The organism is Agathobaculum butyriciproducens, from assembly GCA_003096535.1.
Taxonomy (GTDB): domain Bacteria; phylum Bacillota; class Clostridia; order Oscillospirales; family Butyricicoccaceae; genus Agathobaculum; species Agathobaculum butyriciproducens.
The window spans coordinates 1-57,440 of the sequence record QEKJ01000011.1 but is presented as its reverse complement, the minus strand read 5'-3'; the positions used below and the strand labels follow the sequence as shown (position 1 = coordinate 57,440).

The window sequence follows — 57,440 nt, the reverse complement described above, 5'->3', positions numbered from 1 at the left end:
TCTCTGAAATGGCGTACATCACCGAGCTGAACGCGGCAACGCCGACGTTGTAGCGGATGTTGAGCACCACTGCCGCTGCAATCAGATTCAGACCGAGAATATACCAGGCCGTACGCTTTTTGAGATCAGAGGAAGGTTTCATGCGGTTTCACCTCACTTTTCCATGTTGTCGAGCGCCTGCGAGATCATCGCAAGCAGTTTTTCGCGGTCGTCTGCCGGGATGTGCTCGAGCAGACGGTCACCGAAGTTCGTGCAGTTGTGCTGCATGGTTTCGTAAAGCTCCTCGCCCTCGGCGGTGAGCGCAATCAGCTTGTACCGCGCATCGCGCGGCGAAGGCGTCACGCAGAGCAGACCCTTGTCCGCCATGCGCTGCACGAGTGCGCGCGCAGCTTGGTGGGTCACGCCGAGGCTGCACCGTAGGTCGGAGGCGGAGCTGCCGCTGTGCGCATGAAAGAACAGGAGCGTGTCCGCCTGCTCGGCGGTAAGTCCCATGCTTTTCAGATCCTCGTTGCGGCGCAGTACGATGCGATGCGATAATTGCTGTATTTTTCGTGTGAGAATATACGAAATATCCATGTAATTTCACCTTGTTAAATATAATATACAATACATTGTATATTAGCGCGGATTGGTTCGTATGTCAAGAGCACCAACGCGGAAAACGAAAAAATTCGTGGAAATAGCGCAAACTGTGCTCGCAAATCGCTCTTACCCAGGTATGCGGTATTGCCTTGAGTGTTCAACTTCAGTTTACAATCAACCGAAATTTTTCTTTTCTCAAGTCCTGTTTGGAACTTGACTTTTGCTAATATAAGTTTACGGACAAGGCGCGGCAGCCAGCCGTGCCTTGCTCTATCTCATGCCTAAGCTACAATAAGAGGAGTAATTGGCCTGGCAAGCTTGACTCTGGACTATCCACGTCCGTAAATAAAACTGTCAGCCATCCTCTTATTGCAGCGTTCGGTTTAAGCAGGTTGGGCTTTGCGCTCGGTTTACCAAGCAAATAGAATCGGCAATGAGAAAACGATGGTCGCCACATTAGAGATATTTCTTTTGCTTGGAGGAATGCTAATGAATGCTGTAGGAATCGATGTTTCCAAAGGGAAAAGTATGGTTGCTGTTATGCGGCCACTTGGAGAACTCGTGGTAAAACCGTTTGAAGTTCACCACACGGCCAATGAGCTTAAAGATCTGTCAGATCTTCTGCGTGGTCTGGACGGCGAAGTTCGGATTATCATGGAGTTCACAGGCCGTTATTATCAGCCCATAGCCCGGTATCTCGTCGAGGCCGGCTTCTTTGTGGGTGTTGTCCACGCGAAACTCATACATGATTTTGGAAACAACTCAATTCGTAAAGTCAAAACTGATAGAGCCGATGCAATCAAAATTGCCAATTATGGTCTTTCCAACTGGATCTCCCTTAAGCGGTACACACCAGAGGACGAAACCCGATTGCTATTGAAAACCTGTAATCGCCAGTATAATCAGTACATGAAACTAAAAGTGTCTTTGAAAAACAACCTGATTGCAATCCTTGATCAGACTTTCTCGGGTTTGAACGAGATGTTTACCAGTCCTGTGAGAGCAGATGGGCACGAAAAATGGGTTGACTTCGCAGAAAAATTCTGGCACTGTGAGATCGTTTCTTCTATGAGCAGAGCAAAATTTACCACCCAGTACAGCAAATGGTGCCAAAAGCATGGATATAATCGCAGTGATAGCAAGGCGTCTGCACTCTATGAGCTTGCCTTGAATCAGGTTGCTACGCTGCCGCCTACGACACAAACGAAGGCTTTAATCGTTCAGGCCATCTCCCAACTGAACTTTGTCTCTGTCTCACTGGCCGAGCTGCGCAGACAGATGCAGCAGTTGGCTGCATCTTTGCCGGAGTACCCTGTTGTTCTTGCCATGAGTGGTGTTGGAGAGACTTTGGGGCCTCAGCTCATAGCGGAAATTGGAGATGTACGCCGCTTTTCCCACAAGGGTGCCCTCGTGGCTTTCGCTGGAGTAGATGCACCCCTGTTTCAATCCGGTGTCTTTGAGTCCGCCAGTCGAAGCATATCTAAGCGTGGTTCACCGGCTTTGCGAAAAGCACTCTTTCAAGTCATGAAAAGCATTCTAAAAAATTCTCCGTCTGATGATGCTGTCTACCAGTTTCTTGACCGAAAACGTGCTGAAGGGAAACATTATTACGTTTACATGGTTGCTGGCTGCAATAAGTTCTTGCGCATCTATTACGCTCGTGTGAAAGAATATCTGATCACCCTTGAAAACATATCTTAATCTGAAGGCATCTTTGCTTTATTTGGTCAGCGCAAAAATCTCGGGTGCGGTGGCTTAATTTCTCATACCATTTTTTCATTCTTAAAAAACTATTTCTTTCCCCCTTGACTTTCCTTTGCAGGTTTTATTTGCAGGCTTTGCTCAAAAAAATCGAAACCGCTTTCGTAGAAACGGGAAAGCGGTGACTGTGCATTTAGCATAGCACAGGATACAGAAAAAGACAACCGCGAAACGTATTGACGGGGCGCGGCAGAAGATGGTATGATAGAGCCACAACGGAAAGGGGAGAGCAGAGATGGCGGAAATCATTGCATTCGGCGCGTCGCCCGACCTCGACGTGATGGACCGGCAGGCGCTCACGGCGTATCTTGCGGAGATACGCCGCCGCATCGCCGCGCTCGACGAGCGCGAGCCGGAGAACATGAGCTCCGAAGCCTACGACGAGTGGAGCGAGGAGCACGAGCAGCTTGAGGACCTCGCGGACGATATTCTCGACCGGATAGAAGAATAAAGCGAAAACGGAGAGCAGGGAAAAATCCCCCGGCTCTCCGGTTTTTCTGTGCAAGCTTATTTCGCGCCCCGCGCGACGATGCGCGTTCTGTGTTCACGGACAGATTTCGCCTCGTGGGTATGCACCAGACGGCCCTCCGACCAGACGGCTGTGATATTTGCGGCGTTCATGGTGTAGAGGGCGCGCTCAAGCCGCTCGGGCAGGCTGAGCGCCCACGGGGTCTCGGTGAAGCTGCGGTCATCCACCACGACAGCGTGCAGGCGGTCGCCGGGGGTGAAGCCGCTGCCTGCGCCGAAATAGCGGTGGCCGGAGGTCGTGCCGAGGTAGTACGCCTCGGGCACGGTCAGAAACGCCGGGTGCGCCGGGTCGGTGAAGCTGCGAACCTTGGACGCCTGAATGCTCATCGTGACCATGCGGCTGCCGGCGAGGGACGAGCCTGCGGCAATATCCGTGCCGAGGGTGACGTGAATGCCTTCGTTCAGCATTTCGCGCACAGGCGCGATGCCGCTGCACAGGTTGATGTTGGAGTCCGGGCAGTGTGCCACAACGACGCCTGCCTCGCGGATGGCGGTTCGCTCGCGCTCGTCCGAGTGGATGCAGTGCGCCATGACCGTGTGGCTTTTCCACAGGCCGAACTTGTCGTAGCTCTCCCAATACTGCGCGCAGTCAGGGTGGAGCGAGCGCACCCATGCGATTTCGTCGAGGTTTTCCGACAGGTGCGACTGGACGCAGAGGTTCTGCTCGGCGGCAATTTTGCCGAGCGCGGTCATCAACTCGTCTGTGCAGGCTGGGGTAAAGCGCGGCGTGATGATCGGGCGGACAAAGCGGAAGCGGCGGCAGCCCTCAAGCCAGCGGCGCGTTTCGCGGATGGACTCCTCGGTGGTCTCCTCAAGGTTTTCACCGCCGTTGCGGTCCATGTTGACCTTGCCGACAAAGCCGGTCACACCGGCGTTTTCGAGCTCCTCCATCAGAACGAGCGTCGCGTCCGTGTGGAGCGAGGAAAACATGCACACGCGCGTTGTGCCGTTTGCGATGAGGTCGTGCGCCAGACGGCGGTAGATGCGGCGGGCGTAGTCGAGGTCTGCGAACTTCGCCTCGACCGGGAACGTGTAGGTTTTGAGCCAGTCGAGCAGCGGCAGGTCCATGCCCATGCCGACGTTCGGAAACTGGGGCGCGTGCAGGTGCATATCGGCAAACGACTGCATGATGAGCTGACCTGAGCAGTCGTAGACGCGGCCGTCAAAGTCCTGCGGCGCCGCGTGCAGCACCTCGCGGATTGTGCCGTCGTCCTCCAGCAGAAGTGCGCCGTTTTCGATCGTTTCGAGCTTTTCAAGCGTGGGCGCGTGAATAATGTTGCCTTTGAGCAGTTTCATTGTGATCGACCTTTCTGTACGATGTTCTGTAAAAATGGACATGAAAAAAGTGCCCGAAAGATGGACCTGTTCCATCATCGGACACTCATAGTAAGATCTTTCGGCGATCTCGTAGAAACTCCCGCGCCATATCAAGCGAGATTATATGAGCTCTTTTTCCGAGCGGTATTATAGCAGAGGAAAGCCGCCGCTGTCAAGAGAAGAATTCTGTAAGACATGGTCAAATGCTATCCTTGGGGTTGAGCCGATGAGAAAAGTGAATGAAAAAGGCTGCGGAAATGTATTGCATCAGGGCAAATACACTATATATTAAGGCAATACAGGTTGTCGGAAAAACGAAGTTTTTCGACGGTCTCGGCTGGATGTTTGTCAATACAATGTGGGAAATTGTTCGGAGATACCAGTTGAGAAAGACAGCGAAAATATAAAAACCGCGCGTTTGAACAGCACCCCATTTGCTAGACAGTATGATATACTATCTAACAAATGGGGTGCTGTTCAGACGGCTGTGTCTTTTCTTTACTCTAATCGAGTGTTACAGACAATGAAAAAAGAAACGTCATTCTTCATTTTCCATCCTCAATTCTCAATTCAGAATCTTTTCCATCTCCGAGATCATTTCATCAAACAGCTTTGTTGCGTCCTCGATCGGCTTCGGGCTTGCCATATCCACGCCCGCGCCGCGCAGCAGCGTGATTGGGTCGGCGGAGCAGCCACCGGACAGGAAGCCGAGGTAATCCTTCACCGCCGGTTCACCCTCCCGCAGAATGCGGCGCGACAGTGCGATGGCAGCGGCGTAGCCGGTCGCGTACTGGTAAACGTAGTAATCGTAGTAGAAGTGCGGGATGCGCGCCCATTCGAGCGAAATCTCCTCGTCTACGTTCATTTCCGGTCCGAAATACTGCTCGTTCAGCTTTTTGTACATCGCGCAGAGCGCTTCGGCGGTCGTGCCCTCGCCACGCTGGGTCATCTCGTTGGCGGCCAGTTCGAACTCAGCGAACATGGTCTGACGGTACAGCGTGCCGCGGAATTGCTCGAGGAAGTGGTTGATGAGGTACGCGCGCTCCTTTTTATCGGTCGTGACGGACAGCAGGTACTCCATCAGCAGAGCCTCGTTGCAGGTGGATGCAACCTCGGCAACAAAGATAACGTAATCCTGATACGCGGTCGGCTGGGTCTTGTTGGACAGGTACGAGTGGATGGAGTGGCCCATCTCATGCACGAGCGTGAACACGTCGTCGAGCGTGCCCTTGAAGTTGAGCAGTACATACGGGTGCACGCGCGCGCCTGCCGAGTACGCGCCCGAGCGCTTGCCCTCGTTCTCGTACACGTCGATCCAGCCGTTGGCAAAGCCTTCGCGGAGCAGGTTCAGGTAGTCCTCACCGAGCGGCGCGAGCGCCTTGAGCGCGATCTCCTTGGCCTCCTCGAACGTGAATTTCATTTCCACGCCGTCCACGACCGGCACATACAGGTCGTACATGTGCAGCTCGTCCACGCCGAGCAGCTTCTTTCTCAGCGCAACATAGCGGTACATGGGCGCAAACGAGCGGTGCACCGCGTCAATCAGGTTGCGGTAAATCTCGGTCGGCACTTCATTGCCGTCAAGGGCGGCATCCAGCGTCGAGGGGTACTTGCGGACATTCGCGAAGAACAGCAGCTGCTTGAGCTGCGCGGACAGCGTTGCCGCCGAGGTGTTGCGGAACTGGCCGTAAACCGAGTACAGCGAATCGAACGCGGACTTGCGGAGCACGCGGTCGTAGGACTGCATGAGCGGGATGAACGTGCCGTGCGTGACGGGGTGTTTATTGCCGTCCTTGTCCACCGCGTCCGGGAATTTGAGGTCGGCGTCGTTGAGCATGGAGTAAATGTCATCCGGGCTGGCGGCCATTTCGCCTGCAGCGGCGAGGATTGCCTCCTCCTTGTCGGACAGCACATGCTCTCGGCGGCGGCGAATGCGGTCGATATTCAGGCGGTACAGCTCCAGCTCGGGTGCTTCGGCGTACAGACGGTTCATGTCCTCATCGCTGATGGCGAGCAGCTCAGGGGTCTCAAACGCGGCGGCAGACTGAATTTCGACCGCGAAGCGCGTCACCTGGCTGACCATCTCCTGATACGCGGCGACGCGGGTGTCCTCATCGCTGCGACGCTGCGCGTAGTGTACGAGCGCGTCAAATGCAAGGCTGATTTCATCATCCAGACGGAAAAAAGACAGCAGAGCAGCGCCGCTTTCGGCCAGTCTGCCGCGGAATGCGGTGATGCGCGGAATGAACTCCTTGGCCTTCGCTAACGCGGCACGCCAGTCATCGTCGGTCGCAAACAGATCCTGAATTGCCCATTTGTCCTTTTCGGGCACATCTGCGCGGGCGGGAATTTTATTGGTTTCCATGGAAATACTTCCTTTCCGGTAGAGTTTTCTCCTCTTATTATGATACTCCAACCGCGGGATTCATGCAAGCGATTTACCGCGATAAAATCAAACATCCCGCTTTCCTTGCAAAAAGCGGGATGTTTGTTATTCTTCCTCCGGCAGCGAACTGCCATAGGTTTCGAGTGCGCGCTTGATATCATTCCACGCAAAACCGCGACGCTGGAGTGCCGCAACGGCTTTTTCGACCTCTTTTCGGTCGGAAACGTCACCGCGCAGGCGTTTTGCGAGCAGAGCCAGCATTTGCGCCTCATCCGGGGAAAAGGTCTGCATAGCCGCTTCTGCGGTGTCGCGGTCTATGCCGCGGCGGGTCAGCTCCTGCCGGATGCGTGCCGCGCCGTAGCCCTTGCGCGTGTAGCTGCGCACAACGCTTTCCGCGAACAGCATATCGTTCAGCAGACTGCGTTCGGTCAGCCACGCAAGCGCGTAATCGGCGGCTTCCTCATCGTGCCCCTTGGCAAGCAGCTTGTCGCGCAGCATTTTCGCACTCAGCGCCCGGTAAGACAGCTGTTTTGCCGCCATATCGAGGGCTGCACGGTATTTATCCTCGCTCATTATTCTTCGTCGAGGTCGTCAAAATCGTCCGCGTCGATGGAGACCGCCTTGGAGGACGACGGACGCGGTGCCTTATCCGCAGGCTTTTCGGCCTTCTCGGTCGGCACAGCAGCGGAAGGACGTGCCGCATGGCTCTGCGCCAGCTTGCTGCGCTCCTCGGCAACCTTTTCCATGATCTGCTTCTGTACGTCATCCGCGATGTCCGGATGATCCTTGAAATACTGCTTGGCAGCGTCGCGGCCCTGACCCAGACGGGTATCGCCCATGGAGAACCATGCGCCGGATTTGTTGAGGATGCCGAATTCCACGCCGAGATCGACCAGCTCGCTCGTGCGGGAAATGCCTTCGCCGTACATAATATCGAACTCAGCCTGCTTGAACGGGGGAGCGACCTTGTTTTTTACAACCTTTACGCGGGTGTGGCTGCCGATCAGCTCGGTGCCGTTTTTCAGATGCTCCACGCGGCGAACCTCCATGCGGACAGACGCATAGAACTTGAGCGCACGGCCGCCGGTGGTGACCTCCGGATTGCCGTAAATGACGCCGACCTTCTCACGCAGCTGGTTGATAAAGATGGCTACGCACTGGCTCTTGGCGATCGAGCCGGCCAGCTTGCGCATCGCCTGACTCATCATGCGGGCATGCAGACCGACAAAGGAATCGCCCATTTCGCCTTCGATTTCGGCGCGCGGTGTCAGCGCGGCAACCGAGTCGATAACCACGATGTCGATCGCGCCCGAGCGCACGAGCGCCTCCGCAATGTCCAGACCCTGCTCACCGGTGTCCGGCTGGGAGACCAGCAGGCTGTCAATGTCAACGCCGAGTGCCTTGGCGTAAACCGGGTCGAGCGCGTGCTCGGCGTCGATAAACGCAGCCGTGCCGCCCAGCTTCTGCGCCTCTGCAACGCTGTGCAGCGCAACCGTGGTCTTACCGGAGGATTCCGGTCCGTAGATCTCAATGATTCGGCCGCGCGGCAGACCGCCGATGCCGAGTGCGAGATCCAGACCGATCGAGCCGGTCGGGATGTGTTCGATATTCATGCCGGTGTTTTCGCCCAGACGCATAACCGAGCCTTTGCCGAACTGCTTTTCGATCTGACCGAGCGCAGCGGCAAGTGCTTTCTTCTTATCAGCCGCAGGAGCGACCGGTTCCAACTGCTTTTTGGTAGCCATGATAGCATTTCCTCCTGAAAAAGTTACAAATATGCAAGCCGCAGAGCGGCGGTGTATTCGGATTCGATACACCCATTATAACAGGGTGCCGATTTGAATGCAATGATTTTATCGAAAATTTGTTCGATAAAATTTGATATAAAAAATCCTGCCTTTTCAGGCAGGATTTTCAACGGGTCTTATTTACCCTGTGCGTCGATATACGCCTTCGCATGCTGCTTGAGCTTGTCGAAGGTTTCCTCGCTCAGCACATGCTCGATACGGCACGCATCCTCAGCGGCGGTCTCAGCGTCCACGCCGAGAGCGGTGAGGAACGCGGTGAGCACGGTGTGGCGCTCGTAAATGCTGGTGGCGATCTGCATGCCGGATTCGGTCAGTCCCAGCAGACCGTTCTGGTCGATGGAAACGTAACCGTTATCGCGCAGCAGGCCAACGGCACGGCTGATGCTCGGCTTGGAAAAGCCGGTGTAGTGCGCAACGTCGATCGAGCGCACCTGTCCATTTTTCTGCGTCAGAACCAGGATGGCTTCCAGGTAGTTTTCCGCGCTTTCCTGAATTTTCAATGCACGGACCTCCTTTTTCTAAGATACTCTTTTCTGTAGGGCAGCACATGGGTTGGTCCTGCCGCGAAATTCTGTAATAGTATATCTATTTTATCATGACTTGCGTGTTTTTGCAATCTGCGTTGAACAAATTTCAAGCGGAAACAGCGGCTTGTGTTACGGCTGATCGGGCGGGAGCGGATTTTTCGGTGTATTCTGCGGCTCGGGCTGCGGTGCGGGAGCCGGCTGCTCGAACGGCTGCGGCTCGGGCATTTTGCGGTCAATGCTGCGCAGGGTGCGGTGCATGCTGAACAGCATTATAATAAATTCATAGCCGAGCCGTGCAGCAATATTTCCGACGATAAACAGCAGAATCGCCCAGAAAAAGTGGAAAAACAGCAGAATAACGCTGTAAACAGCCAGCGCAGCGACCGTCATGCAGTACAGGATTTTCAGCAGACCCTCGGTGTATGCGTGCCGGAAATTGAGAAAATCATGCAGCTTAGCTGCCGCGCCGTGGTAGTGATTCGGCTTGCGGACAAACAGCGTGTACAGCGCGATGCCGCCCGCAAGAATCAGTAAAAGTGCCAGAATCGGCAAAATCATTGAGAAAAGCGGTGTGTATGTATAGGTGTAAGCGTAATTCATGGTATGCACCTCTCCTTTGTGAATGGGTTGATACATTTTTAGTGTACCATATTCTGCGGGGTTGATAAAGGGAAAGTTGAATAATTGAGAATGGGAAATGCAGGCGAGGGGAAAATAGGTGTATTTATCAGGTAAGAATGGCGTTCTCTCAAACATCGGCAATCGTGTAATCGCAGGGACCGGTCAGTGACCGCCCGCATACCGTTAAATATTACGTTCATTTTCCATTCGCTATCCTCTCCCAGCGGATACATAGGTTGCTCAACAGGGGGCAAATCCGCCTCTCCGTCCTCCGCAAAGAGGTAAACATAGGCATTTTTGCCGTCCCAGACCACCTTTTTGACGATGGTGCGCAGCAGGCGGCGTTTTTCCTCCAGCGTAGCAGAATCCACCGCGCTGGCAAAGGATTCGATCATTTCCTGATGGAAGGCGAACTCCTGATGCAGCATCCGGCTCTGCTCGGTGAGGGCTTCCAAATCGGAAAGTCTTGCCTGCTGAGTCTCGCTCTCCCGATGCAGTTCGTCGATCTGCTCCATGACGTACTTTGCAGAGGTGTCGCTGGCAACGGACAGGGACTCCACCAGCCGTTTGAGGCGTTCTTCCGTCTCGGCGTGTTTCTCCCGGAGCAGCGCAAGCTCTGCATCGTAGCCCTCCTTGCTGCCGCTGATAACCTTCTTGGTCTGCGCCAGCAGCCGGGTAAGGGTCTCCTTGTCGGCGGACAGCTTGCGGATCTCCTCGATGATCTTGGCGTCCAGCGTGTTGCCGTTGCAGTTTTTCATAGAGCAGACCGTGCCGTGGCTACGCTCCTTGGTGGAGCACATGTAGGTGTAGATCAGCTCGTCGTCCGCATTCTTGCGGTTGGTCAGCTTCGGGCGCATATAGTCGCCGCATTCGCCGCAGCGCAGAAGCCCGGACAGCAGCGCCACGTTGCTGCGCGTTCGGCAAACAGGTCAACATTGTTTTCTTTCAGATACTGATACGCCGTCTCATCGGCGATCATGTAGACCGGATTGGTCAGAATACCCCGGATAGCAAAGCGGGTGAACTGCTTGCCGCGCTTCGTGACACAGCGATGCTCCAACAGATACTGGTCGGTCTTGCTGAGAGAGCCGGTTTCCATGAACACCTCGAAGATCGTCTTGACCAGCTGGATTTCCTCCGGAATGGGTTTGAGCTTGCAGGCCTTCTTCACCTTGCCGTCCACCGTCACGCTGGACAGGCTCTCCGAGGCGTAGCCCGTGGGCGTTGTGCCGCCCAGCCAGCGTCCTGTCTTGGACAGCTCGTGCATGTTGTCCCGGATGCGCTCGGCGATGGTCTCCCGCTCCAGCTGAGAGAACACCGACGCAATATACATCATCGCCCGGCCCATGGGGGAGGACGTGTCGAACTGCTCGCGGATGGAGATGAAGTCAATGTGCCGGTCGCCCAGGTCCTCGATGAGCTTTGCGAAGTCACCGATGTTGCGGCTGATCCGGTCGAAGCGGTAAACAACAATGGCCGCAAACGCGATCTTCTGCGAGTCCTTCATCATTTTCTTGAACTGCGGGCGCTCCAGATTGCCGCCGGAAAAGCCCTCATCCTCGTAGACCAGCACGTTTTCCGACGCATCCTCGCCAAAGTGCATGGCGATGTACTGGCGGCACAGCTCGATCTGGTTCTCGATGCTCTCGCCCTTGCCGGTGAATTTGGACTTGCGGGAGTAGATGACATATTGCTTCGGCGTATCTTTCGGTTTCATGGCGGCACCTCGCGTTATTCGTTAGGTTGGTAGATATATATATATATCGAATTGGAATCCATTTGAAAAGCTACCCAAGGGAAGAATCTGAAAATTTCTGCGGATAGACAGAGGTTTTCGCGCGCTGATTGTGCCAGTTTGGAGGGCATCACTCATGTGAATCGAGAAAATGATTGATGTAATGAGCAATGCGTGCTATTTAGAACATTATTGTTTTCGTCATCGACTGCATTCGTACAGTCGCGCCGCACGATTTTTGCGCTTCATTACTTGTCATACGTCAAGTTTGTTTTGCGTCACAGCTTGTCATATGACAAGCTGCATCATAAAAACCGCCGCCCCGAACGAAAAATCGGGACGGCGGTTTTGTTATGCAAGGCTTCGCAGATATTCTTCCACGTTCTGATACTGAATATCGTCTATCTCTTGGCTTTCCCCGCGATAGAGGACAAACTTCCCGGTGATCGGGCCGTAGCGGTGCTCGGTCTGGGCGCATTTTTGCTTGTCGATCAGATGGCGATACTGCTGCGGGACAGCTTCTTCGCTGTGCTTGATCTCGAAAATCCGGCAGGAGCCCGCCTCTGGGTCAAACACCACCATGTCAAATTCGCCCACAGGGAATTGCAGGACAAATACCTGCTTCTTGGGGTTTGCCAGCTTGGTTTCCAGCAGGACGATGTCCTCCAGCATCCGCCCTTTGATCTCGGTCAGGATGCGCTGCTGCACAGCGGTGCGCTCTGCCAGAGACAGCGCGCTGAACGTCTCATCCAGCAGCAGACTGCGGATCAGCGCATCCGCCTGCGCATAGCGGAGACCCGGCTGCGCGATCACCGTGCGGCTGGATTTCGTGCTGACATCCGGCAGGTGCAGCACATCGATCTCCCGCGTTAAGTCCAACAAGTCCAGATACTCCTTGATCTCCGCCGCGTGAACATCGTCCAGCGCCACGGTCTGCTCTGCCCTGTTGCGGATCTCCAGCAGCTTCCGCAGACTGTCGGTGACAAGCGCAAGGTCGATGCGGTCGAGGATGTCCGTCGGGTTCTTCCGATCCCGGCGCAGGTTGCTGGCGGAAATGCCGAGGTCGTGGGACTTCCAATCCTGCGCCAGCACCTCCAGCGTGAAGCGGTGGTTGATGTCCTCCACCACCCGGTTGATGGCGCTGGTCAGCTCATTCTTGTCGTACAAATCCCGCAAATGACGGAAATGCCCCTCATACTGATAGCAGCGCAGAGAGTGTTGGATGTTGCGGGCAATGGCGGTGTCCACGTATTCGTCGGTACTTTCCTTGCTGGCAAACGTGGAGGTCTCGTTGTAGTGAACACCGCCGAGACTCATGGTGCCGCCGTAGCGGATATACTCGTCGATGCCGTGGATGCCGAGGACGGATTCAAACTCTCGGTAAGGGATGAATGTGGTGTGCAGCAGGATGCAGCGGTCGTAAAGCTGCTCGTCCTCTGTAAAGAGGAAGCCCAGCGAGTCCGTGCCGGAGAGCACGATCTTCATGCCGCAGGCTGCAAACACGTCAGAAAACAGCGCCGCGCCCTCGATGAAATCCTCCATCAGCGTCACTTCATCGAGAAACACATAGCGGAAGCCTTGTGCTTCCAGTGCCTTGAGGTCACGGTTCACGTCTGCCAGCGAGTCTTTTGCGGTAATCTGAATGAACGCTGACTTGGCAAGCTCCGTGTCGCTCATCTCCGCAAAAATCTGCCGGATCATGGTGGTTTTACCCGTCCGGCGCAGGCCGTAGAGAATGAACACCTTGTCCTGCGGCTCGCCGCAGACAAAGTCGTGCAGTTGCCGGAAGCACTCGCGCCTGCGATAGCCGCGAACAGATGCCGCAAAGGAACGCAGCGTCTCGCCGGTGCGGACATTGGTAGTAAACGCAGCAGGGTTCGTAGATTTCGCCTTGGGCAGCTGCTTTTTCAGCGCTTTCAGCTCCTGTTCTAGCGCCTTCCGCCGCTCGATCTGAGCACGGAAATTCTCCAATTCGTCAGCAGGAATATACTTCTCCCGCCGCTTCTTGTTCTCTGTCCAACGGTGGTAAAAGTACTCCTTACCATTGACGGTTTTCTTCGTGACAGAGCCAGCGGGCAAAGCAGAAATCTGCTGTTCCAACTCCGCCACGCGGGTTTGCATCTCAGATAAGTCCATAGCGCACCTCCTGTGAGATACTATTCTATGTAGAATTATACCCCATTATACCCTTGAAATCAAGGGTATAATGGGGCGCGACTTAATTGACACCCCCAAGAGGTTTTGTAAGCTCAATCAAAAGACCAGTTCTCAATATTAAAGATCGTTCAGCGGATGCCATTTTTATTCCGATGTCATTTCATCAGGTGAAAATCAAGCTCAATTCTTAGTTCGGAATTTTCTGAGAATACAAAGCAACCTCTGTTATAATCAAACTTCGGATTTAATTTATGTATCAGCCGATGATGGTTGGGGCAAAGAATGATTATATTTGAAGAATCGTTATTTTGGAATCCGAAAAATAAGCAATATGATGCGCTTCGGAAATATCTGCATTAAATTCACGAAAAGCGTTCTCCCCACACAACTGGCAGCAGCCACCATAAAGCCGCTTTATAGTCATCCAGCAAATTCTCAAGCGGTACCTCAAACAGCTCCGCCAGCTTCTCCATATGCTCCTTCGGATAAAAGTCCCGCCCTGCCTCTTCGTAATGGATGTAGGTACTGCGGTTAATACCCGCATAGTCCGCCGCGTCACGCTGGCGAAGTCCTTTTTGATAACGATACCACCGCAGCTTGTCCGCAATTTCCGTGATCTCGGATGCGTCCGAAAACCGCAGATTGAACTTCTCGGCATCCAAAAACTTATGTGGAAGGACGACCGGAAACTTGAGAATTTGAAGCGGCGCAACTTTTAACGTACCTGCAACATTCGCAGCCAATACATAGCTGCGGACTTTCAGGCGGCAGAACATAGACCATTTTGCCCCAAAAGGTTCATGGTTTTCCACCTCAACCGCCGATTGTTCCGCTACGATAGTATAGCATTCTCCATTCTCAATTTTTCATTTCAAACCGCCTACGACCATTGCAAATTCCATCAAAATGTTGTACTCTTGATGTACCACCGAACAGGAGAGATACCATGAAAATTTTGCACACTACACCCGCGCAGGACGGGTTTTATATGCCTGCGGAGTTTGCACCGCATGAGGGCTGCCTGATGATCTGGCCGGAACGCGCCGACAGCTGGCAGTACGGCGCCTATGCGGCCCGGAAAGCCTTTCTGCGTGTGATCGAGACGATTTCCGAAAGCGAAAGCATGACCGTGCTCTGCTCGGAAGGGCAGTATGACAACGCGCGTGCGCAGCTGCCCGACCGCGTTCGTCTGGTCGTGATGGAGACTGACGATGCGTGGGCGCGTGACGTTGGCCCGACCTTTGTTATCAACGGCAGGGGAGAGCGCCGCGGCATCGACTGGGGTTTCAACGCGTGGGGCGGCGATGTGGACGGCCTGTATCCCTCGTGGGAGAAGGACAACCGCGTGGCGCGCAAGTTCTGCGACCTGGTCAGCAACGACGTATATGACAAACGCGATTTCATTTGCGAGGGCGGCTCCATCCACTCGGACGGCGAGGGCACCGCACTCGTCACCGAAGCCTGCCTGCTGAGCGCGGGACGCAATCCCGATCTCACAAAGACTCAAATTGAGCAGGTTTTGTGCGATTATCTGGGCGTTTCCAAGGTGATCTGGCTGCCGCGCGGTATTTACAACGACGAGACCAACGAGCACGTTGACAACGTATGCGCTTTCACGGCTCCGGGGGAGGTTGTGCTCGCGTGGACGGACGACGAGACCGACCCGCAGTATGCGCTCTCCAAGGCCAGTCTGGATGCACTGGAAGCTGCGACCGATGCCAAGGGCCGCAGAATCAGGGTGCACAAGCTGCCGCTGCCCAAGCCGGTGACCATCACCGCAGAGGAGTGCGACGGCCTTGACCTGTGCGACGGCGAGCCGACCCGTACCCCGGGAGAGCGTCTGGCGGCAAGCTACGTCAACTTCTACATTGCGAACGAGGCTGTTGTCATGCCCGCCTTCGGCGACCCGATGGATGAAAAGGCGCAGGCTATCCTGCAGGAGCTTTTCCCGACCCGTAAGGTGGTTGCGATTCCGGCCCGCGATATCCTCATCGGCGGCGGCAATATTCACTGTGTGACCCAGCAAATCCCGAAAGTGTAAAAAAGAAGGACGAACCAATGCTAACGCCCAATAAAGAAGTAATTTGAAAATCGTTTATTTCACACATTTATCGGACTAAGCAAAGGCAAACTCAAAGATAAATACCGAGAAAAACTGTAACCGGTTTTTCTCGGTATTTTTTATAATCGGCACATTGGTTATCATTCTCATTTTCTTTTACAATGTAAATGAAAGGAGGCACACAAGATATGTCTGGATTTATAGAACAGTTTTATTACGGCAATATCGAGCCGCAAGCAAGAGGCATTAGCACAAATAAAACAATGGCAAAAGAACTTGGAGTATTAAACGATGCCGAGGAGTATTTAACATCTAAGCTTTCCGGCGAAGAAAAGAAAAAGTTTCTTAATTTTGTTAATGCAACAAGTGTTGTAAATGGTGAGACTGCACTAGATAGTTTTATTGTAGGCTTTCGGTTAGGCGCTGCATTTACACTTGATACTTTCGTCAGTAATGATACTCCATTTACTAATTTATTAAAGGAGGATATTTGAATTATGGAAAAATCATTATTTGAACAAATGGGTGGTACATACACTCAGGTAGGAGATTATCTACTGCCAAATCTCATCTTACCTGAACAACAAGGTCAGCCGATCGGAGTATGGGGACAGCGACACGCAAGATATTTGAAACAACACCGCAAAATTATTTATATGAACCTTTTGACAAGTGGCAAACTAAACGACTATCTTGTTGATATTGAAAATCAGGCTCAAAATATGTTTCTTCAAATTGTAAAGCAACTTGCAAAAAGTGAAGGCATAACAGAAGAACTTAAGGCAAAAGATCAGACGGAATGGGTTGCACAAATGAACACTGTTTGCTACAGAGCAAGAGAAATTGTAAATTCTAAGTTGATTTATTAAAAATAGTCCGCTCCATTGAGCGGACTATTTTTAATAAATTTCATTTTCACACATTTTTTCAGCTTGCTCTATTATCAAATCCACCGCAGTTGCCTGTTTATCGGGTGGATATTTATATTTTCTGAGCAACCTTTTTACAGTAATTCTCATCTGTGCCCTAACACTTTCTCGCACATCCCAATCAACTTTAATATTATTTTTAATGTTGATTGTTAGTTCTTTAGCAATTTGTTTTAGGACATCATTTTCATAGAAATCTCTGGCAGATTCATTGGACGAAATTGCATCATAAAATGCCAGTTCATCGTCTGATAATCCCAGCTTTTCTCCTCTTTTATGAAGCTCATTCATATCTTTTGCCATATCAACCAGAGCCTTTATAACCTCTACCGTCTCTAAAGAACGTTTTTCGTATTGAATTACTGAGGCTTCAAGCATTTCAGAAAATTTCTTTGCTTGTACAACATTCTTTTTAGCTATCGCCTTAATCTTACCATCAAGCAAACGTCGTAAAAGTTCCAGAGCTAAATTTTTTTGTGGAAGTCCTTTTACTTCTTCAAGAAATTCATCAGATAAAATTGAAATATCCGGTTTATTCAATCCAACTGAAGCAAATATGTCAACGACTTCTTCAGAAATAACTGATTTGGAAACCAATTGACCAATTTCATATTCTATTTGATCTTTCGTTTTCTTCTGTTTGTCCTTTGGTAGTATTTTTATAATACCTGATTTAATGGCTTTAAAATAACTAATCTCTACATTGATTGCTTGAGCTTGTTCAGAGGTCGAGCATAATGCGTATGCCTTGCCGATTTCTACAACCAAATTAAGAAATTCTTTTTTCTCATCTTCCGGTTTACCTAAAACAAAATCAACACCAGAAACAATACACGCCATTCGTTCACTTGCAGAGCCGCTTATATAAGAAGAGTAATCCAATCCATGCAATATTCCTTGAATTTGCTCATACTTCTCAAGCATGAGATCGATTGCTACTTGTGGATCAATACCCGTTGTCTTTCGGTCAGACGGTGTATATTGTGCTAATGCACTTCTTAAATTATCTGCAATACCAATATAATCTACAATCAAACCGCCGGGCTTGTCTTTAAACACACGATTAACTCGTGCTATGGCTTGCATAAGGTTATGACCGCTCATTGGTTTATCTACATACATTGTGTGAAGGCAAGGTACATCAAACCCCGTCAACCACATATCGCAAACAATAACAATTTTTAATTCATCTTCAACATCTTTTATTCTCTTTGCAAGTAGCTTTTTCTGAGATGCAGTAGTTGAATGCGGCTGAAATTCAGGCGGATCAGATGCTGCAGAAGTCATAATAACCTTAATTGTACCTTTATCAATGTCGTCACTATGCCATTCAGGGCGGTATTCTATAATCTTTGAGTAAAGTTTTACTGCAATCTTTCTGGACATAGCCACAAACATAACTTTACCATTAATCGCTTGTTGTCTAAGGTCGTAATGAGCAATGAAATCCTTCACTACTACATCAATACGACTATCTGTTCCAACAATGGCTTCTAACCTTGCCCATTTACGCTTTTGACTTTCGGCGTAAGTTTCTTCCTGTCCCTCAACAATGCTGTCATACTCATAATCAATCTTTGGCTTTAATTCCTGCGGAAGATCTAACTTTGCAATTCTGCTTTCATAATAAATCGGAACAGTAGTTTTATCTTTAACCGCTTGAGTCAAATCGTAAATATCAATATAGTCACCAAACAGGGCAGGGGTGTTCTTATCGCTCAACTCAACAGGAGTTCCAGTAAATCCGATAAAAGAAGCATTCGGCAATGCGTCTCGCATATGTTTCGCAAAACCAAAAGAAACTTTTCCATCTTTTTCTTTTGCTTCTAACCCGTACTGACTGCGATGTGCTTCATCTGCTATAACAACCACATTTCGTCTGGTAGTCAGTGCTTCCATCGATTGGTCACTCTCATCTGGCGAAAACTTTTGGATCGTCGTAAATACAATGCCGCCAGCTTGAACGCTCAATAGTTCTCGTAATTTTTTTCTTGTGTCTGCCTGTTTGGGCGTTTGACGCAAATAATCGGCACTTTTTGAAAAAGTAGTAAACAGCTGATCATCCAAGTCATTTCTGTCAGTAATAACAACAATGGTCGGGTTATTCAGTTCTAAAACCAATTGACGAGTATACATGAGCATAGAATAACTTTTTCCGCTACCCTGTGTATGCCAAATTACACCCGCTTTTCTGCTTCCATTTTCAGAAGCTGCCAAGTGAGTGGTATACAATGCTTTATTTACAGCAAAAAATTGATGATAACCGGGCAAAATTTTGAAAGACTTATCTTCCTCGTGAACAAAGAAGCTATACTTTGAAACAATGTCTAAAAATCTCTTTTTATTCATCATTCCATACAGCATAACTTGCAATTGTGGAAAAGAAAGTCCCGATTCTTTTTCTCCGTCAATTGTTCTCCAAAACATAAAGCGATCCAGATCAGAAGTAATTGTACCAACTTTTGCATTGATACCATCACTTGTGATCATAAAGGCATTGTAATAAAACAAAGAAGGAATATCTCTTTTATAAGTCTGAAGCTGATTAAACCCATCAACAATATCTACTTCTTCGTTTGTCGCATTTTTCAGTTCTATTACAACAACAGGGATACCATTTAAGAACGCAACAATATCAGGTCTGCGTTCTTTTCCGTTTTCAATTACAGTGTATTGATTGATTGCCAAGAACTCATTATTTTCAATATCTTTGGCATCAAAAATATAAGCTTTTTCGGTTTTTATGCTTCCGTCATTCTGCTTAACCTCTACATCAATACCATCGGTTAATAATTTTTGAAACGCAACATTATTTCGGACAATTGACAAGCTCTGCTGACGAGTAATCTTTTTAACCAGTTCTGAAATCGTATCATTGGAATATTGTTTGTTAATACGTTTTAATGCACTATGTAACCTGTCGTATAGAACAACATCTCCAAAACTTTCTCTTTCTGAAAAACTTCCTCCCGGTGAAATATCCGGTCCATATTGAATTTGATAACCTAAATCATGAAACCACTCCAATACGGCTTGTTCAAGATCATTTTCTATAAATTTGGACATTCTATTCACCTGCCTTTACAAAATGTCTTTTTTTGATATACGATGTCTGATGCTCTAATTCCGGGTAGACAAATGCTTCATTTATTCCAATCATATCAAGTTCATGAAGTATCGAAGATTTCTGCTCTGCTGGGATACGTAAATATCTTGGAATCCCTTCATCTACATATTCACTGAGACTATCTTTTAAATTGAAACTGTTTTTTAGATAATAATCAGGAGCAGATATGTCTATTCCTAATATTAAAAACGCACCATTTTGGCGTCTTATACGTTCATTGTTCTTAGGAGCTACCACCGGGACATATTTATTTTGAAACTGCGTTTTCAGTCGCTCCACTTTCTCTTCAAAGCTCGATAAAATATCATCCTCGAGTCCTTTTCTTGAAAAATAATCCAAAAAATTACCTTCGCTTTTTCCATCATATTCTGCAAGTGCAGAAAACAATTTCACTTCTTTTTGTGTAGGACGCTGTAGCGATTCGATAAACAAAATCAGTTCACCGTCTTTGTCCTCATGTTCAGAACAAGCAAAATAGAGAGCGATTAAAGGATTGGTTGTAATATCCAGCAATCGAGTTGGTAAGCCGTAATGTTGCATTTTGACCAACTGTTCAAAATCAGTCATATGATTTCCAAATTCCAGTGGCTCTTGCAATATCAGCTCATTAACAATAGTAGTTTCTTTTGCTAATAGTCCATTTCTAAAAATGCTTCCATCTATGCCGAATTCAATGTCAGATTGTCCACGAAACAGCAATGTACCAGGTATTCCATTTTCAGAAATTATACGACTATAGTCAGATAGCTTTGACAGTAAGTGAGAAACAGAATATATTAAAAATTGTTCATCTACCTCATCTTGTAGATATTCTTTGTATCGTTCACGTTCATCCATTAATTTTCACCCACTTCCACTGGCAGTTCTCCGCTCATCAATTTGGGGAGTAGGGTATCTCTAATCTCTGACAACACTTCGTTTTCTTCTTTGAGCTTTGCAATTTTCTGCTCAATAGGTTTTGCGATTTCTTCAAATTTCAATTGAAGTTCCATCGGTGGTACAACCATAGGAAACATTTTAAACGCTTCGAAAGGGAAGTTCTGCCTTGTTGTGCCAATGGCATGGTGTTTAATCATTTCCTGAAATATCGGCTGCTTCATATAGTAATAGAAGAAAGTAGGCGTAATCGTATCCTTTATCTCAAAAACAGTATAAATCGGGCTAACAAGCCCCACATCATACTCCTTGAGCATGGCAATAGAACCGATATTTGCCCTTGCCGGATTATATGCTACTTGATTGCGGCGAACAATTTTATAGTTTTTTGTACTCTTACTATAAACTTGTTTTGTAAAAACATCTTCTGATGCTTTAAATTCTCCTTCTTTTACAACTGAAAGGACTGGATAATTTTTTTCATCTTTGTTTTTTTCTCTAACCTCAGTAATGTTATCCAAAACATTTGACTCAAACCAGCTATCTAAAACTTTTTTATTATCATTTGAAAACGAATACATTCCTAGTGTTTTATAGTAAATAATGGAAATAAGATTTTCAAGAGCCCCTTTGCTACGATTATTAATATAAATTTTTCTGTCTATGCTTGACAAAGTCGCAACAGCTTTCTCTATGTACTTGTCATCTGGAATCCAAATTTGTGTTTTCTTAACTGATTTTAGGTTTAGAGTTGCTTGTACAGTTGTATTTAATTCTTCCTTAAAGTATTGCTGAGATACATTCGAATCCAAGTAATATTTTACCCAATTCCGGTTTATCCCTGACTTAATAGGGATCACAGCTACTGCTCGTGCAACATTATAATTTTTCATGTTCTCATCCACTAAAGCGGTCTGTCCAACTGAGCCAACAAGTGTAAGCAATATTTCATTCCCTTGCAGTCGTGTTCTCGAATATTTTTCTTCTATCTCTGGGGATACTTGTATAATATTACTTAACTCAATCCTACCATGATCAAAATTCTTAACTCTTATCATTGGAATTCCATGATCAACTGGTTTCCCTGGCTGAACTATTCCATAAGCAATGTTGCGACCGTATTCTATTAATTCATCCAATGCAACATATTCTTTCATGTTATTTTCCTCCACAATCCTCAAATTCTTTTAACTTTGAAAAAATTACTTGATCAAGAGATTGTGATTCTTTTACGATTAATTCCAGTTCCTGAACAAGCCTACTAATCTTATCATCAAACGGTTCCGTATCTTCTTCTACAGGAGCAATTCCCACATAACTCGCTGGTGTAAGATTATAATCTTTTTCACGAATTTCTCCCAATGTTGCTATCTTCCAAAATCCCTGTTTATCAGCATATTCAATCTCTGTACCATCTACCTTTGTTGCTTTCTTTTCATAATTGCGGAAAGAATGGTATGCGGAGGTGATTTCATCAATAGTTTTTGCAGTCAGCTGTCTCTGCGTACGGCTGTCCTCATAAGGTTCTGTTTCCATATTTCTGGCATCAATAAACAGAATTTCTCCATGTCGATCACGGTGTCCGTTTTTCAGCTTATTGCGAGCCATAAACCACAGGCAAACAGGAATTGATGTTGTTGAGAACAGTCCACCCGGCAAAGTAACAATACAATCGATTTTATCATCTTCAATCAAGTTTTTACGAATGTTGTATTCACTGATTGTAGAAGATGAAAGCGAACCATTCGCCAATACAAAACCTGCCGTTCCGCTTGGCGCTAAGTGATACAGCATGTGCAAAATCCAAGCATAGTTGGCATTACCCGTAGGCGGAATACCGTATTTATTCCATCTTGGATCATCTATTAAACGCTCGCCGCCCCAGTCACTAATATTAAAAGGAGGATTTGCCATAATATAATCTGCCTTTAAACTCTTGTGCTGATCGTTATGGAAAGAATCCGCATTTTGCTGACCAAGGTTTGCTTCGATTCCACGGATAGCAAGATTCATTTTACAAAGTTTCCAAGTATTATAATTGGATTCCTGCCCATAAATAGCTAATTGTCCGTCAATTCGTCCCTCTCTGTCTTCTACAAAACGTTCACTCTGTACAAACATACCTCCTGAACCACAGCAAGGGTCATAAACTCGTCCATCGTGAGGTTCAATCATAGCTACAATCAATTCAACTACACTGCGTGGAGTATAGAACTCTCCACCCAGTTTTCCTTCAGCACGTGCAAACTTTCCAAGAAAATATTCATATACAGAGCCTAAAGTGTCTTTGTTTTTATCGTTTCCAATCTCAAGCTCAGATAATAGATCAACCAATTCACCCAAAGAACGTTTATCTAAAGATGCTCTTGCAAAATCTTTAGGAAGCACACCACGAAGAGAGGAGTTTTCCTTTTCAATCACATACATGGCATTATCGATAACCTGACCAATTGTTGGATCTTTAGCACTGTTTTTAATTGTTTCCCAACGTGCTTCCTGCGGCACCCAAAACACGTTTTTTGCAAGGTATTCATCTCTATCTTCTGGATCGGCGTATTCATCTTGAGAAATTTCTTGATAAGCTCTTTCAAAACTATCAGAAATATATTTCAAGAATATAAGACCAAGACATACGTGCTTATACTCTGCAGAATCCATATTATTACGGAGTTTATCCGCCATTACCCACAAATCTTCTTTTCTTAATTCAGCCATTTTCTATTCCTCCACAATTAAATAATCTGCGATACTTTTGCCCATATTTGCTTTTCATTTGGGCTTTCTTTTGCCGTTCTAATAATTTTTAATATTGATTCATTTTCCATTAGATATTCTTTAATATCTGCTGGAACATCTTTTCTTTCTTTTGCAGCTAAATCATACAGCTTGTTCCTTATATCCGGAAATTCTTCTAAATGCAATGCTGCAATTATTCTATCCAATAACTCTCTTTCGGGAGGTTTATTATTACCCTTTTCAATATCACTAATATATGTAGGTGTTTTACTCACCGCTTTTGCAAGTTGACGAATTGATATTTTTTTTGCTTGTCTGACAGAACGCAAATATTGACCAAATTCAGCATTTTCCATTTTCAAATTCAAATCATCCACCTTTATCACCTCCATTGTAAGTTAGTTAGCTTACATACTTATATTATATATTATATTGCCAATTAAATCAAGGTGCTTATCAAAATCAAATTTATTTGCTATAATATTTTTATAATTCAGGAACAAAACAGGATTTCTATGTCGTTTAATAAATAGAGAGCATACTCTCTGGAAAGAAGGCAAAAAAACATGCCAATATTATTAAAAAGAAAAAACGGCGAGATTACACCGTTTCGCAATGCAGAATATATTTCTGCGTTCTATTTCATCCCCAAAAGCATTTTGGATAAGTGCGGAGAAGAAATAAACAGTATTTCAAGAAATCCAAGAAAATTGCTTCAAGATCGTCGTGCAATAGAAATAATAGAAAGTGATTTATTTAAGCTTGTAATAATTGATGCTTACGCCTTTATGGTGTGGCCTTTTATGGGGCTTGGCGCAAAAAGGGAGATTTATTCAGGATATGAGCCGTCTTGGAGATATGCGCACGCAGCTTCTATTTGGATTAAAGGAATGGAAGATGAAGGGATTATCCCTAAGTCACAGGAGATATTAAAAAGTACCAATGTAGACGAAGACCTCGGATATATATCCGAAGAAGAAATCTCAGAAACATTCACTTGGCTCGTTCCTAAAATAATGGCAAAACACAATATGAATGAGGTCATTGCTGTGGCGGCTGAATATCGCTGCTTTGAAGATTTTGATTACCGAAAGAGCCGACAAAAAATTGATTTTTACCGCAAGTGATATCACACTCGTGCGAAAATATCCGTTGAATCTCTTGATGATTTAAAAGAAAAGTATGCAGAGAACACAAACGGCATGGAGTGGGATATTCCCGATGACAGTGTTAATGTTGAGAGTACCGTATTAGAACCGATTGCAGTCAGCAAATTTTTAGACACTCTTTCCGAAACAGACAGGAAAATACTCACAATGCGAATGGATGATGTGACACTCGAAAAAATCGCAGAAGAATTAGGCTTCAAAACGCACAGTGCTATTCACAAAAGAATCCGAAAGATTGGCTTGGCTTACGAAAAGTTCAGCGGTGAAGATTTGGGATTCAGCAATAAGGAAATTATCTGACAACACCTATTGATGTATAAATCGGTAGGTGTTCTTTTTATGTGCAAAATCAGAAAGGAGGTCTTTTTGGTGCAGTACAATCTGATAAAATCACAACAAATCAAAATTAAGAACACCTTATGTATGCAATGCGGACAGAGCAGCTGTTTAATGTTAACAGACAATGTCTGTCCTGCTTTTGCAAAAACCAATCCCAAAATCATTAAAATTAAGGAAGACAATCACAATGAAAAAATATAAAGAAACATATATCATCGGTATTGACCACGGCTATGGAAATATGAAAACGGCTAATTAATGACGGCATCAGAGTAGTGCCGCTTTTTTGTGCTCTGAAATATCCTGCGACATCACTTTGATGTCCCTTATTTAACAAACACTTTCATTCAAAAAAGGAGATAATTCTATGGAACAGATTAATAGCTATTACAAGAAGAAAATAGTTGATATAAGCGGTAATATTTGCAATGCGATTGAATATTACGACGGAACGCAATTTATTGAGCCATTTTTCGACGGTGAAACCGTTGGATGGGTTCGTGATGTGTTTATCAACCACACGAAAAAGAGCTGTGAGATTCTCATTGTATCCACAGACTTCCCGAATATATGGTTAACATTGAGCTTTAATGAATTAGATAAATTCAGGATGAGTATTCCAGCAATTGGTTCACCTGTATATGTAGTCACAATACAAAAGTGTCGGCACAAGCCTGAAAACCTGCCATACAAGGTTTACGAATATTGTTATTGTGATGATTATTTGAAAGACTATGAGCTATCTGAATTTATGAAAAAAGCTTGATGTCTCACACCATAACAAGCAGGGAACTTGTACGGCAAGTTCCAACTCAAAATCGGCTGTTTAGCCGATTTAATCCTTAGGGACTCCCGCCCCTAACACCCCATTTTAAAAGGAATGATATATCTATGAATAGAAACCCAAAAGAAAAATTTGCCCGAATTGACATTCGGGTAAATCAAAAAGATAAAGACAAAATCAAACAACTTGCCGAAAAATGCAATTTATCTATTAGCGAATATCTGGTGCAAAGAGCATTGGGATATGAACCGAGAACGGTTCTTCCTGATGTCTTTTTTGATTTCTACAACAAATTGTGCGAGCTATGCAATACAGTGGGTTTTACGCCTGAAGCAGAAAACAAACTACTTTCACTTATTGATGAAATTCATACGGAACTTTTATTACCACGAAAGGAGGATATGCGCAAATGGCAACCACCGGATTCTGGCCTGTCAAAAACAGGCTGAAAGAAGTAATCGACTATGCCCGTAACCCTGACAAAACCATCGACAAGAAATTCTTGGATGAAGATTTATATGCGGCACTCCGTTATGTTGAGAATGATAAAAAGACGGATCAAACGATGTATGTTTCTGGTATCAACTGTCCGAAACAAAGAGCATACGAATATATGATGGCTACTAAGCGTCGTTACGGCAAGCTCGGCGGGAATGTTGCCTATCACGGTTATCAGAGTTTTGTAAGTGGCGAGGTTACGCCTGAAGAAGCACATCAAATCGGACTGGAAACGGCAAGGCGTATGTGGGGCAAGGATTACGAGATAGTCGTCACCACCCATCTGAACACAGATAATCTTCACAATCATATTGTGGTTAATTCAGTATCTTTTCGCACCGGTCGGAAATTTGAGAACCATATTTCCGACCATTACAAGTTAAGAGAGATTTCCGATGCAGTTTGCTTAGAACGAGGGAAAAGCGTACTGCCGCCGAGTAAATTCACAGGTAATCGAAAGAAAGACTATTGGATTCACAAAAGCGGTGGTTTAACTCACCGAGATATTTTAAAACGGGATATTGATCAAGCAATTTCAAATACAACCAATTGGAAAGCATTCGATTTATACCTGAAAAATCTCGGTTACAGCTATGCAAGAAACAGCGATTACCGTCATCCCTCCATTATCGCTCCCAGTTGGAAACGCTCTGTCCGTCTTGATTCGTTAGGCGAGCAATACACGCAGGAGAAAATACGGCAGAGACTGATTGATAATCAGAAAAATATTACTCTTTACGCAATTCGTATTCCAAAACGATATGCACCGCTGTTACAGCTTGAATACGAATTTAACAAAGCGCAGCGTATGGACGGGATGCAGCTTGCGTTTGCATTGATTATTGAGCTTTGGAAGCTGATTACAGGCAATAATATAGAGACGTCATCCCAAAAGCCTCTATCTCCGGCACTACGTCAGGAAGTCAGAAAATTAGATCAAACCTTAAAGGAATACAAGCTTCTTTGTGAGAATCAAATCGATTCCGCACAGAAGCTTGTTTCATTTATCGAGAAGAAATCCGCAGATATTTCTGCTTTGGAATCAGAGCGGCAGAAAATTTATAACCGTATCCGCCGCCCGAAATCAGAAGAAGAAAAAGAACAGAACAAAACGGCGACAAGAAAAATCTCTGCAAAGTTAAAACCTTTGCGTGAAGATCTCAAAACTGCACAATCCATCACCGAGCGGTATCCGCATATCTTGAAATTGCTTGAAACCGAGCGTGCTATGGAAATACAAGTAAAAACCAAAAACAGAGAAAGGAATTATGAACGATGAAAAACACACCAAAAAATATTGCAATAGAAAAACTTTTCCCCTTTGAGGGACATCCGTTTAAGGTTCAGGACAACGAAGAAATGAACGCTTTGATCGAGAGCATTCAGGAGCAAGGTATTTTGTCTCCGTTAATTGTCCGACCAAAAGAAAACACCGCAGATGAATATGAAATCGTATCGGGACACAGACGGTTCCGTGCAGCAGTAAAGGCAGGGATAAAAGAAGTCCCTGCCTTAATTGTTCCCCTTGATCGTGACGCCGCTGCCATTGCAGTGGTAGACAGCAATCTGCACCGAGAACATATTTTACCATCGGAGAAAGCCTTCGCTTACAAGCTGAAAGCCGAAGCATTACGACATCAAGGGAAACGCTCTGACTTAACTTCGGAGCAAGTTGCACCGAAGTTGGCAACTGAAATTATTGCTGAGAGTGATAACACAAGCAAAGACACAGTTAAACGCTATATCCGTCTCACTAACCTTATCCCGCCTATTTTGGATATGGTTGATGAAAAGCGGATTGCTTTCACTCCTGCTGTCGAGCTATCCTATCTGCTCCCCGAAGAACAGACAATGCTGCTGTCGGAAATGGAGTACGGTGACTGTACGCCTAATTTATCTCAGGCACAGCGTTTAAAGGCTCTCAGTATACAGGGGTTATTCACGAAAGAACAGTTATCCGCCATTATGAGCGAAGAAAAGGCCAATCAGAAAGAGCGTGTGAAGATTCCCGCTGAACGTATCCGCAAATATTTTCCGAAAGACTACACTATTACTCAAATGGAAGAAACCATTGTAAAACTTTGCGAAGCGTACCATCGAAAACGGCTGCGTGACAGAGATTCAAGATAAGGAGAATTTTTATGACTAAAAAAATAGATATTCATTCTAATAATGAGACTGCCTGCATTGCAGATTACTTTATTCCCTGTAAAAATGGAAAAATCTTAAATTATGAAGACGCTTGCAAATTTAGCGAAGGTACCTTCAAAACCAAAATTGGAGGTACAGTTTACGAAGTATCTACTCATTTTAATCCCAAAGGAACACAAAGCGTTATGGAACAATTCAAAAAATTGATTCTTTCTGAAAATTTAATTTAACCACACAATAGAAAAAAGATAACCGAACACTGTAAAATAAGAATGCCTTTGCAGTGTCCGGTTGTCAGAAAGGAGAAAAATATTATGACAACTAAAAATAAAAACAAGGGACAAATTGCAAATCCTGATGAATTGATCACCGCCCTATATTGTTGTTTATCTGTTGAGGACATGAAAGATCATGACAAAAAGAAAGGCGAGATTGATGAATCAAATTCAATTACGAATCAAAAACAGATTTTACTTGATTATGCCAAAAAACACAGTTACAAGAATACAATGTTCTTCGTGGATGATGGGATTTCGGGAACTCGATTTGATCGGGAAGCTTTTCAGCGTATGCAGAGAATGGCTGAAAACGGAGAAATCAGCAGAATCATCGTGAAAGATTTGTCTCGCTTTGGTCGTGAACAGGTCGAAGCCGGCAGACTGACACAAATCGTTTATCCTTCACTTGGCATTACCTTTATATCCATTCAGGAGAATGTCAACAGCACTACAGGTGAAGGGATGGAAATGCTGCCGTTTTACAATATTTTTAACGAATGGTATGCAGCTCAGACAAGCAAGAAAATTCGTGCTGTATGGCAGTCCAAAGCAGATAACGGAAAGCGTGTTTCATCATCTGTTCCTTTTGGATATGTGAAAGATCCTGAAAATCGGGAAAAGTGGCTAATTGATGAACCTGCCGCAGAAATTGTGCGTAAAATATTTGCTTTAGCGCTTGGCGGAAGAGGACCGTCACAAATCGCAAGACAGTTGGAAAAAGAAAATATTTTAATTCCATCTGCTTATTATGAATCTGTAGGTAGAAAACACTCTCAAAAGATACCGCTAAATCCGTGTGCGTGGGATCAGAAAACTATAGTGCACATTCTTGAAAATAGACAATATACAGGATGTGCGGTAAATTTCCAATCCACTACTGTCAGTTACAAGGTCCACAAGGTCATTTATAACCCTATTGAAGAGCAACAAGTTATTCCTAATATGCAGGAACCGATTATACCGGAGGAGGATTGGCTAAGGGTACAAGAACTTCGCAAAAATAAACGCCGTCCTACTGCGACAGGACGGCAAAGTATATTTTCAGGTCTTGTTTTTTGTCCTGATTGTGGTGCGAAACTTTATTTTTGCTCTGCTAAAAGTTTGAATACAAATCAAGAATTTTATTGTTGCTCCAACTATAGATCTGGCAGGGGTACTTGTAAAGTTCACTATATTCGAAATGTAGTACTTGAAAAAATTGTAATGGAAGCTATCAGCGACTTTGCTGATTTTGTTCGCTGTCATGAACCCGTCTTTCTTTATATGATGGCAATGAAAAGCAAGGCGATTCGCAAAGCTGAATTTAAAAAAATGCAGGAAACGGTTGAATACGGCAAGCGAAGACTTGAAGAATTGGAACGCTTGATGGATAAGCTTTACGAGGATAATACTTTTGGAAGATTATCAGATGATGTTTACGAAAGACGAGTTTCAAAATATGAAAAAGAACAAAAAGAACTTGCAATTACTGTATCCGAAGCTCAAGCCGTTTTAGACAAAGCCGAACAAAAAAGTCTTGATTTGAGATTGCTGCTCCGTACCTTTCGTGAAATGACGGATATTAAGGAACTAACACCAACTCTGGTCAATTCTCTAATTGAGCGCATTGAAGTTCACAACAACGATAAATCAAGCGGCCATTGTTATGTAAAAGTGGATATTTACTTTACAGCGGTAGGAATGTTTAAAATCCCAACCGAAGATGAAATCATTATAATGATGGAAGAAATCTGTAAAAATCCACACGAATATCGTTTTGCAGCATAATAAAGGAACGGTGCAACCTCTTTAGAGATTGCACCGAACCTTACATAGAAAATACTTCCTTATGGGACTTGCCCAAGGCGGTTCGTCCTTTATTTTGCTGTTTTTACTTGAGCAGGCCGATATCGGTGAAATAGTCGATCTTCATCGCGTGACGGACTCGATCGAGCGTGCCCTGAGCGGTCTCAGCGGCGATTTCGCTGCCCTTCTTGAGAATCTCGTAGACTTCGGGCAGGCGACCCTCCCACTGCGCACGGCGCTCACGCATGGGCGACAGCAGTGACTGCATGACGTTGTTCAGGAACTTCTTTACCTTCACATCGCCGAGTCCGCCGCGCTGGTAGTGCGCTTTCAGCTCGTCAAGGTTCTGGTAGTCCGGCAGGAATTCTGCGAAGTGCTCCGGCTGGCAGAACGCATCCAGATAGGTGAACACGGTATTGCCCTCCAGCTTGCCGGGATCCTGCACGCGGATGTGGTCCGGATCGGTGTACATGGACATGATCTTCTCACGAACGACCTCCTCCGGATCCGCAAGGTAGATGCAGTTGCCGAGCGACTTGCTCATCTTCGCCTTGCCGTCTGTGCCGGGCAGACGCATGCAGGCGTTGTTGGACGGAAGAACAATCTGCGGCATCGTCAGCGTTTCGCCGTAAACCGTGTTGAACTTGTGCACGATTTCGCGGCACTGCTCGAGCATCGGCTCCTGGTCCTCGCCGACCGGAACAGCCGTAGCGTTGAATGCGGTGATGTCCGCCGCCTGACTGATCGGATAGCAGAAAAAACCGACCGGAATGCTGGCTTCAAAGTTGCGCATCTGAATCTCTGCCTTAACGGTAGGGTTGCGCTGTACACGGGACACGGTGACAAGGTTCATGTAGTAGAACGTCAGCTCGGTCAGCTGCGGCACCATGGACTGGATGAAGATATTCGTCTTTTCCGGGTCAATGCCGACCGCAAGATAGTCCAGCGCGACCTTCATAATATTCTGGCGCACGCGCTCCGGGTGCTCGGCGTTGTCGGTCAGCGCCTGCGCGTCCGCAATCATGATGTAAATTTCATCATATTTTCCGGAATTCTGCAGCTTCACGCGCTCGGCCAGTGAGCCGACGTAGTGGCCGACATGCAGGTTGCCGGTCGGGCGGTCGCCCGTAAGAATGATCTGTTTCATATCGTAAACGCTCCTTAAAATTCGTTTTTCAGACAGGTTTTCCAGTTTTCAGGCAGTTCCACGTTGGAGGAAATCCACATGGCGAATATGCCGTTGAGCATCGTCCAGTAGCGCAGAAGCCGCCATCGTGTCTCATCCTGCGGAATGCCTTGCTTTTCCGCGATAGCGACAGCCACACGGCGGAAAACGGAAAACGGCGGGTAGTTGCCCTCGATCGGCTCAAGCGAGAACGTCAGCTTCTGGGACGCATTGCGGAAATACGCGCTGAAATACGTCGGGTTGCGCATGTAAAAATCCAGATAGGCGGTGCCGAGCTGTTCCATGGTCTGCGGCAGGCTTTCATCCAGACCGCTGAGCGTCAGCTCGAGTGTGCGCGTCAGCTCCTGCATGACATAGGCACGGCAGGCGTCGATCAGGCGCTCCTTGCTGTCAAAATGGCGGTAGATGGCGTTGTGACTCACGCCGCACTGCGTTGCCAGCCGCCGGAGAGAAAGATTTTCGAGGCCGTCCTGCGAGATCAGCGTGACCGCTTCCTCCAGCAGCTTGCTTTTCAGATTTCCGTGATGATACTGATCGGCCATTTCCTCACCTCGTTGTTTGTTGTGATGGGTTTATTATAGTCCTTGATGTTGTCGGTGTCAACATTAAAATGTCACAACGATAACCAATTGCATTTGCGAAAAATGCGTATAAAATGACGAATTACATTATCAGGGTGAGAATTTATCGTTGCAGTGCAAAACAGGATGTTGATGATGTACACACTGTTTTGCAGCAAAAAAACACCGATACTCTCCGGAAAAACGGAGAATATCGGTGTTTGCAGCTACGGTTTAGTAGATTACGACAGTCGAGCCGATCGGTATGTTGTTGTAAATCCAGTTGATGTCGTTGTGCTTCATGCGTACACAGCCGTGCGAAACCGGATAGCCGCTGCTGAAGTCGTATTCGGTGTCGGTGCCGGGATAGCACAGGCGGGAGTGGAACGCGTAGCCGGTGCCCGGGTAGAAGCCTACAACCGGACGAACCGTGTAAGTACCGGTGGTCCAGCCTGCCTTCAGCTTGTAGCTGACGGTGGTCACGCCGACCGGAGTCGGGGTAGAGGCAGCGCCGGTGCCGACGATAAAGCTCTTGGTCAGCTTCCAGTTGCCCTTGGAGCCGGTGAATACGTTTACATGCTGATAGGCGCGGTTGATCCAGACCAGATAATTGGTGTTGCTGGAGTAGCCCTTGGCGTTGATCCAGACCTCCTTGGTGGTCTTGGAGTAATCGTTGTTGGCCGCGTAGGACGTGGTGTAGTTGCCGCGGTAAACCGAGGATACCTGCTTGAGGATGGCGGCAGCATCGCGCTGTGCATACCACTCGGCAGAGTAATTCTCGATCGGAACGGTCTTCTGGGCGTAAACCTGCTCGGTTTCGCCGGTGGACGGGTTGTCATAGAGCAGCTTAAAGCCAATCGCCGTGCTGGTCTTCATATTCTTGGTGAAGGTGAAGGTGCTGGTGTGGCTGGAGGTCTTGCCGTTGGTCAGCTCGAAGCTGTTGTTCGTGCAGCCCTTGATCGCGGAGCCGTCCTGATACCAGATTGCAGTGCAGGTAACGCCTTCCTTTACGCCGGAGAAGCTAACCTTGGCAGTCAGCGAGCCGCCGGCCTTAACCTTATCCGGAACGGTCATCGTGATCTGAACGCCATCCAGACCGGGATCGATGTTGTCGATCGTGTGGTCAGCCTTAGCCGTTACTGTGCAGCCGACCATGCGGGTGTCTACGATGCCGATCTTGCCGGTGCCGTCAACCGTGGTGTTCTTGCCGGCCAGAACCATCGTGCCGACCGTGCCGGACAGCGTGATGCGGTTGCCGGAGCCACGCAGTACGGAAACGGTATCCGCGTCGCCCTTGAGCAGGATGGTGTTGTTGCTGCCGGTAATGGTGATGGCATCCGAGGTCATGCCTTCGAGCACGATGGTGCGGCCGGAAGCGGTGATCTCGATGTTGGAGACTGCGCCGCTGTAGCCAATGGAGCCGCCCTTGCCCGCGATAACGAGCGTGTTTACGGACGAAGTGTTGTCCATCTTCACATCAGCCGTGCCTGCCGGGTCAACAGCAAGCGTGGAAATGCTGGTCTGCTTGGTGCCGTTCAGTACAGCGCGCTCCTCGCCCTTGAGGACGATGCGGTGCGAGCTGCTGACGGAATCGAGCGAAATTTCATTCGTGGGAGCGGCAAAGATCCAGTCACCGTCTGCGACAGCACCGGTCAGAGCGATGCACGGATTGGTGAGTACGGTGCCGCCGGCCAGCTCGGTCGGTGCGCTGTCTGCGTTGGTGGCAGCTGCAATGCGCACGATCATGGTGACGAACTGTGCACGGGTCAGCTTGTTCGACGGAGACAGCTTGGCAGCAGAAGTACCGTTTACAACGCCCTGGCCGATCAGAGCGGCAGCTGCCTGCTTCTGCTCGGTGGTCATGGAGGAGGTATCGGTGAAGCTGCTCAGCTCATCGGCAGCGGTCTCTGCGCGGTCGTACGCGAACGCACGAGCCATCAGCACGAAAGCCTCGGCACGGGTAGCTGCAGTGTCAAAGCTGCGGTTGTCGTTTGCGGTAATCAGGCCGAGGTGGATGGCCTTGCCCAGATCCTCGCTGTACCATGCGGACTGCTGGCTGGCAGCCAGACCGGATACACTATCGGCCTGCGTTGCGCCAAGCGCACGGTTGAGGATAACGATAGCCTCGGAACGCTTGACCGAGTTGTTCGGCATAATTTTGCCGTTGATGCCCTTCAGAAGACCCAGCTCAACACCCTTGCGCAGCGAAGCGGCAGCCCAGTGACCGTCGATGTCCGGGAAATCCGTGGTCGTCGGCTCGGAAGGCGTGGTCGGCTCAGTCGGAGTCGTGGGTTCGGTGGGAGTGGTCGGCTCAGACGGAGTCGTCGGCTCGGTGGTCGTCGGAACGGCGGTCTGCTCCAGTGCAAACGGGAGCGGATCGAGCATCAGATACTGCGGCATGTACTTGGACGCACCGGCACGCAGCGGATCGGAATCGCCGCCGATCACCAGCTTGCTGTCGGAGAAGCTGTTGTCCACCAGCATGCGGAAGGTGGTGGTGCCCCAGTGGAAGATGAGCCACTGCGCCTTGTCAGCGTTGTTCTTGCTGTCCGCAAGGTATGCCTTTACCTTGTTGTGGGCCTCGGTCAGCTTGGTCTTGCCGGAGTCGGTCAGGTCGATCTCGACGGCTTCTGCGCCTTTCTCGGTGGTTGCCTTGGCAGAGGCAAAATCTGCACGGTCGAACTGCCACTCCTCGTTCAGAAAGTCGGTCACACTGCACAGACGGCGGTCGCCCAGACGAGCGGCCCAGTAAGCGGCAGTGTTGCCGGTAGCTGTTTTCGGAATGGAAACGGTGATCACATCGCCGGAAACGGCGGCAGACGCGCCGGTCAGACCCTCAAGCTGCATGCGCTGCGAGATGATCTTCTGCGCTGCTGCCAGATCGGTCTGGAGAGCGGTGCTGTCGTACTCGCTGCCGGTGATCGGCTTGAACGCAAACGTCAGCGCGTTTGCAGCCTTGGTGGTCGCCGAATCATTTACGGCAAAAGCAGTGGTGAACAGCATCATGGCGGCCAGCAGACCGCTGAAAATGCGTTTTGTCAACTTCAAAATACTATCCCCTTTTTGACAGTTGCAGAATGCGGACATTCTGCCTTACCTTATTATCATTACCTATATTTTACGTTCCTGACCATAGCTTGTCAAGACGAGTAAGGTTTCAGTTCCGAAACATTTCGCTGTCCGCTGGGGACGGCGTACCCACGCCGAGAGGGCAAGAGGGTAGACACCTGCGGCTTCTACCCTCTTGACTCCCGTTTCCCTTGGAGGGTACGGCGAAAATCGGAGAACGGCGACTCGCCAGGGGGAACGGCTGTACTGCTCATCTTCCGTAGGGGCGGACCAATGTGTCCGCCCATTTCTCCACCTTCATCGCTCAAGCTGTATTCGTACTGCTACACAGGCGGTTCAATTTCCGCAGGCGCAACATAACAGTGTTGCGCAACTCGTTTGCACGTTGTTGTGCATGGCACCTGCGGATTTCATCCGTTGCAGAATCTATCTTGTAGGGCGGGATGATCCCATCCCGCCGTATGTAAATGGCAGCAAATCGTAAAAAACGGCGGGGTGAGGTCACCCCGTCCTACAATATAACGCGTTAAAGACTTGTGCGGCACTGTCATGCCGCACCCTGCGTAGATTTAACCATATGTGTAGCAGTAAGCTGTCTGTGAAATGCGAAAAGGCGGAGAAAGACACGCTGCGGTAACCCGACTGCCGTTCCCCATTTTGCAGCGGTCGCCGGTCTCTGGTCTGCGCCAGACTAAGAAACAAAAGGAAGTGGGAGTTAAGAGGGTAGAAACCATTGGTGTCTACCCTCTTGCCCCGCCGCGGGGCGCGGCGACGTTCCCGCCGTCCGCAGGCGACGAATCCCAATACTGGGAACAGCCATCCACGCTTTACAATCTGAATACAGCATGTTATACTATAAAATAAGCATAAAAACGACCCTTTTTCAAAGGAGGAAATCACCCATGCTTTGCAAAAACTGCGGCAAGGAGCTGCCGATCGCCGGAAAATTCTGCCCCTTCTGCGGCGCAGCTGTCGAGCAGACCGGTGTCAACGACGAAACAGCTGTATTTACCACCCTGCCGGATGATATGAAGGCCCCTAAGGATCCTGTTGAGACTGGTCCGATTGACACCAGCGCGTTTGACGCGGCTATGCGGAACGAAAAGCAGCAGCTTCCGGTGGACGACACGGCTGCCGATCCGCTGGCAGACACCAATCCCAATATTCCGAATCCGAGCATTCCCACGCAGGCTGCCATGCGTCCGATCGACACGCCGCCGGTCCGCCGTACTGCGGGCACGCCCGAGCGCCGCACGACCTACTACAACGGCGAGGCCGATCCGAAGGACAGCGTTTACAAAAAGCCGTCCAAGGGAAAACGCGGCCTAATCATTGCGCTGTTGGTCATCATCGTGGCGGCTTTGATTGGCGGCGGTGTGTGGTATTTTACAAATTCACACAAGACCGACGAAAACCTCGTCATGGCCGAAAAGTATATGGATCGCGGTGACTTCGACAAGGCGCTCGAGTATTACCAGAAGGCACAGGCGGAAGCCAAGGATCCGGCGGCTCTGGATGCGACCATTCAGCTGATCAAGGACTATCAGTCTGCCGAGGATTATGTGGGCAACGGCCAGTACACCGAGGCCATTGCGGCGCTCAAGCAGCTGCAGAACCGTGTTACCGACCCGGATTCTGCGATGTACAAGGCCATCGAGGATTTGCTCGATAAGGCGCAGTCTGCCCAGTCGGACGATCAGTTCAACTCCGATCTGGACGAGGCACAGAGCTATCTGGACGATAAAAAGTACGATGCCGCCAGCGGCAAGCTGGATTCTCTGGCAAATGATGATTCGCTGACCGATGACCAGAAAAAGCAGGTCAAGGAGCTGCAGAAGCAGCTTTCCGATGCACAGCAGCAGGAAAAGCAGCAGGAAGAGAGCAGCCAGAAAAAGGCCGAGCAGCGCGATGCGTTCAGCAAAAAGATGGATGAGCTGGAAAGTGACGATCTGAAAATTTCGTCGGCAGAGAATCAGGAGGATGAGCTGGCCATGACCGCAAGCTCGTTCGAGCAATGGGATAACCTGCTGAGTGAGATGTACGACTACCTTGCGACCGTGCTCAACGCCGATCAGTACGCTTCCGAGGAGGCAAGCTACAAGCAGTGGGTGCAGGAGCGGGACTCCGGTGCGGAAAATGCCGCAAAGGAGACCGAGGATGACACCGCAAAGCAGCTTGCATCCTACAGCTTTAAGCAGAGCTACACCAAAACACACTGCTATAAGCTGCTCGATCTGATGAACTGAACACAGGAATAACGAAAAAAGGACGCATCAGGCGTCCTTTTTGTTTGCCGCAAACGAGAAACAAGGGTGCAAAAAAGCGCCGCTTTCTTGCGAAAACGACGCTTTGCGTATCCTTGATTATAAAAAACGAATTGCTTACTCTGCGGTGTACGGCAGAAGAGCAATGTGACGTGCACGCTTGATAGCCTCGGTCAGCTGACGCTGATGAGCAGCGCAGGTACCGGTCATGCGGCGGGGCAGGATCTTGCCGCGCTCGGACATGTACTTCTTCAGCTTGCCGGCATCTTTATAGTCAACGTGTGCAACCTTATCTACGCAGAATGCGCATACCTTGCGACGGCGACGGCCGCGCTGCGGGCGCTCTGCACGCTCCGGACGGGGAGTAAATTCCTTCTTGGTTTCTTCCATGATCACGTAACCTCCTTCAGTTTAGAATGGGACATCGCCGTCGTCATCAGCAAGCTCCTGAAAATCTGAATCTCCTGCAGGGAGATCGAAAGCCGGAGCAACCTGGGACGCGGCAGGCTCGGGCCGCATCTGCGATCCGTTGTCATAGCCGCCAAAACCGCCCTGATTGCCTGCATTGTAGGCATCGCGGGATTTCTTCGTTTCACCGAAGGAAACCTCGTCGCAATTTACTTCGATTGCAGTGCGGTTGTTGCCGTTCTGATCCTGCCAGCGGCGGGACTGGATACGGCCGACTACGATTGCCATAGAACCCTTCGTGAACCACTGTGCAACGAACTCTGCCTGACGGCCCCATGCGACACAGTCGATGAAGTCGGTCTGGCGTTCGCCGTTCTGATCCTTGCGACCACGATCGATCGCAAGCGAGAACGAGCACACAGCCATGTTGGACTGGGTATGGCGCAATTCGGGATCGCGGGTCAAACGACCCATCAGAATCGCCTTATTGAGCATTGGTGTTCACCGCCTTAGTCGTCCAGGCAGACGATGATGGAACGCATGATGCCGTCCGTGATCTTGTAGATACGGTCCAGCTCAGCCGGGAAATCGGGCTTGGACTCAAAACGAACCAGCGTGTAAACGCCCTCCGTCTGATCCTCGATCGGGTACGCCAGACGGCGCTTGCCCCAGTCCTCGACCTCTACGTTCGTGCCGTTCGCCTCAACGAGAGACTTGAACTTGTCCACAACAGCGGTAGCCGCTGCCTCTTCCAGCTTGGGGTTAACGATGAAGATAGTCTCGTACTTGCCAGAAATCTTTGCCATATTCTTAGCACCTCCTTTTGGACTTTTGGCCCACATCCTTTGATGTGAGCAAGGATACTATACCATTATAACGGATATATGGAGAATGTCAAGAAAAATTTCAAAAAAATATTGACGAACTTTCAAAAGCATGATATACTGAGAACACTGTGAACGAGAAAAGACTCGTTCCGGCAGCAAATAGCTGCTTGTGTGGCTCAGTTGGTAGAGCAGCGCATTCGTAATGCGCAGGTCGCCGGTTCGAGTCCGGCCACAAGCTCCAAAATGTGTTGATGAAAGATGCAGCACCGAAAACACCGCACGAAAGTGCGGTGTTTTTGCATATTTAACGCCGTTTCACACAGGGAAAAGTTCGAAAAAACGCTTTTTCCGGAAAATCAGTTTTTCCACGCGAGAGAAGACATTTCAGAGATGCAGCGAAACTCTTTTATGGACTGGTGTGACTCGAACACCGAGGCTTAAAAACAAAGAAAACCAGCAGCCGCTGTATCACCTGCCCCTCTTCTGGCGTGTGAGGCAGCGGCTTTTCCTATCAGATGGGAGTCGGACACATAATCTGAAGTGGGCTCCATAACCTAATTGAAAAGAAAACGTTATACTTGATATGGACTTTTCCTGCTGAGTCGGTTACCATATTAAGTGTTCCATGTGGCAGGTTCAGCTTTGTCCCGCAAGGATCGATGAAAGGAAAGGCAAAATCAATTATGAAACTGAAAAGAAATTCCCTGACCACGATTCTGGTGGTCAGCTTCCTCCTCATGGCACTCTCAGGCTGCGGGCAGCAAGCCGAGCCGGATTCAGCGCAGCCGCCGCTGGAAACCGTAATGTATTCCAATCTAACGGACGCGGACTCGCGCAAGCTGCTCACCGAAGCGCTTGCAGATGCCAATGTGGATGAGACCCGAACGAAGCTGCTGCTGGACCGCGTGGATCAGTTCAATGCCAGCGTCAAGAGCGAATGGCTGACAGGCGGGTTTGAGAGCGCCGCTACCACCGAGACCAGATATGACCCCTATGAGATGCAAGATCTGTGGACGGAGAAGAACGGCAGCTTCCCCGGCTATAACTGCCGGATCACAGCCTTCAGTCTGTTCGGTGAGTTCGTCACCGCCGGAGTAGATCAGCCGGAAACGCAGGGCGAGGACTCCCTCTTTATGGATCTTGAAACGCTGGCCGCAGATCCCGCCGTTCTCTGCGGAGACAGCACGTCCAAGTTCTGCGCATTGTTTGCACCGGTAACTGCCGCAGATACCACGGAGGTGGCGGATCAGGTCAAAGCGCTTCAGGCGGGCTGGTCGGAGCGCGGGATTTCCTTTGAAGACAGCTCTGCCCGTCTGATCTCCGTTGTCCTCCATGACCGATTTTCGGATACGGACAATACGCTGTTCATCGGGCACGTGGGCGTATTACTGCCGGCAGAGGACGGAAGTCTGTACTTCATTGAAAAGATCGCCTTTCAGGAGCCGTACCGCCTGGTAAAGATTCAGAACAGAACCGAACTGAGCGATTATCTGATGGAAAAATACGATACTGCATGGGGACAGGATACGACACGTTCCTTCATCATGGAAAATGATGAACTTATGGATGGATACCGCCCAAACCCGTTGGACAGCGCGTCATAAGCAGCACATAGGGCAGGAAGCCTGCTTCTTCGGAAACAGACTTCCTGCTTCCTTTTATACCCCCACGTAGCCCCTTGTCGCGCCCTGTGTGGCCGATAAAGCAGACACTGCGGATACGGACACCCCCTGAGCAGAAAGCGCCGTGTAAGTCCGCAAACGCCGAAGTAAAAAAACAAATCACACATGGAGAAAGCCGCCCTGGGCATCTGAGATCATCAGATGCCCAGGGCGGCTTTTTGCGTTTCATCAGAAAGGAGACACGCATTATGGCAAGCGAGATCAGAAATCGCTTCACAGACACAGAAATGCAGATCGCCAGAGAAACGGACCTGCCGGAGCTGCTCTCCCACCTCGGCTATCAGGTCAAGCGCGTGGGACGCTTCCATACTACCGCGGAGATGGACAGCCTGCGGATCAAGGACCGGCGCACCTGGTTCCGCTACTCTCAAGGCATCGGCGGCGATGCGATCACATTCCTGCAGCAGTTCTGCGATAAAACTTTTCCGGAGGCAGTAGAGTACCTGCTGACCTTTCAAGGCAGGGCCAGAGACGCTCCTGTCAAAACAAAACCAGTCACCAAGCAGGACGAGCCGCCAAAAGAGTTTGCATTGCCACCGCGCAATGTAGATGACCGCCGCGTATTCGCTTACCTTCGCAAACGCGGCATCGCCGCACAGGTGATCCGTCAGTTTATGAACAGCGGATCACTGTATGAGGATGCAGTCCATCACAACTGCGTTTTTGTTGGCAGAGATCACACCGGACAAGCCGGATATGCAGGTCTGCGCGGCACCTATGACCGCGACGGGAACGGGTTTCGTGGAGATGTATCCGGCAGTGACAAAAACATCGGCTTCGCTATCCCTTGCGAACCTATCTTCGGAACAATCCCCAGATCAAGCGGATCGTTCTTTGTTTGGATATGGATACACCGGGACAAGAAACGGCGGAACAGCTCCGAAAAAAATACGCGGAAATGGGATATGAGATATCACAGGAGAAGCCCCGCATCGGGAAGGACTGGAACGAGTACCTGCAAAAAAGGAAAACACTGGAAAAGGGACGATGAACTAAGTAACATCAACTGCGATCCCAGCATCTCTATACCCAAAAATTTTAAGGAGGAATTCAGCACTTGAACAAAAATCATACACTTTCGCGCCGAGCTATTGCCACGCTGACGGCAGAAAAACTGGACATCCTGCGTCAGATCTTCTGGGATATGAACGCCATCTCTTATTGGGTGGAAACCGTCTCCGGTGATGAAGATGAAAGCGATACCGTTGTCCTGCACATCACTGTCACAGTCAAGGATCATCTGCAAATGGCGGACGAGTATCGGTTCAACACCGAGCGGCGCAAGCTGTTGGGAGAACTGATGCAGCCGGAGTATCAGGAGCTGTTCATGGCGCTGACCGGCAGTTATCAGGATATCGACCTGTCTCCGGAGGAGATCCAGGAGATCATCAAAAAGCTCCCCACCGATCTCAGCGAGGAGCGCAAGCAGGTGGTGTTGACTGCGTATCAGCTCTTGGGAAAGGTAAACTACTTCTGGGGAGGAAAGAGCCTTGTGCTTGGATGGGACTCTCGCTGGGGAACGCCTATGGAGGTGACAGCGGCAGGCAGCTCCAGCAGCGGGACCGTGCGTCCGTTCGGCTTAGATTGTTCGGGGTTTGTCGATTGGGTATTCTACAACCAGAGCGGAGGGCAGTACATCATCGGCCATGGTGGAGGGGCGTCTGCCCAGCACAGCTACTGCACACCCATCAGTTGGAACAATGCCAAGCCGGGCGACCTCGTCTTTTATCCTGGCGACAGTCATGTGGGGATCGTCTGCGGCTTCGACAGCAGCGGAAATATCCTCATCATCCACTGCGCCAGCAGCTCCAATAATGTGGTGGTGACTGGAAAGATCGGCTTTACTATGATCGGCAGACCGAGATATTTTACGGAATGAGAACTATGCTCGCAGCAAAGCAGATATGGTAAGGGGGCGTCAGTTCTGCATGGCAGACATCTACAAGGTCACTGAGATATCATTCGCATGGTAATCCGAATCGTATCCAAACGGTAGCCTAAATGCCGCACAAGCAGCTATACAATGTAGACCTTGCCATTTTGAGGCGCCTGTTTGGATAAAACTGTCACACATTCAAAACAAAGTGGCTTTTATGAAAGTCAAGCAGGCCCTCATTCCGCATTTTGCCAAGTTCCATGGACAGTCCGCTGCGCTCCACGCCGAGATAATCCGCAAGCTGCTGACGAGAGAACGGAATGTCGAACTCATAGCTGTCCCGGCGCTGCGACTCTGCGGAAAAATAGGACAGCAGCTTTGCGCGCGTCGTGCGCTGGCCTATGTGGGTGAGCTTTTCGTTGAGCCGCAGGTTCTTCTCCGCCAGCTCGCTCAGCAGGTTGCGGATGATTCGGTTATGATGGGAGCAGGCGGAGGGGCACATGCTCAAAACGCGCTTTATATGCAAAAACATCACCGTCACCGCGCTCTCCGCTTCTACGCTCACATTGAGAACCGCTCCCGGCGCGCAGGCGAACACCTCCGCGAAGGTCTGCCCCGGCCCGGTCTTGGAGAGGATGTTGCGGTTTCCCCAGATATCCTCCTGCACGATGAGGGCGCTGCCTGCCAGCACAAGCCCCACTTCATCCACCGCGTCTCCTGCGCGGAGCAGGCGGGAGCCTTTGGAAAAGGCATCGATCCTCGCACCAAGGCAGGAGAGCATGGCGGCAAGCTCCTCGTCGGAAATACCGGAGAAAAGCGCCGCCGTATGGAGCACCGGGAAAAATTCTTTCATAAATAATCCTCTTTCGTTGAAAATTCAACCGACTTGCTGATTTAATTTTAGTATAATCAAGCCACAAAAGCAAGGAGGCATTGCAATGAAACGACGGATCATCGAGATCGACGAAAATAAATGCAACGGCTGCGGCGCTTGCGCCGCAGCCTGTCACGAGGGCGCCATCGCCATGGTGGACGGCAAGGCGCGGCTCATGCGGGACGATTACTGCGACGGGCTGGGGGACTGCCTGCCTACCTGCCCAACCGGGGCCATCACCTTTGTAGAGCGGGAGGCGGCGGCCTATGACGAGCAGGCCGTCATGGAAAATAAGCAGCGGAAAATGCGGAAAGAGGGCATGACCCTGCCCTGCGGCTGCCCCGGCAGCCAGTCCCGGAATATTCAGCGTCAGGAGGCACCCACCGTGGAAACGCCGCAAGCCCAGCAGACGAGCCGCCTTTCCCAGTGGCCGGTGCAGATCAAGCTGGTGCCGGTGAATGCCCCGTATTTTGACGGCGCGCGGCTGCTCATTGCCGCCGACTGCACCGCTTACGCCTACGCCGCCTTCCATGAGCGGTTTATCAAGGGGCACATCACCCTCGTGGGCTGCCCCAAGCTGGACAGCGTGGACTATTCCGAAAAGCTGACGGAGATCATCCGGGAGAACAACATCAAAAGCGTCACCGTCGTCCGCATGGAGGTACCCTGCTGCGGCGGGCTGGAGATGGCGGCGAAAAAGGCACTCCGGCAGAGTGGAAAGTTCATTCCGTGGCAGGTGGTCACCGTGACAGTGGACGGCCGGTTGGTGGAAGAATAACAAAATCATTAGAAAAAGAAAGAAAAAAGCACAATGAAGTATGTATGCAGTCTTTGTGGTTGGGAATACGACGAAAGCGCAGGTTACCCGGAGGGTGGCATCGCCCCCGGTACGCCGTGGAGCGAGGTGCCGGAGGATTTTGAGTGCCCCCTGTGCAATGTGGGCAAGGAGTCCTTCGAGGAGGCGTGAGCTTCTGATAAAAAGGACATGATTTGAACCGAAATAGGAGGAAAACGATGATGGATAACAGAATGTTTTGCTTTCAGTGTGAGCAGACGGCTGGCTGCGCCGGTTGTACCGGAAAAGCCGGTGTCTGCGGAAAAACCGCTGAGGTGGCGGAGCTTCAGGATCAACTGACTGGCGCTCTGGTTGGACTGTCCCGTGCGGTAGATAATGCACCGGATGCGAATGAGGGGACTTGGCGGCTGATGATCGAGGGCTTGTTCACCACCGTCACCAATGTGAGCTTTAACGAAAAAACCATTCGGGAGCTGATTGACCGGGTACACAAGGAAAAGGTTCGCCTTATTCCCGGCTGCTCCGGCTGCGGCTCCCGCTGCGGGTCAAACGATGATTATGACATGAATTTGCTCTGGAACGCGCAGGAGGATATTCGCAGCCTCAAATCCCTGATCCTCTTCGGTGTGCGTGGCATGGCAGCGTACGCCTATCACGCCATGGTGCTGGGCTATACGGACGACGCTGTGAACCGCTTCTTTGCTAAGGCGCTGTTTGCCGTGGGCGAGGACTGGGGCATGGACGAGCTGCTGCCCATCGTGATGGAGGTGGGCGAGAAAAACCTCAAGTGCATGGCGCTGCTGGATAAGGCCAACACCGAAAGCTACGGTACGCCCGCGCCTGCCACCGTCCCGCTGACGGTGGAAAAGGGACCGTTCATCGTCATCACCGGCCATGATCTCCACGACCTGAAGCTGCTGCTGGAGCAGACGGCGGGCAAGGGCGTGAATATCTACACGCACGGCGAAATGCTGCCAGCTCACGGCTATCCGGAGCTGAAGAAATACCCGCATCTCAAGGGCAACTTCGGCACGGCGTGGCAGAACCAGCAGAAGGAGTTTGCCGACATCCCCGCGCCGGTGCTGTTTACCACCAATTGCCTGATGCCGCCGAAAGCAAGCTACGCCGACCGCGTGTTCACCACGGCGGTGGTATCCTACCCGGAACTGACGCACATCGGCGAGGATAAGGACTTTACCCCTGTCATCGAAAAGGCATTGGAGCTTGGCGGCTACAACGAGGACAAGCCGTTCACCGGTATCAACGGCGGCGGCACGGTCATGACCGGCTTCGGTCATGGCGCGGTGCTTGGCGTGGCGGATCAGGTGATCGAGGCGGTAAAGAGCGGCGCTATCCGGCACTTTTTCCTGGTCGGCGGCTGTGACGGAGCCCGCCCCGGACGAAACTACTACACCGAGTTTGTCAAGCAGACACCCGCCGACACCGTAGTGCTGACGCTGGCCTGCGGCAAATACCGCTTCAACGATCTGGAGCTTGGGACCATCGGCGGGCTGCCGCGGCTGATGGATGTAGGACAGTGCAACGACGCCTACGGGGCTGTCAAAATCGCGCTGGCCTTGGCGGAGGCGTTCGGCTGCGGCGTGAACGATTTGCCCTTGTCCATGGTTCTTTCGTGGTATGAGCAGAAGGCAGTGTGCATTTTGCTGACGCTGCTGCATCTGGGGATCAAGAATATTCGCCTTGGCCCCACGCTGCCGGCGTTCGTTTCGCCCAATGTGCTGAACTACCTTGTAGAGAATTTCGGTATTGCTCCCATCACTACGCCGGAAGAAGATTTGAAGCAGCTCCTTAAATAATGATGCCCATGGGGCGAACTCAAATCATATTTCTCGCTGTCTAATAGAAGTGAGTGGATCTACCTGCGTAAATCGAATGCTGCGAATAAGAGAGGCGGCTGACGGACTCACTTACGGGCGTGTTAGCCCAAGGTGAAACGGGTCAGACCATTACTCTCTTATTCTCACAGCTTCGGCTTTGAGATGGAAAAAGACGCGGCTGGCGGCCGCGCCTTAAACCTTAATTATTATTGTAGGAGTTGTGTGAGAGAATATGAGTGCCAATACTTAATTTGAAAAACAGCAGATTTTTCACCTTTAGCGCTTTGAACGCATCTTTTCCATCAACGCAAGGCAAAACCCTTCCGATTTTCGGAAGGGTTTTTGCTTTATCCGGATATCGGCGTCTGCTGCCTATCATAATGGGATAGCGGTATGCCAAAATTTATTATTGACATATGCCGAAAACATGATAGACTATAAGTAACTTATTGGCATATGTCATAAATGATTCGGAGGAAATGGTTATGAAGATCGCAGTTACCTATGAAAACGGAGAGGTTTTCCAGCATTTTGGCCACACGGAGCAGTTTAAGCTGTACGAGGTATCCGGCGGCAAGCTGCTGCATACACAGGTGGTGGATACGAACGGCAGCGGTCACGGTGCGCTGGCCGGCCTGCTGGCACAGCTCGGTGTGGATACGCTGATTTGCGGCGGCATTGGCGGCGGCGCACAGGCAGCGCTTGCGGAGGCCAATATCCGTCTGATTGGCGGTGTGCAGGGCAATGCCGATGAGGCAGTGCAGGCGTTCCTGAACGGTACGCTGGCGTTTGATCCCAATGTGCACTGCACGCACCATGATCACGGCGAAGGCCATTCCTGCGGCAGCCACGGCTGCGGCGGTCACTGTCACGAATAATTCATGCCGAGACCGAGAAAGTGCCGCAGAATCTGCGGTCTGCCGACGTTCAGCGAGTTTTCCCCGCAGGAAAGTACGACAGAGTGCGTGCAAATGACGCTGGATGAATATGAAGCCATCCGTCTGATGGATCTGGAAAATCTGCAGCAGGAGCAGGCTGCCGCGCAGATGGGGGTGGCCCGCACAACGGTGCAGCTGATCTACAACAACGCCCGCCGCAAGCTGGCGGATTGCCTTGTAAACGGCAAACGACTGGTGATCGAGGGCGGCGATGTTGCGCTGTGTGAACGGCATGCGCAGTGTCCCGGACGCGGACATTGCTGCCGCAGCGGCTGCCCGAAACATCAAAAATAAGTGCAGAAAACGAAAAAACCGTTGCCAAAGCAACGGTTTTTTCGTTATTCTTCGTGATCAAGCACATAGCGGTACAGCGCGTTTTTCTTTACGCCGGTTTCGGCGGAAACTGCCTTGACTGCGTCCTTTTGGGTCTGGCCCTGTTCCACGCGGCGGCGGACCGCCTCGGCGGCAGAGGCAAGACGTTCGGCTTCGTCCTGCTCGGTCTCCGGCTCGTCCGGCGCACCCTCGAGGATGAGCACGAACTCGCCGCGCGGCGCATTGGCGTCAAAGTAGGCAACCGCCTCGTCGAGCGTCATGCGGAGCGTCTGCTCATGCAGCTTGGTCAGCTCGCGCGAGAGTGACAGCCGGCGGTCGCCGCCGAAGGCGTCGCGCAAGTCGCGCAGCGTTGCACACAGCTTGTGCGGTGCTTCGTAGAAGATCATCGTGCGTTTTTCGCCCTGCAGTGCGTCCAAATGCTCTCTGCGGGCCTTTTTGTTGACCGACAGGAAGCCTTCAAAGCACCAGCGTCCGGTCGGCAGACCGGATGCCGCCAGCGCGCAGACCGCCGCACAGCAGCCCGGAATCGGGATAACGGGTACATCGTGCTCGGCGCACAGCGCGACCAGATCCTCACCCGGATCGGAAACCGCAGGCGTGCCCGCATCGGTTACGAGCGCACAGGTCTCACCGGCGAGCAGCTTCTCCAAAACTGCTTCACCGCGTGCGCGGCGATTGTGTTCGTAGTACGAGATCATCGGCTTTTTGGGCAATTCGCAGGCGTTGAGCAGCTTTTGCGTCACGCGGGTGTCCTCTGCCGCGATGAAATCCACCGTGCTGAGCACCTCGCGTGCCCGCGGCGATAAATCACTCAGGTTGCCGATCGGCGTTGCGACTAAGTATAATGTAGACAATTCAATCCCTCCGGAATTTTTTAAATGGAGAATGGATAATGGAAAATGAAGGTGCAGCACATGGTGCCGAATTCAATCATCGCGCATTGCGCGTCTCAGCGCAGCGCGGACGGAACTCGCGCAAGAATAGCGCTGATTCTCCATTTTCAATGCTCAATTCCGTAAATACGGAAATATTCATCACTCTCAACGATCAGCGGCGGCTCAACAACAAGACCTTCCGCACTGCCGCCTTTTCGGCACTCGACCATGACGACGCTTGGCGACGCCTGCACGCTCTGGTGCACGAACCGCATTCTTTTCGGCACGAGCCGCACGCGCGAAAGCGCTTCGAGCAGCACCCACAGCCGTTCCGGCCGGAATACGAACGCGGCTTTGCCGCCGGTATGCAGCACGAACGAGGCCGCAACCGCCAGTTCCTCGACCGAACAGGTCGCGTCCTGCCTTGCGGTGCGCTTTTCGGCGGTCGGCGCATTCGCGCCTGCGTTGCGGTCGAAATACGGCGGGTTGCAGATAACGTAATCCATACTGCCGTGCGGCAGCAGCGTACGCATTTGCCGGAGGTCGCCCTGCAGAGCGGTTACGTTTTCCAGCTCGTTTGCTGTGATGGACTGCCGGAACAGGTCGAGCGGGCCGTCCTGCAGTTCCAGTCCGGTGATCTTGAGGTCGGGCCGCCACACGAGCAGCGCCAGAGCGCCTGTGCCGCAGCCGAGGTCGAGCAGTTTGGCATTGCGTCTCGGCTTGGCGAACGCGCTGAGCAGCACGCTGTCCTGTCCGAGCTTAAAAAACCGGTCGTCCTGTAATAATTGCAGTCCGTTAGGGAGTATTTCAGTGCTTTGCGCCATGATTTCTCTCTCCTTAGTAGGCTTTTTCTACCGCCGCTTGAAGAACCTGCGAAGCCACTGTACCGGCAACCGACGAGCCGCCGCCGCCGTTCTCGACGAGAACGATGAAGGCATACGGCGTGGCCTCGTCGCGCAGGAAGCCGGTGAACCATGCGTTCGGTGACTTATCCGCGCCGACCTCGGCGGTGCCCGACTTGGCACAGATATCCATGCCCGGGAAACGATCCTGACCGTAGGTCTCGATGACGTTGTTGTGCATCATATCCGCGATGGTACCGGCGGTCTTTTCGTCGATCAGCTGCGCCGACTTGTGCGGATAGTAAATGCCGGTCGGCAGGCCGTAATCTGTGGTGGATTTTTCGATCAGACGCGGCACGGCAGCCTTGCCGCCGTTGGCGATCGCGCCCATATACTGGAGCATGTTGATTGGACACAGGGTATCCTGACCCTGACCGACACCCGACCATGCCAGCTGATTGTCATTGCCCGAGAAATCAAACTTGCCGACCGAGGACTGGATGCCGTCCACCTTGATGGACTTGGTCAGTCCTGCCGCATCCGCGTATTTCTGCATGGTTTCGCCGCCGAGTTCGACGGCCAGCTGACCGAACACACCGTTGCACGAGTTGGCGAGCGCTTCCTCGATATCCTGTTCGCCGTGGGCGTGCGGGCAGGTGACTTCCTCGCCGCCGATGTTGACCGAGCCGGTGCACGTCCACTTGCGCTGGAACAGGTCGGGGATGTTCTCGATAGCGGCGTTGATGGTCACAACCTTGAAGATAGAGCCCGGAATCGAGTTCGCGGACAGCAAGCGGTTGACGTAAACGCCGTCCCACGCGGGATCGTCCGCCGCAATGTCCGGCGGATTGGCCGGATCGAACGTCGGTGTGGACACCATGCACAAAATTTCGCCGGTTTTATAGTTATAAATGCCAACCGTTCCGTTCATTCCGTTCAAAGCCTGATAGGCGACATTGTTCAAATAGGCATCAATCGTCAGATACAGGCTGTTGCCGGTGCCGAGCGGAGAATATACGCCGGTGAGCAGATTGTAGCCGGACAGCTTATCCGCGAACGAGGTGAGCGCACCCGCGCCGATGTTGCCGTTTTTGTCGCCGACGGCGTGCAGTGTGGCGCGCCGGACGGTTGCGTCATCGTTGTAGATGCGGTTGCCGTCCTCGTCGAGCGTGGACAACATATCGCCGTCCCGGTCGAGGATGGTGCCGCCTTTCAGCTGACCGGCGTTGTTATAGAGATGACGGTTGTACGGGTAGGAGGCCCAGTCGCCGCCGTCCACGACAAACTGGAAGCAGAAGAACGCCAGACCCAGACCGAGCAGTGCAGCAAGGATCAGACAGAAAATACTGCGTTTTTCGATTTTCCGCATAGTTACTCCTCCCCTCTAAGCTCGCGGCGGCTGGGCAGACGAACTGCGAACGATGCATTCTGTCGGGTGTCGGTCGCCTTCAAAAAGGCGAGCATACCCCATGCCGACAGCATGGACGAACCACCGTTGGATACGAACGGCAGCGTAACGCCGGTGAACGGCAGAATATCGACCGCACCGAATACGTTCAGACAGGTCTGGAACACCAGCAGACTGGTGGCCGCGCATGCGGCGATGGTGTAAAAGCTGGAGCGTCCGGCGCGGCAGGCGCGGACAGCGAACACGGCCAGCGTAATAATGCACAGGATGGTCAGCACGGCAATAACGAGACCCCATTCCTCACAAAGCATGCCGAACACGATGTCGGTATCCGCGGCAGGGAGATTCGAGAGCCAGCCCTTGCCTGCGCCTACGCCGATCATGCCGCCGGAGGCGGCTGCGGTCAGCGTATGCGTCTGCTGGAAGCCCTTGTCGTACACGTCCTCCCAGATATGTCCCCAGGAGGCAAATCGTGCGGCAACGTGCGGCTTGATGGTCAGCATGACCATGCCCGCGCCGAAGCAGCCGGCGCACACAAGGCCGATGGTGGCGAAATCGCCCGAACGCAGGTATGCGATAACGAGGAACGTCACGAAGAACACAAGTGCGGTGCCGAAGTCGTTCTGCAGCGCGAGACAGCCGCCGCAGATAGCGGTCAGGCCGATGAACATCCACAGGTTGCGCTTGTTGAACAGGCGGTCGAGCGTTGCGGCACCGGCAAAAATATAGCAGATTTTCGCAATTTCCGAGGTCTGCAGAGACAGAGGACCGAGACGCAGCCATGCCTTCGCGCCGCCTTGCGACGAGCCGATCAGCAGTGTAATCGCCAGCAGTCCGACTGCCGTTGCACTCATAAACCAGCGCACCTTCTGCGCCCGGGTCAGGTCGCGCAGGAAGAAGCCGAGCACGATAAAGATGGCAAGACCCATCAAAATCGCAATCAGCTGCTTGGGCAGCTCGTCCGGCACGGTCGAGCCGGTGACGGCGAGTGACAGCGTACATAGGAAGAACGCTATCGTCTCCATTTCAAAGCCGATGCGGCGGAACAGGCGCATGACGATGAAATACGCCCAGCAGATTACCGTAAAGACAAAAAAGGTGAGCGGAATGGTGGTGGTCGCCTTGTCGCCCTGCGCGATAATGAGCTGCAGACCGGTGAGGATCTGGAACAGCGTCAGCAGTACGAGCGAACCCCACATGCCGGCAGGCTTGCCCTCCATGCGGCGTTCGACCATCTGTGCACGCTTTTCCTCAGCGGTAATGGGCTCCATGATAGCGGGAATGCCCGCAAAGGTGACCGTGTCGCCGTCCTCGACGAGCGCATACTCGTCCACCGGCAGGTCGTTTACCTTGATGCCGCCCTTGGAACCGAGGTCGTATATCGTCCAGCTGCCGTCATCCTCGCGGATGAGCGCGGCGTGCTGACGCGATACCGACGGATATTCCAGCTGCACATCGCAGCTGGGTGCGCGTCCGATGATGTTCTCCCAGTGGGTGATGGGCAGGCGCACGCCGTTGCGCAGCACCAGATAGCCCCAGACCTCATCCGGGTGCTTGACCTTCCACAGCGAGCGGATCGCACCGACAAGGATCATCAGCGCCAGCAGCGGGAACACGAAGCGCACAACGGTTGTGTACCACGCCCCGATGAGCGGTTTTTCCGCCAGCAGAGCCGTCAGCCTGTCGAGAAGCTGCTGCAAAGCATCATTCATGTAAAGTTCCTCCTTTCGAGGGATGCTGTTGATTACTTGGATTTACCAATAATACTACCAGTATAGCCTATCTATTATAGCATAGGTTGTCAAGAAATTCTCCGTTTTTCACAAATTTTCACGAATATCTTGATTGACATTGACAGAATGTTGTCACGGTGTTACACTGAATCCATAAACTACATACGCGACAAACGAAGTTTGCAGGAAAAAGCCGCAGTGAGCATCCCGCTCATGGCTTGCCGAAGGAGCAAAACTCTCAGGCGTTCGGTTTTCCGGATGAGGACTGTAAATGGATGTGGCTCTGGAGAACGTTCCTCAAGGGGACTGCCGAAGGTGCAACGCGCGCAAAAGGGGTTTGCGTGCCAATCTCTCAGGCAAAAGGACAGAGATGAACCTGTTTTTATAGACGTTAGGATATAAAAATAAGTTCCGCGGAACCACAGCAAATGTTTTCTCACGGTGCAGGATGTACCGTCTGTTTGCTGTCTTTCCGTTTCTTTGGAGCCGTAACCCGATGCTGATTGGGTTCGGCTTTTTGTTTGCCGCAAAACAAAGAAGGGGTATGTAAAATGACAATGGAAGTATTGGCAGACTGGGTAAGCAAGGTCAGCAACGTCGTATGGAACGGCCTGCTGCTGTACCTGCTGGTTGGCACCGGCATCGTGTTTACCATCCGCACGCGCTTCATTCAGGTGCGTAAGTTCGGCGCAGGCTGGAAGCATCTGTTCGGCCATTTCTCGCTCAACGGTGAGAAGGCTGGTAAGGACGGCATGAGTCCGTTCCAGGCGCTGACCACCGCGATTGCGGCGCAGGTCGGCACCGGCAACATCGCAGGCGCGGCTACCGCACTGTATTCCGGCGGCCCGGGCGCGATTTTCTGGATGTGGCTGAGTGCATTCTTCGGCATGTCCACCATCTACGGCGAGGCGGTTCTCGCGCAGAAGTACAAGACCACGGATGACAAGGGCCACGTTACCGGCGGTCCGATCTACTACATCCGCGCACGCTTTACCGGTAAATTCGGCAAGTTCCTTGCCGGCTTCTTCTCGGTTGCGATTATTTTTGCACTGGGCTTTACCGGCAACATGGTACAGGCAAACTCGATCAGCGTCGCGTTCAACACCGCGTTTGGCGCACCGATGATCGTTGTCGGCATCATCTGCGCGATTATTGCAGCGTTCATCTTCCTCGGCGGCGTAGGCCGTATCGCATCCGTTACCGAGAAGGTCGTTCCGATCATGGCGCTGTTCTACATGGCTGGCTGCATTGTTATCCTGTGCATCAATCATGCAGCGATCATTCCGGCATTCAAGTCCATCTTTGTTGCGGCATTTGATCCGCAGGCTATCCTCGGCGGCGCTGCAGGCATCACGGTTCGTCAGGCAATGCGCTACGGCGTTGCACGCGGTCTGTTCTCGAACGAGGCCGGCATGGGCTCCACGCCGCACGCGCACGCTCTGGCAAAGGTAAAGCGTCCGCAGGATCAGGGCGAAATTGCTATCGTTTCCGTATTTATCGACACCTTTATCGTACTGACGCTGACCGCTATGGTCATCCTGACCTCGGGCATGCTCAATCCGGGTGCACCGGACGGTCTGCAGGGCACCGAGCTGGCACAGGCAGCCTTCAAGGCTTCGCTTGGCTCGGCAGGCATGGCTTTTGTTGCGATCTGCATGCTGTTCTTCGCGTTCTCTACCATCATCGGCTGGTATTTCTTCGGTGAGCAGAACGTAAAGGCACTGTTCGGCCACAAGGCTGTTAAGGTTTACGCCGCTATCGTTGTTATCTGCATCGTGATCGGCTCCGCACTGCATGTTGATCTGGTATGGAACCTGTCCGACCTGTTTAACGGCCTGATGGTATTCCCGAACCTGATCGCGCTGCTGGCGCTGTCCGGTCTGGTTGCCAAGGCGGCCCACGACAAGGACATTATGAAGTAAGCTATGACCTGTCGCGGAACTACACGGTTTGTGCAGGAATCGGCTCTATACAGTATTATTTGATAGAAAATGCACCGCAATTCTGCGGTGCATTTTTTTACAGACACCGAAAAAACACTGGTTTTCGCGTTCTCAGTACCGTATAATAGGGGAGTACCGCGGGAACATTTTCATATTCCACCCGTTCAGGATATAAGGCAACACCGCACAATTAAAGCTGCAGCGCTTTGCGGAAATTTTACGCTCTGATGTCGTTGCGGATTTTTGCAATACACAAAGTATTGCTGCAAACCCGCGCCTAATCAGAACGCAAAATTGACGCGCAAATCGCTCTTGTTCAATGATGCGGTATTGCCTAAAAAGGAGAATTTCACATGAAAAAACGTACATTTTTGCTTTTTGGCCTGCTGGCGATGCTGGTTCTGACCGCCTGCGGCGGCAAATCGGGCGCGCAGACCTCGACGGATGATGCCACCGACACGAGCGATAACTCGCAGCAGACGACCGCTGAGGAGACCGCACAGCCCATCGGTCAGCACCATGCACAGATCACCATCAAGGACCACGGCACGATCGACATCGAGCTGGACGGCGATGCAGCGCCTATCTCGGTTCAGAACTTTATGGACCTGGCAAACGACGGTTTTTACGACGGACTGACCTTTCACCGCATTATTACCGGCTTTATGATGCAGGGTGGCGACCCGCTGGGCAACGGCACCGGCGGCTCGGAGAACACCATCAAGGGCGAGTTTTCGGATAACGGTGTGGAGAACAAGCTGTCGCACACGCGCGGTGCGGTTTCGATGGCACGCTCAAGCAATCCGGACAGCGCATCCTCGCAGTTCTTCATCGTTCAGCAGGACAGCACCTATCTCGACGGTCAGTACGCCTGCTTCGGCTATGTGACCAAGGGCATGGATGTTGTGGATGAAATCTGCGATAATACGCCGGTCGAGGACGATAACGGTACGGTTAAGACGGAAAATCAGCCGGTTATTGAGAGTATTAAGATTATCGACTGACTGTGCAAAGCGTAAAGAGTTGAGAGCGAAGATTGGAAAGTAAGTTACGGTTTTTCTCTTAACATAATAAAGCACCCCATCTGTCAGACAGTATGTCATACTGTCTGACAGATGGGGTGCAGTTCAATTTCGGACTGTGCACAGGACGCAGACTGTTTTGATTTACCGCGCTGTTAATTATTTCAGATGCCGTTCCGAAGGATTTCAGATTTTCGGTAAATCCGGATTTACTGAGATGACACCACTTTTTCAGTCGGCCAGGATTTTCTGAGTGCCGCATAGGAAACCAGGAAGTTGGCAAGCCAGCCTGCCGGCACGGCAAGCCAGACAAACGCAATACCAAAACGCGGAGCACAGATCAACGCCACAGACAGGCGAATCGCAAGGTTTACCATATTGGCAATGAGAAACGGCCGCATGATTCCGAGTCCGCGAAGAACTCCGTCGGTTGCCATTTTGATACCCATAAAGATAAAGAAGCAACCAAGCCACCTCATATAATCCCCGGACACCTGATAAGCCAGGGCGGTTCCGTCTTTTCCAAGGAACAGCGAGGAAATCTGCGTGTGCAGCGTTTTAATGACAAGGAAGGCGAGAACAGCAAAACATACATCCAGCATCAATGCTGCGCGGTAGCCTTTTTTGATGCGCTGGGTTTTGTTTGCGCCAAGGTTCTGGGAAACATACGGCGAAACCGCATTGCCGATGGACACAAAAATCAGGGAAAAGACATTTTCCACCCGCATCGTCGCCGCGTATCCCGCGAGTGCCTGTGTGCCGAAGGGATTTACCACTGCCTGTACGATCATCATACCGATGGATACGGTAGACTGCTGAAGAACCGATGGAACAGCAATTTGAAGCATCGAACGCAGCTCCTGCCCGTCAAACCAGACAAAGCTGCTCTTATACCGCCGCATCCGGTAAAAGAAAATCAAAAGTGAAAACACAGCCGAAATGCCCTGTGCAATCAGCGTTGCAAGCGCCGCGCCGAACACGCCAAGCCCCAGACCGGCTACCATCCAGAGATCCATCACAATATTCAGGATTGATGAAAAGATCAGCAGTCCCAGCGGAATTTTTGATTCACCGATGGACGTGAACATGGTAGAGAGAATGTTATACATGAACAAAAACGGAAAACCCACAAAATAGACCCGCAAGTACAGTACCGCCTTCTCCAGAATATCGGCAGGGGTCTGTAATCCGCTCATCATCGCATGGGAAAAGCAAAAGCCAAAGACGCCAAGGATGATGCTCAGAAGTAAAAAGCTGATCAGGGAGGTAGATACAATGGTTTTCATTTTGCCATACTCTCTGGCGCCGAAATAACGGCTTACGAGCACGCCTGCACCGACACCGGCACCCAGCGCCACACAAATGAAAACATTGGTCAGGGCAGCGCAGGCGCCGACCGCCGCCAGTGCGGAGGAGCCGACAAACTGACCGACGATAATGGAGTCAGCCATATTGTATACCTGCTGAAAAAAGCTGCCGAGGATCATCGGCATTGCAAAAACCGTCAGCGCTTTCAGGGGCGCATCGGTAATCAAATATTCATCTTTTGACATTTATATTCCTCCACAATTTCCTGCTTTTATCAGAAAGTACGAGCATAGCAAGTGCGATCGGTACAATGATTAGATCTGTAATCGAAAGCATAAGGACACACTGCTGTACGCAAAGAATGCATCAGCATGAACAAGATAGTTATCGCAATAATGTTCTCGCAGATTGCCCCGGTTGTCAAGACCATACCCGGTAAATTTAAGAAATACGCTTTGCCGGTTTTGACCTTGCGGATAGGACTGCCGTGTACCGGTCGGTACGCGCACGGTGGTGCGGGAGGCCGGCTTTCTATGCAGGAGAGACTCCTGCTCGATTGGCTGTGTCAAGCCGGACAGCACGGCTGTTATCCGATCCGATAATATCTTTTTATAAAATCCAGAAAGTGAATAGCCTGCTCGGACATACGTCGTATGGACGGATACACAATGTACAGCCGGCGCAGGAACGCTGACTGTCCGAGGGGGAACAGCAGCAGCCGTCCCTGCTGTGCATCGGTCTGCACAGTTGCGCGCGACAGAATGGAAATGCCCATGCCCAGTGCGATGCAACGCTTGAGCGCTGCCGCGTCATCCATGACGGCAATGACATTCAGTTCATCAAGCGACAGACCGTGATTCTGGAGGAAATACAGTGTTTCCTGCTTGGTGCCCGAGTTGTCCTCGCGCAGCAGGAACGGTTCGCGCAGGAGCGCTGTCAGCGGGTCCTGCTGGCTTTGATAGGCACGGAAATGCGGTGTGCTCGGCGACGAGGCGCACACCCGCAAGAATATCGAGAAAATGCTCGAGTATGAGAACAAGTCCGGTCAGACGACCGTGCGTCCGGACGGGTGCTTCGAGATCGTTTTTCAGGCGTAATGCGAGAAAAAAAGCCGTATCAGGTGCTCACCTTCCACACCACCGATGCCGCCATGGAGATGGAGTCGTTCTGCAAGCAGAACGGCATTGCCGGCCGGCTGGTGCCGGTGCCGCGCAGGCTGTCCGCCGGATGCGGCATCGCGTGGCGCATGGAAGCCGAAGTTTACGCGCAGTATCAGACGGTTATCGCGGACTGCGGGATTGAGATCGAGCAGAGCGAGGCGTTTGTGTTTTAAGTAACCATAAAGCGACATGACTTTGATGAAGTGACCCCAAAAAGTTAGACAATATTTTGAAGTAAAAATTGTTCAAGCAGCCGAAAGGGCTTGCTGTCTGTGAATTGCAGGCGGCAAGCCCTTTAGCTTTGCCTTGATCCTGCGGTTGTTGTAGTAATCCAGATATTCA

Annotated in this window: 56 protein-coding genes, 1 tRNA gene and 2 riboswitches (1 of these 59 running past the window's edge); of the genes, 26 read left to right on the top strand and 31 right to left on the bottom strand. The window is 50.5% G+C overall.

Translation table 11 applies throughout. The features are described from left to right. Both C7386_RS09100 and C7386_RS09095 read right to left on the bottom strand, forming a co-directional pair. On the bottom strand, window positions 1-142 hold the 5' portion of the coding sequence (locus C7386_RS09100; RefSeq protein WP_116705346.1) for a YczE/YyaS/YitT family protein. Its footprint begins 485 nt before the window's first position; the window shows 142 of its 627 coding nt (coding positions 1-142); the start codon lies at window positions 140-142; the stop codon falls past the left edge of the window. Window positions 143-153: 11 nt separating this feature from the next. Beyond that, on the bottom strand, window positions 154-576 hold the full coding sequence (locus tag C7386_RS09095; RefSeq protein ID WP_116705345.1) for a MarR family winged helix-turn-helix transcriptional regulator: 423 nt from the start codon (window positions 574-576) through the stop codon (window positions 154-156). A 495-nt stretch (window positions 577-1,071) separates the two neighbouring features. Between C7386_RS09095 and C7386_RS09090 the strand changes: the two genes are divergently transcribed. Together C7386_RS09090 and C7386_RS09085 are read left to right on the top strand one after the other, a co-directional pair. After that, the gene (locus tag C7386_RS09090; protein WP_116705344.1) at window positions 1,072-2,283 is read left to right on the top strand and encodes an IS110 family RNA-guided transposase; all 1,212 of its coding nucleotides are present in this window, start codon (window positions 1,072-1,074) and stop codon (window positions 2,281-2,283) included. 295 nt (window positions 2,284-2,578) lie between these two features. Further along, window positions 2,579-2,794: a hypothetical protein gene (locus C7386_RS09085; protein ID WP_116705343.1), complete on the top strand. Its 216-nt coding sequence runs from the start codon at window positions 2,579-2,581 to the stop codon at window positions 2,792-2,794. A 56-nt stretch (window positions 2,795-2,850) separates the two neighbouring features. Here the strand turns inward: C7386_RS09085 and C7386_RS09080 are convergent, their stop codons facing one another. The 10 genes from C7386_RS09080 to C7386_RS09040 form a co-directional block, all read right to left on the bottom strand. Next, entirely contained in the window at window positions 2,851-4,167 is a 1,317-nt protein-coding gene (locus C7386_RS09080) for an amidohydrolase family protein (RefSeq protein ID WP_243022084.1), read from the bottom strand. A gap of 68 nt (window positions 4,168-4,235) precedes the next feature. Continuing rightward, window positions 4,236-4,336, bottom strand: a riboswitch (purine riboswitch). Between the two features lie 417 nt (window positions 4,337-4,753). Beyond that, window positions 4,754-6,553 carry an oligoendopeptidase F gene (gene pepF, locus C7386_RS09075; RefSeq protein ID WP_116705342.1) on the bottom strand — a complete coding sequence of 600 codons (1,800 nt, stop codon included), beginning with the start codon at window positions 6,551-6,553 and terminating at the stop codon, window positions 4,754-4,756. Between the two features lie 126 nt (window positions 6,554-6,679). Next, window positions 6,680-7,147, bottom strand: a complete 468-nt coding sequence (locus tag C7386_RS09070; RefSeq protein ID WP_116705341.1) for a regulatory protein RecX — start codon at window positions 7,145-7,147, stop codon at window positions 6,680-6,682. Continuing rightward, the gene (gene recA, locus C7386_RS09065; protein WP_110435667.1) at window positions 7,147-8,319 is read right to left on the bottom strand and encodes a recombinase RecA; all 1,173 of its coding nucleotides are present in this window, start codon (window positions 8,317-8,319) and stop codon (window positions 7,147-7,149) included. Before recA ends, C7386_RS09070 begins: the two co-directional genes overlap by 1 nt. A 179-nt stretch (window positions 8,320-8,498) precedes the next feature. After that, window positions 8,499-8,882: a metal-dependent transcriptional regulator gene (locus C7386_RS09060; RefSeq protein ID WP_110435666.1), complete on the bottom strand. Its 384-nt coding sequence runs from the start codon at window positions 8,880-8,882 to the stop codon at window positions 8,499-8,501. Between the two features lie 156 nt (window positions 8,883-9,038). Then, window positions 9,039-9,509, bottom strand: a complete 471-nt coding sequence (locus tag C7386_RS09055; protein WP_116705340.1) for a DUF4282 domain-containing protein — start codon at window positions 9,507-9,509, stop codon at window positions 9,039-9,041. Window positions 9,510-9,547: 38 nt separating this feature from the next. After that, window positions 9,548-10,435 carry a recombinase zinc beta ribbon domain-containing protein gene (locus C7386_RS13785; protein WP_318261274.1) on the bottom strand — a complete coding sequence of 296 codons (888 nt, stop codon included), beginning with the start codon at window positions 10,433-10,435 and terminating at the stop codon, window positions 9,548-9,550. Further along, a complete protein-coding gene (locus C7386_RS13780; RefSeq protein ID WP_318261273.1) occupies window positions 10,372-11,247 on the bottom strand; it encodes a recombinase family protein in 876 nt (291 codons plus the stop codon). Before C7386_RS13780 ends, C7386_RS13785 begins: the two co-directional genes overlap by 64 nt. A 369-nt stretch (window positions 11,248-11,616) precedes the next feature. Beyond that, the gene (locus C7386_RS09045) at window positions 11,617-13,401 is read right to left on the bottom strand and encodes a DUF6788 family protein (RefSeq protein ID WP_116705339.1); all 1,785 of its coding nucleotides are present in this window, start codon (window positions 13,399-13,401) and stop codon (window positions 11,617-11,619) included. 383 nt (window positions 13,402-13,784) lie between these two features. After that, entirely contained in the window at window positions 13,785-14,234 is a 450-nt protein-coding gene (locus C7386_RS09040) for a helix-turn-helix transcriptional regulator (RefSeq protein WP_133241593.1), read from the bottom strand. Window positions 14,235-14,368: 134 nt separating this feature from the next. Between C7386_RS09040 and aguA the strand changes: the two genes are divergently transcribed. The 3 genes from aguA (at window position 14,369) to C7386_RS09025 (ending at window position 16,353) form a co-directional block, all read left to right on the top strand. Next, on the top strand, window positions 14,369-15,463 hold the full coding sequence (aguA, locus tag C7386_RS09035; RefSeq protein WP_116705337.1) for an agmatine deiminase: 1,095 nt from the start codon (window positions 14,369-14,371) through the stop codon (window positions 15,461-15,463). A 209-nt stretch (window positions 15,464-15,672) separates the two neighbouring features. Then, entirely contained in the window at window positions 15,673-15,978 is a 306-nt protein-coding gene (locus C7386_RS09030) for a DUF6809 family protein (protein WP_116705336.1), read from the top strand. A gap of 3 nt (window positions 15,979-15,981) precedes the next feature. Continuing rightward, window positions 15,982-16,353 (top strand): TnpV protein, encoded by a 372-nt coding sequence (locus C7386_RS09025; RefSeq protein ID WP_116705335.1) that lies wholly within the window; start codon window positions 15,982-15,984, stop codon window positions 16,351-16,353. Between the two features lie 30 nt (window positions 16,354-16,383). Here C7386_RS09025 and C7386_RS09020 read toward each other — a convergent pair whose 3' ends face one another. Genes C7386_RS09020 through C7386_RS09000 form a run of 5 tightly spaced genes read right to left on the bottom strand, consistent with a single transcriptional unit; the run spans window position 16,384 to window position 23,529 of the window. Then, complete coding sequence (locus C7386_RS09020) at window positions 16,384-19,479, bottom strand: type I restriction endonuclease subunit R (RefSeq protein ID WP_116705334.1); 3,096 nt, start codon at window positions 19,477-19,479, stop codon at window positions 16,384-16,386. A gap of 1 nt (window position 19,480) precedes the next feature. Beyond that, window positions 19,481-20,377 carry an FRG domain-containing protein gene (locus C7386_RS09015; RefSeq protein ID WP_116705333.1) on the bottom strand — a complete coding sequence of 299 codons (897 nt, stop codon included), beginning with the start codon at window positions 20,375-20,377 and terminating at the stop codon, window positions 19,481-19,483. Then, the gene (locus C7386_RS09010) at window positions 20,377-21,573 is read right to left on the bottom strand and encodes a restriction endonuclease subunit S (protein ID WP_116705332.1); all 1,197 of its coding nucleotides are present in this window, start codon (window positions 21,571-21,573) and stop codon (window positions 20,377-20,379) included. Before C7386_RS09010 ends, C7386_RS09015 begins: the two co-directional genes overlap by 1 nt. 1 nt (window position 21,574) lies before the next feature. Next, window positions 21,575-23,131: a type I restriction-modification system subunit M gene (locus C7386_RS09005; protein WP_116705331.1), complete on the bottom strand. Its 1,557-nt coding sequence runs from the start codon at window positions 23,129-23,131 to the stop codon at window positions 21,575-21,577. 17 nt (window positions 23,132-23,148) lie between these two features. After that, complete coding sequence (locus tag C7386_RS09000; RefSeq protein ID WP_165815519.1) at window positions 23,149-23,529, bottom strand: helix-turn-helix domain-containing protein; 381 nt, start codon at window positions 23,527-23,529, stop codon at window positions 23,149-23,151. Window positions 23,530-23,718: 189 nt separating this feature from the next. On the opposite strand from C7386_RS09000, the gene C7386_RS13775 reads away from it, so the two are divergent. The 8 genes from C7386_RS13775 (at window position 23,719) to C7386_RS08960 (ending at window position 30,138) form a co-directional block, all read left to right on the top strand. After that, window positions 23,719-24,279 (top strand): hypothetical protein, encoded by a 561-nt coding sequence (locus C7386_RS13775; protein ID WP_318261272.1) that lies wholly within the window; start codon window positions 23,719-23,721, stop codon window positions 24,277-24,279. Window positions 24,280-24,354: 75 nt separating this feature from the next. Next, window positions 24,355-24,621, top strand: coding sequence for a sigma-70 family RNA polymerase sigma factor (locus C7386_RS08990; protein ID WP_116705329.1), 267 nt, complete (start codon window positions 24,355-24,357; stop codon window positions 24,619-24,621). 406 nt (window positions 24,622-25,027) lie between these two features. Further along, window positions 25,028-25,426, top strand: coding sequence for a hypothetical protein (locus C7386_RS08980; RefSeq protein ID WP_116705327.1), 399 nt, complete (start codon window positions 25,028-25,030; stop codon window positions 25,424-25,426). 125 nt (window positions 25,427-25,551) lie between these two features. Beyond that, the gene (locus C7386_RS13300; RefSeq protein ID WP_133241592.1) at window positions 25,552-25,893 is read left to right on the top strand and encodes a plasmid mobilization protein; all 342 of its coding nucleotides are present in this window, start codon (window positions 25,552-25,554) and stop codon (window positions 25,891-25,893) included. Next, on the top strand, window positions 25,854-27,221 hold the full coding sequence (locus tag C7386_RS08975; protein ID WP_116705326.1) for a relaxase/mobilization nuclease domain-containing protein: 1,368 nt from the start codon (window positions 25,854-25,856) through the stop codon (window positions 27,219-27,221). Before C7386_RS13300 ends, C7386_RS08975 begins: the two co-directional genes overlap by 40 nt. Beyond that, on the top strand, window positions 27,218-28,072 hold the full coding sequence (locus C7386_RS08970) for a ParB/RepB/Spo0J family partition protein (protein ID WP_116705325.1): 855 nt from the start codon (window positions 27,218-27,220) through the stop codon (window positions 28,070-28,072). Before C7386_RS08975 ends, C7386_RS08970 begins: the two co-directional genes overlap by 4 nt. Window positions 28,073-28,083: 11 nt before the next feature. Next, a complete protein-coding gene (locus tag C7386_RS08965; protein ID WP_116705324.1) occupies window positions 28,084-28,323 on the top strand; it encodes a transposon-encoded TnpW family protein in 240 nt (79 codons plus the stop codon). Between the two features lie 84 nt (window positions 28,324-28,407). Then, a complete protein-coding gene (locus tag C7386_RS08960; protein WP_165815518.1) occupies window positions 28,408-30,138 on the top strand; it encodes a recombinase family protein in 1,731 nt (576 codons plus the stop codon). Between the two features lie 103 nt (window positions 30,139-30,241). Here C7386_RS08960 and trpS read toward each other — a convergent pair whose 3' ends face one another. The 3 genes from trpS to C7386_RS08945 form a co-directional block, all read right to left on the bottom strand. Beyond that, entirely contained in the window at window positions 30,242-31,303 is a 1,062-nt protein-coding gene (gene trpS / locus C7386_RS08955; RefSeq protein WP_116705322.1) for a tryptophan--tRNA ligase, read from the bottom strand. 14 nt (window positions 31,304-31,317) lie between these two features. Then, window positions 31,318-31,884, bottom strand: a complete 567-nt coding sequence (locus tag C7386_RS08950) for a TetR/AcrR family transcriptional regulator (protein WP_116705321.1) — start codon at window positions 31,882-31,884, stop codon at window positions 31,318-31,320. Between the two features lie 252 nt (window positions 31,885-32,136). Beyond that, window positions 32,137-34,950, bottom strand: coding sequence for a L,D-transpeptidase family protein (locus C7386_RS08945; protein WP_165815517.1), 2,814 nt, complete (start codon window positions 34,948-34,950; stop codon window positions 32,137-32,139). Window positions 34,951-35,873: 923 nt separating this feature from the next. Between C7386_RS08945 and C7386_RS08940 the strand changes: the two genes are divergently transcribed. Beyond that, window positions 35,874-37,217, top strand: coding sequence for a zinc ribbon domain-containing protein (locus tag C7386_RS08940; protein ID WP_116705319.1), 1,344 nt, complete (start codon window positions 35,874-35,876; stop codon window positions 37,215-37,217). A 135-nt stretch (window positions 37,218-37,352) separates the two neighbouring features. Here C7386_RS08940 and rpsR read toward each other — a convergent pair whose 3' ends face one another. Genes rpsR through rpsF form a run of 3 tightly spaced genes read right to left on the bottom strand, consistent with a single transcriptional unit; the run spans window position 37,353 to window position 38,449 of the window. Further along, entirely contained in the window at window positions 37,353-37,625 is a 273-nt protein-coding gene (gene rpsR / locus C7386_RS08935) for a 30S ribosomal protein S18 (protein WP_110435641.1), read from the bottom strand. A 21-nt stretch (window positions 37,626-37,646) separates the two neighbouring features. Beyond that, window positions 37,647-38,138, bottom strand: a complete 492-nt coding sequence (locus tag C7386_RS08930) for a single-stranded DNA-binding protein (protein WP_110435640.1) — start codon at window positions 38,136-38,138, stop codon at window positions 37,647-37,649. A 14-nt stretch (window positions 38,139-38,152) separates the two neighbouring features. Continuing rightward, window positions 38,153-38,449 (bottom strand): 30S ribosomal protein S6, encoded by a 297-nt coding sequence (rpsF, locus tag C7386_RS08925; protein WP_110435639.1) that lies wholly within the window; start codon window positions 38,447-38,449, stop codon window positions 38,153-38,155. A 186-nt stretch (window positions 38,450-38,635) separates the two neighbouring features. Here rpsF and C7386_RS08920 point away from each other — a divergent pair. The 4 genes from C7386_RS08920 to C7386_RS08905 all read left to right on the top strand — a co-directional run bounded on the left by C7386_RS08920 (window position 38,636) and on the right by C7386_RS08905 (window position 42,031). Continuing rightward, window positions 38,636-38,711, top strand: a tRNA-Thr gene (locus C7386_RS08920). A gap of 442 nt (window positions 38,712-39,153) precedes the next feature. After that, window positions 39,154-40,074 (top strand): DUF4300 family protein, encoded by a 921-nt coding sequence (locus C7386_RS08915; protein ID WP_318261271.1) that lies wholly within the window; start codon window positions 39,154-39,156, stop codon window positions 40,072-40,074. Window positions 40,075-40,340: 266 nt separating this feature from the next. Continuing rightward, entirely contained in the window at window positions 40,341-41,213 is an 873-nt protein-coding gene (locus C7386_RS13970; protein ID WP_437124095.1) for a DUF3991 domain-containing protein, read from the top strand. After that, on the top strand, window positions 41,210-42,031 hold the full coding sequence (locus C7386_RS08905) for a C40 family peptidase (RefSeq protein WP_116705318.1): 822 nt from the start codon (window positions 41,210-41,212) through the stop codon (window positions 42,029-42,031). Before C7386_RS13970 ends, C7386_RS08905 begins: the two co-directional genes overlap by 4 nt. Before the next feature lie 187 nt (window positions 42,032-42,218). Here C7386_RS08905 and C7386_RS08900 read toward each other — a convergent pair whose 3' ends face one another. Continuing rightward, a complete protein-coding gene (locus C7386_RS08900; RefSeq protein WP_116705317.1) occupies window positions 42,219-42,881 on the bottom strand; it encodes a Crp/Fnr family transcriptional regulator in 663 nt (220 codons plus the stop codon). A gap of 85 nt (window positions 42,882-42,966) precedes the next feature. Here C7386_RS08900 and C7386_RS08895 point away from each other — a divergent pair, with 85 nt between their 5' ends. The 5 genes from C7386_RS08895 to C7386_RS08875 all read left to right on the top strand — a co-directional run bounded on the left by C7386_RS08895 (window position 42,967) and on the right by C7386_RS08875 (window position 46,768). After that, a complete protein-coding gene (locus C7386_RS08895; protein ID WP_116705316.1) occupies window positions 42,967-43,680 on the top strand; it encodes an ATP-binding protein in 714 nt (237 codons plus the stop codon). Between the two features lie 33 nt (window positions 43,681-43,713). Next, a complete protein-coding gene (locus tag C7386_RS08890) occupies window positions 43,714-43,869 on the top strand; it encodes a rubredoxin (RefSeq protein ID WP_110435636.1) in 156 nt (51 codons plus the stop codon). 50 nt (window positions 43,870-43,919) lie between these two features. Then, entirely contained in the window at window positions 43,920-45,515 is a 1,596-nt protein-coding gene (gene hcp / locus C7386_RS08885; RefSeq protein ID WP_207655867.1) for a hydroxylamine reductase, read from the top strand. A gap of 506 nt (window positions 45,516-46,021) precedes the next feature. Next, window positions 46,022-46,414, top strand: coding sequence for a NifB/NifX family molybdenum-iron cluster-binding protein (locus C7386_RS08880; protein WP_116705315.1), 393 nt, complete (start codon window positions 46,022-46,024; stop codon window positions 46,412-46,414). A 3-nt stretch (window positions 46,415-46,417) separates the two neighbouring features. Continuing rightward, complete coding sequence (locus C7386_RS08875; protein ID WP_110435631.1) at window positions 46,418-46,768, top strand: DUF134 domain-containing protein; 351 nt, start codon at window positions 46,418-46,420, stop codon at window positions 46,766-46,768. A 44-nt stretch (window positions 46,769-46,812) separates the two neighbouring features. Here the strand turns inward: C7386_RS08875 and rsmI are convergent, their stop codons facing one another. The 4 genes from rsmI to C7386_RS08855 all read right to left on the bottom strand — a co-directional run bounded on the left by rsmI (window position 46,813) and on the right by C7386_RS08855 (window position 51,644). Next, the gene (gene rsmI, locus C7386_RS08870; RefSeq protein WP_116705314.1) at window positions 46,813-47,661 is read right to left on the bottom strand and encodes a 16S rRNA (cytidine(1402)-2'-O)-methyltransferase; all 849 of its coding nucleotides are present in this window, start codon (window positions 47,659-47,661) and stop codon (window positions 46,813-46,815) included. Between the two features lie 146 nt (window positions 47,662-47,807). After that, on the bottom strand, window positions 47,808-48,506 hold the full coding sequence (locus C7386_RS08865; protein ID WP_116705313.1) for a tRNA1(Val) (adenine(37)-N6)-methyltransferase: 699 nt from the start codon (window positions 48,504-48,506) through the stop codon (window positions 47,808-47,810). Window positions 48,507-48,519: 13 nt separating this feature from the next. Next, a complete protein-coding gene (locus C7386_RS08860; protein WP_116705312.1) occupies window positions 48,520-49,893 on the bottom strand; it encodes a penicillin-binding transpeptidase domain-containing protein in 1,374 nt (457 codons plus the stop codon). Window positions 49,894-49,895: 2 nt separating this feature from the next. After that, a complete protein-coding gene (locus tag C7386_RS08855) occupies window positions 49,896-51,644 on the bottom strand; it encodes an FtsW/RodA/SpoVE family cell cycle protein (RefSeq protein WP_116705311.1) in 1,749 nt (582 codons plus the stop codon). 294 nt (window positions 51,645-51,938) lie between these two features. Then, window positions 51,939-52,043: riboswitch (glycine riboswitch) on the top strand. Between the two features lie 179 nt (window positions 52,044-52,222). On the opposite strand from C7386_RS08855, the gene C7386_RS08850 reads away from it, so the two are divergent. Beyond that, complete coding sequence (locus C7386_RS08850; RefSeq protein ID WP_116705364.1) at window positions 52,223-53,587, top strand: alanine/glycine:cation symporter family protein; 1,365 nt, start codon at window positions 52,223-52,225, stop codon at window positions 53,585-53,587. Between the two features lie 374 nt (window positions 53,588-53,961). Beyond that, entirely contained in the window at window positions 53,962-54,612 is a 651-nt protein-coding gene (locus C7386_RS08845) for a peptidylprolyl isomerase (protein WP_116705310.1), read from the top strand. A 227-nt stretch (window positions 54,613-54,839) separates the two neighbouring features. On the opposite strand, the gene C7386_RS08840 is transcribed toward C7386_RS08845, so the two are convergent. Both C7386_RS08840 and C7386_RS08830 read right to left on the bottom strand, forming a co-directional pair. After that, window positions 54,840-56,183 carry an MATE family efflux transporter gene (locus C7386_RS08840; protein ID WP_116705309.1) on the bottom strand — a complete coding sequence of 448 codons (1,344 nt, stop codon included), beginning with the start codon at window positions 56,181-56,183 and terminating at the stop codon, window positions 54,840-54,842. Between the two features lie 341 nt (window positions 56,184-56,524). Continuing rightward, window positions 56,525-56,938, bottom strand: coding sequence for a LysR substrate-binding domain-containing protein (locus C7386_RS08830; RefSeq protein WP_165815516.1), 414 nt, complete (start codon window positions 56,936-56,938; stop codon window positions 56,525-56,527). A gap of 96 nt (window positions 56,939-57,034) precedes the next feature. Here C7386_RS08830 and C7386_RS08825 point away from each other — a divergent pair, with 96 nt between their 5' ends. Beyond that, the gene (locus C7386_RS08825) at window positions 57,035-57,271 is read left to right on the top strand and encodes a putative Se/S carrier protein (RefSeq protein ID WP_110435623.1); all 237 of its coding nucleotides are present in this window, start codon (window positions 57,035-57,037) and stop codon (window positions 57,269-57,271) included. Between the two features lie 72 nt (window positions 57,272-57,343). Here the strand turns inward: C7386_RS08825 and C7386_RS08820 are convergent. After that, a partial coding sequence (locus tag C7386_RS08820) for an IS3 family transposase (RefSeq protein ID WP_133241578.1) occupies window positions 57,344-57,440 on the bottom strand: 97 nt, incomplete at its 5' end.

What these genes read in the sequence shown, in the direction of transcription:
- C7386_RS09095 (WP_116705345.1), bottom strand. Translation starts at nt 576, where the DNA reads ATGGATATTTCGTATATTCTCACACGAAAAATACAGCAATTATCGCAT.
- C7386_RS09090 (WP_116705344.1), top strand. Translation starts at nt 1,072, where the DNA reads ATGAATGCTGTAGGAATCGATGTTTCCAAAGGGAAAAGTATGGTTGCT.
- C7386_RS09085 (WP_116705343.1), top strand. Translation starts at nt 2,579, where the DNA reads ATGGCGGAAATCATTGCATTCGGCGCGTCGCCCGACCTCGACGTGATG.
- C7386_RS09080 (WP_243022084.1), bottom strand. Translation starts at nt 4,167, where the DNA reads ATGAAACTGCTCAAAGGCAACATTATTCACGCGCCCACGCTTGAAAAG.
- pepF (WP_116705342.1), bottom strand. Translation starts at nt 6,553, where the DNA reads ATGGAAACCAATAAAATTCCCGCCCGCGCAGATGTGCCCGAAAAGGAC.
- C7386_RS09070 (WP_116705341.1), bottom strand. Translation starts at nt 7,147, where the DNA reads ATGAGCGAGGATAAATACCGTGCAGCCCTCGATATGGCGGCAAAACAG.
- recA (WP_110435667.1), bottom strand. Translation starts at nt 8,319, where the DNA reads ATGGCTACCAAAAAGCAGTTGGAACCGGTCGCTCCTGCGGCTGATAAG.
- C7386_RS09055 (WP_116705340.1), bottom strand. Translation starts at nt 9,509, where the DNA reads ATGAATTACGCTTACACCTATACATACACACCGCTTTTCTCAATGATT.
- C7386_RS13780 (WP_318261273.1), bottom strand. Translation starts at nt 11,247, where the DNA reads ATGAAACCGAAAGATACGCCGAAGCAATATGTCATCTACTCCCGCAAG.
- C7386_RS09045 (WP_116705339.1), bottom strand. Translation starts at nt 13,401, where the DNA reads ATGGACTTATCTGAGATGCAAACCCGCGTGGCGGAGTTGGAACAGCAG.
- aguA (WP_116705337.1), top strand. Translation starts at nt 14,369, where the DNA reads ATGAAAATTTTGCACACTACACCCGCGCAGGACGGGTTTTATATGCCT.
- C7386_RS09030 (WP_116705336.1), top strand. Translation starts at nt 15,673, where the DNA reads ATGTCTGGATTTATAGAACAGTTTTATTACGGCAATATCGAGCCGCAA.
- C7386_RS09025 (WP_116705335.1), top strand. Translation starts at nt 15,982, where the DNA reads ATGGAAAAATCATTATTTGAACAAATGGGTGGTACATACACTCAGGTA.
- C7386_RS09020 (WP_116705334.1), bottom strand. Translation starts at nt 19,479, where the DNA reads ATGTCCAAATTTATAGAAAATGATCTTGAACAAGCCGTATTGGAGTGG.
- C7386_RS09015 (WP_116705333.1), bottom strand. Translation starts at nt 20,377, where the DNA reads ATGGATGAACGTGAACGATACAAAGAATATCTACAAGATGAGGTAGAT.
- C7386_RS09010 (WP_116705332.1), bottom strand. Translation starts at nt 21,573, where the DNA reads ATGAAAGAATATGTTGCATTGGATGAATTAATAGAATACGGTCGCAAC.
- C7386_RS09005 (WP_116705331.1), bottom strand. Translation starts at nt 23,131, where the DNA reads ATGGCTGAATTAAGAAAAGAAGATTTGTGGGTAATGGCGGATAAACTC.
- C7386_RS13775 (WP_318261272.1), top strand. Translation starts at nt 23,719, where the DNA reads ATGCCAATATTATTAAAAAGAAAAAACGGCGAGATTACACCGTTTCGC.
- C7386_RS08990 (WP_116705329.1), top strand. Translation starts at nt 24,355, where the DNA reads ATGGAGTGGGATATTCCCGATGACAGTGTTAATGTTGAGAGTACCGTA.
- C7386_RS08980 (WP_116705327.1), top strand. Translation starts at nt 25,028, where the DNA reads ATGGAACAGATTAATAGCTATTACAAGAAGAAAATAGTTGATATAAGC.
- C7386_RS13300 (WP_133241592.1), top strand. Translation starts at nt 25,552, where the DNA reads ATGAATAGAAACCCAAAAGAAAAATTTGCCCGAATTGACATTCGGGTA.
- C7386_RS08975 (WP_116705326.1), top strand. Translation starts at nt 25,854, where the DNA reads ATGGCAACCACCGGATTCTGGCCTGTCAAAAACAGGCTGAAAGAAGTA.
- C7386_RS08970 (WP_116705325.1), top strand. Translation starts at nt 27,218, where the DNA reads ATGAAAAACACACCAAAAAATATTGCAATAGAAAAACTTTTCCCCTTT.
- C7386_RS08965 (WP_116705324.1), top strand. Translation starts at nt 28,084, where the DNA reads ATGACTAAAAAAATAGATATTCATTCTAATAATGAGACTGCCTGCATT.
- C7386_RS08960 (WP_165815518.1), top strand. Translation starts at nt 28,408, where the DNA reads ATGACAACTAAAAATAAAAACAAGGGACAAATTGCAAATCCTGATGAA.
- trpS (WP_116705322.1), bottom strand. Translation starts at nt 31,303, where the DNA reads ATGAAACAGATCATTCTTACGGGCGACCGCCCGACCGGCAACCTGCAT.
- C7386_RS08950 (WP_116705321.1), bottom strand. Translation starts at nt 31,884, where the DNA reads ATGGCCGATCAGTATCATCACGGAAATCTGAAAAGCAAGCTGCTGGAG.
- C7386_RS08940 (WP_116705319.1), top strand. Translation starts at nt 35,874, where the DNA reads ATGCTTTGCAAAAACTGCGGCAAGGAGCTGCCGATCGCCGGAAAATTC.
- rpsR (WP_110435641.1), bottom strand. Translation starts at nt 37,625, where the DNA reads ATGGAAGAAACCAAGAAGGAATTTACTCCCCGTCCGGAGCGTGCAGAG.
- C7386_RS08930 (WP_110435640.1), bottom strand. Translation starts at nt 38,138, where the DNA reads ATGCTCAATAAGGCGATTCTGATGGGTCGTTTGACCCGCGATCCCGAA.
- rpsF (WP_110435639.1), bottom strand. Translation starts at nt 38,449, where the DNA reads ATGGCAAAGATTTCTGGCAAGTACGAGACTATCTTCATCGTTAACCCC.
- C7386_RS08915 (WP_318261271.1), top strand. Translation starts at nt 39,154, where the DNA reads ATGAAACTGAAAAGAAATTCCCTGACCACGATTCTGGTGGTCAGCTTC.
- C7386_RS13970 (WP_437124095.1), top strand. Translation starts at nt 40,341, where the DNA reads ATGGCAAGCGAGATCAGAAATCGCTTCACAGACACAGAAATGCAGATC.
- C7386_RS08900 (WP_116705317.1), bottom strand. Translation starts at nt 42,881, where the DNA reads ATGAAAGAATTTTTCCCGGTGCTCCATACGGCGGCGCTTTTCTCCGGT.
- C7386_RS08895 (WP_116705316.1), top strand. Translation starts at nt 42,967, where the DNA reads ATGAAACGACGGATCATCGAGATCGACGAAAATAAATGCAACGGCTGC.
- C7386_RS08890 (WP_110435636.1), top strand. Translation starts at nt 43,714, where the DNA reads ATGAAGTATGTATGCAGTCTTTGTGGTTGGGAATACGACGAAAGCGCA.
- hcp (WP_207655867.1), top strand. Translation starts at nt 43,920, where the DNA reads ATGGATAACAGAATGTTTTGCTTTCAGTGTGAGCAGACGGCTGGCTGC.
- C7386_RS08880 (WP_116705315.1), top strand. Translation starts at nt 46,022, where the DNA reads ATGAAGATCGCAGTTACCTATGAAAACGGAGAGGTTTTCCAGCATTTT.
- C7386_RS08875 (WP_110435631.1), top strand. Translation starts at nt 46,418, where the DNA reads ATGCCGAGACCGAGAAAGTGCCGCAGAATCTGCGGTCTGCCGACGTTC.
- C7386_RS08865 (WP_116705313.1), bottom strand. Translation starts at nt 48,506, where the DNA reads ATGGCGCAAAGCACTGAAATACTCCCTAACGGACTGCAATTATTACAG.
- C7386_RS08860 (WP_116705312.1), bottom strand. Translation starts at nt 49,893, where the DNA reads ATGCGGAAAATCGAAAAACGCAGTATTTTCTGTCTGATCCTTGCTGCA.
- C7386_RS08855 (WP_116705311.1), bottom strand. Translation starts at nt 51,644, where the DNA reads ATGAATGATGCTTTGCAGCAGCTTCTCGACAGGCTGACGGCTCTGCTG.
- C7386_RS08850 (WP_116705364.1), top strand. Translation starts at nt 52,223, where the DNA reads ATGGAAGTATTGGCAGACTGGGTAAGCAAGGTCAGCAACGTCGTATGG.
- C7386_RS08845 (WP_116705310.1), top strand. Translation starts at nt 53,962, where the DNA reads ATGAAAAAACGTACATTTTTGCTTTTTGGCCTGCTGGCGATGCTGGTT.
- C7386_RS08840 (WP_116705309.1), bottom strand. Translation starts at nt 56,183, where the DNA reads ATGTCAAAAGATGAATATTTGATTACCGATGCGCCCCTGAAAGCGCTG.
- C7386_RS08825 (WP_110435623.1), top strand. Translation starts at nt 57,035, where the DNA reads ATGCGAGAAAAAAAGCCGTATCAGGTGCTCACCTTCCACACCACCGAT.